55 protein-coding genes and 1 tRNA gene (1 of these 56 cut by a window edge) are annotated in these 57,671 nt (G+C 57.2%); 19 read left to right on the forward strand and 37 right to left on the reverse strand.

Translation table 11 applies throughout. From position 1 onward, the window contains the following. The 6 genes from H586_RS0100895 to H586_RS0100920 all read right to left on the reverse strand — a co-directional run. Positions 1-387, reverse strand: the 5' portion of a protein-coding gene (locus tag H586_RS0100895; RefSeq protein WP_011368065.1) for a DivIVA domain-containing protein. Its footprint begins 120 nt before the window's first position; only the first 387 of its 507 coding nucleotides appear in the window; the start codon lies at positions 385-387; its stop codon lies beyond the left edge, outside the window. A 13-nt stretch (positions 388-400) separates the two neighbouring features. Then, positions 401-703, reverse strand: coding sequence for a YggT family protein (locus tag H586_RS0100900; protein WP_011368066.1), 303 nt, complete (start codon positions 701-703; stop codon positions 401-403). Positions 704-800: 97 nt separating this feature from the next. Beyond that, the gene (locus tag H586_RS0100905; protein ID WP_011368067.1) at positions 801-1,499 is read right to left on the reverse strand and encodes an HAD family hydrolase; all 699 of its coding nucleotides are present in this window, start codon (positions 1,497-1,499) and stop codon (positions 801-803) included. A 45-nt stretch (positions 1,500-1,544) separates the two neighbouring features. Next, on the reverse strand, positions 1,545-2,411 hold the full coding sequence (locus H586_RS0100910; RefSeq protein WP_155891329.1) for a hypothetical protein: 867 nt from the start codon (positions 2,409-2,411) through the stop codon (positions 1,545-1,547). Between the two features lie 83 nt (positions 2,412-2,494). Beyond that, positions 2,495-2,950: a hypothetical protein gene (locus H586_RS0100915; RefSeq protein WP_027181156.1), complete on the reverse strand. Its 456-nt coding sequence runs from the start codon at positions 2,948-2,950 to the stop codon at positions 2,495-2,497. Further along, complete coding sequence (locus tag H586_RS0100920; RefSeq protein ID WP_027181157.1) at positions 2,928-4,562, reverse strand: rhodanese-like domain-containing protein; 1,635 nt, start codon at positions 4,560-4,562, stop codon at positions 2,928-2,930. Before H586_RS0100920 ends, H586_RS0100915 begins: the two co-directional genes overlap by 23 nt. Before the next feature lie 187 nt (positions 4,563-4,749). Between H586_RS0100920 and H586_RS0100925 the strand changes: the two genes are divergently transcribed. Further along, positions 4,750-4,938 carry a twin-arginine translocase TatA/TatE family subunit gene (locus tag H586_RS0100925; protein ID WP_011368071.1) on the forward strand — a complete coding sequence of 63 codons (189 nt, stop codon included), beginning with the start codon at positions 4,750-4,752 and terminating at the stop codon, positions 4,936-4,938. 62 nt (positions 4,939-5,000) lie between these two features. Here H586_RS0100925 and H586_RS17720 read toward each other — a convergent pair whose 3' ends face one another. The 4 genes from H586_RS17720 to H586_RS0100945 all read right to left on the reverse strand — a co-directional run bounded on the left by H586_RS17720 (position 5,001) and on the right by H586_RS0100945 (position 9,242). After that, entirely contained in the window at positions 5,001-5,915 is a 915-nt protein-coding gene (locus H586_RS17720) for a hypothetical protein (protein WP_051363804.1), read from the reverse strand. A gap of 155 nt (positions 5,916-6,070) precedes the next feature. After that, positions 6,071-7,318, reverse strand: a complete 1,248-nt coding sequence (locus H586_RS20785) for a hypothetical protein (protein ID WP_162147931.1) — start codon at positions 7,316-7,318, stop codon at positions 6,071-6,073. A gap of 170 nt (positions 7,319-7,488) precedes the next feature. Continuing rightward, positions 7,489-8,367, reverse strand: coding sequence for a hypothetical protein (locus H586_RS0100940; protein ID WP_027181159.1), 879 nt, complete (start codon positions 8,365-8,367; stop codon positions 7,489-7,491). Between the two features lie 23 nt (positions 8,368-8,390). After that, a complete protein-coding gene (locus H586_RS0100945; RefSeq protein ID WP_011368075.1) occupies positions 8,391-9,242 on the reverse strand; it encodes a sirohydrochlorin cobaltochelatase in 852 nt (283 codons plus the stop codon). Between the two features lie 222 nt (positions 9,243-9,464). Between H586_RS0100945 and rfbB the strand changes: the two genes are divergently transcribed. Genes rfbB through lpxB form a run of 4 tightly spaced genes read left to right on the forward strand, consistent with a single transcriptional unit; the run spans position 9,465 to position 13,533 of the window. Next, positions 9,465-10,487: a dTDP-glucose 4,6-dehydratase gene (gene rfbB / locus H586_RS0100950; protein ID WP_011368076.1), complete on the forward strand. Its 1,023-nt coding sequence runs from the start codon at positions 9,465-9,467 to the stop codon at positions 10,485-10,487. Further along, positions 10,487-11,371 carry a dTDP-4-dehydrorhamnose reductase gene (gene rfbD, locus H586_RS0100955; protein ID WP_011368077.1) on the forward strand — a complete coding sequence of 295 codons (885 nt, stop codon included), beginning with the start codon at positions 10,487-10,489 and terminating at the stop codon, positions 11,369-11,371. The genes rfbB and rfbD overlap by 1 nt, the downstream gene beginning before the upstream one ends. A gap of 50 nt (positions 11,372-11,421) precedes the next feature. Next, complete coding sequence (locus H586_RS0100960; RefSeq protein WP_011368078.1) at positions 11,422-12,396, forward strand: hypothetical protein; 975 nt, start codon at positions 11,422-11,424, stop codon at positions 12,394-12,396. Between the two features lie 6 nt (positions 12,397-12,402). Continuing rightward, on the forward strand, positions 12,403-13,533 hold the full coding sequence (lpxB, locus tag H586_RS0100965) for a lipid-A-disaccharide synthase (protein WP_027181160.1): 1,131 nt from the start codon (positions 12,403-12,405) through the stop codon (positions 13,531-13,533). 202 nt (positions 13,534-13,735) lie between these two features. Here lpxB and galE read toward each other — a convergent pair whose 3' ends face one another. Beyond that, positions 13,736-14,719 (reverse strand): UDP-glucose 4-epimerase GalE, encoded by a 984-nt coding sequence (galE, locus tag H586_RS0100970; RefSeq protein WP_027181161.1) that lies wholly within the window; start codon positions 14,717-14,719, stop codon positions 13,736-13,738. 253 nt (positions 14,720-14,972) lie between these two features. On the opposite strand from galE, the gene H586_RS17725 reads away from it, so the two are divergent. After that, complete coding sequence (locus H586_RS17725; protein ID WP_162147932.1) at positions 14,973-16,034, forward strand: DUF3179 domain-containing protein; 1,062 nt, start codon at positions 14,973-14,975, stop codon at positions 16,032-16,034. Between the two features lie 44 nt (positions 16,035-16,078). On the opposite strand, the gene H586_RS17730 is transcribed toward H586_RS17725, so the two are convergent. Further along, positions 16,079-17,230 (reverse strand): geranylgeranyl reductase family protein, encoded by a 1,152-nt coding sequence (locus tag H586_RS17730; protein ID WP_051363806.1) that lies wholly within the window; start codon positions 17,228-17,230, stop codon positions 16,079-16,081. Between the two features lie 69 nt (positions 17,231-17,299). Here H586_RS17730 and H586_RS17735 point away from each other — a divergent pair, with 69 nt between their 5' ends. Then, positions 17,300-18,004 (forward strand): HAD family hydrolase, encoded by a 705-nt coding sequence (locus tag H586_RS17735; RefSeq protein WP_081701736.1) that lies wholly within the window; start codon positions 17,300-17,302, stop codon positions 18,002-18,004. Positions 18,005-18,007: 3 nt separating this feature from the next. On the opposite strand, the gene H586_RS0100990 is transcribed toward H586_RS17735, so the two are convergent. Genes H586_RS0100990 through H586_RS17745 form a run of 4 tightly spaced genes read right to left on the reverse strand, consistent with a single transcriptional unit; the run spans position 18,008 to position 21,110 of the window. Beyond that, the gene (locus tag H586_RS0100990; RefSeq protein ID WP_234702922.1) at positions 18,008-18,697 is read right to left on the reverse strand and encodes a class I SAM-dependent methyltransferase; all 690 of its coding nucleotides are present in this window, start codon (positions 18,695-18,697) and stop codon (positions 18,008-18,010) included. After that, positions 18,691-19,848: a pyridoxal phosphate-dependent aminotransferase gene (locus H586_RS0100995; RefSeq protein ID WP_027181163.1), complete on the reverse strand. Its 1,158-nt coding sequence runs from the start codon at positions 19,846-19,848 to the stop codon at positions 18,691-18,693. Before H586_RS0100995 ends, H586_RS0100990 begins: the two co-directional genes overlap by 7 nt. 57 nt (positions 19,849-19,905) lie before the next feature. Next, a complete protein-coding gene (locus tag H586_RS17740) occupies positions 19,906-20,754 on the reverse strand; it encodes an HD domain-containing protein (RefSeq protein WP_051363808.1) in 849 nt (282 codons plus the stop codon). A 2-nt stretch (positions 20,755-20,756) separates the two neighbouring features. Continuing rightward, entirely contained in the window at positions 20,757-21,110 is a 354-nt protein-coding gene (locus H586_RS17745; RefSeq protein WP_011368087.1) for a hypothetical protein, read from the reverse strand. Positions 21,111-21,369: 259 nt separating this feature from the next. Between H586_RS17745 and dnaE the strand changes: the two genes are divergently transcribed. From dnaE to H586_RS0101025, 4 genes are all read left to right on the forward strand, one after another. Then, positions 21,370-24,867, forward strand: a complete 3,498-nt coding sequence (gene dnaE, locus H586_RS0101010; protein ID WP_027181164.1) for a DNA polymerase III subunit alpha — start codon at positions 21,370-21,372, stop codon at positions 24,865-24,867. Further along, positions 24,860-25,252, forward strand: a complete 393-nt coding sequence (gene queD, locus H586_RS0101015; RefSeq protein ID WP_011368089.1) for a 6-carboxytetrahydropterin synthase QueD — start codon at positions 24,860-24,862, stop codon at positions 25,250-25,252. Before dnaE ends, queD begins: the two co-directional genes overlap by 8 nt. Next, positions 25,252-25,875: a MarC family protein gene (locus H586_RS0101020; protein ID WP_011368090.1), complete on the forward strand. Its 624-nt coding sequence runs from the start codon at positions 25,252-25,254 to the stop codon at positions 25,873-25,875. The genes queD and H586_RS0101020 overlap by 1 nt, the downstream gene beginning before the upstream one ends. A 285-nt stretch (positions 25,876-26,160) precedes the next feature. Beyond that, a complete protein-coding gene (locus tag H586_RS0101025) occupies positions 26,161-26,820 on the forward strand; it encodes an NAD(P)H-dependent oxidoreductase (protein WP_027181165.1) in 660 nt (219 codons plus the stop codon). 167 nt (positions 26,821-26,987) lie between these two features. Here the strand turns inward: H586_RS0101025 and dxs are convergent, their stop codons facing one another. From dxs to ispG, 7 genes are all read right to left on the reverse strand, one after another. Continuing rightward, on the reverse strand, positions 26,988-28,904 hold the full coding sequence (gene dxs / locus H586_RS0101030; RefSeq protein WP_027181166.1) for a 1-deoxy-D-xylulose-5-phosphate synthase: 1,917 nt from the start codon (positions 28,902-28,904) through the stop codon (positions 26,988-26,990). Positions 28,905-29,081: 177 nt separating this feature from the next. Then, positions 29,082-29,996, reverse strand: a complete 915-nt coding sequence (locus H586_RS0101035; RefSeq protein WP_027181167.1) for a polyprenyl synthetase family protein — start codon at positions 29,994-29,996, stop codon at positions 29,082-29,084. A gap of 77 nt (positions 29,997-30,073) precedes the next feature. Beyond that, positions 30,074-30,316: an exodeoxyribonuclease VII small subunit gene (locus H586_RS0101040; protein ID WP_011368094.1), complete on the reverse strand. Its 243-nt coding sequence runs from the start codon at positions 30,314-30,316 to the stop codon at positions 30,074-30,076. Between the two features lie 29 nt (positions 30,317-30,345). Beyond that, positions 30,346-31,287 carry a M23 family metallopeptidase gene (locus H586_RS0101045; protein ID WP_027181168.1) on the reverse strand — a complete coding sequence of 314 codons (942 nt, stop codon included), beginning with the start codon at positions 31,285-31,287 and terminating at the stop codon, positions 30,346-30,348. Beyond that, positions 31,274-32,734, reverse strand: coding sequence for an exodeoxyribonuclease VII large subunit (gene xseA, locus H586_RS0101050; RefSeq protein WP_027181169.1), 1,461 nt, complete (start codon positions 32,732-32,734; stop codon positions 31,274-31,276). The genes H586_RS0101045 and xseA overlap by 14 nt, the downstream gene beginning before the upstream one ends. A 138-nt stretch (positions 32,735-32,872) precedes the next feature. Further along, positions 32,873-34,597, reverse strand: coding sequence for a proline--tRNA ligase (locus H586_RS0101055; RefSeq protein WP_027181170.1), 1,725 nt, complete (start codon positions 34,595-34,597; stop codon positions 32,873-32,875). A 9-nt stretch (positions 34,598-34,606) separates the two neighbouring features. After that, entirely contained in the window at positions 34,607-35,686 is a 1,080-nt protein-coding gene (gene ispG, locus H586_RS0101060; protein WP_011368098.1) for a flavodoxin-dependent (E)-4-hydroxy-3-methylbut-2-enyl-diphosphate synthase, read from the reverse strand. A 184-nt stretch (positions 35,687-35,870) separates the two neighbouring features. On the opposite strand from ispG, the gene H586_RS0101065 reads away from it, so the two are divergent. The 7 genes from H586_RS0101065 (at position 35,871) to H586_RS0101095 (ending at position 40,946) form a co-directional block, all read left to right on the forward strand. Continuing rightward, complete coding sequence (locus H586_RS0101065) at positions 35,871-36,908, forward strand: metal ABC transporter solute-binding protein, Zn/Mn family (RefSeq protein WP_027181171.1); 1,038 nt, start codon at positions 35,871-35,873, stop codon at positions 36,906-36,908. A gap of 1 nt (position 36,909) precedes the next feature. Next, positions 36,910-37,725, forward strand: a complete 816-nt coding sequence (locus H586_RS0101070) for a metal ABC transporter ATP-binding protein (protein ID WP_027181172.1) — start codon at positions 36,910-36,912, stop codon at positions 37,723-37,725. Next, positions 37,718-38,539: a metal ABC transporter permease gene (locus tag H586_RS0101075; RefSeq protein WP_011368101.1), complete on the forward strand. Its 822-nt coding sequence runs from the start codon at positions 37,718-37,720 to the stop codon at positions 38,537-38,539. Before H586_RS0101070 ends, H586_RS0101075 begins: the two co-directional genes overlap by 8 nt. A 9-nt stretch (positions 38,540-38,548) precedes the next feature. Further along, positions 38,549-39,001, forward strand: a complete 453-nt coding sequence (locus H586_RS17750; RefSeq protein ID WP_011368102.1) for a Fur family transcriptional regulator — start codon at positions 38,549-38,551, stop codon at positions 38,999-39,001. 167 nt (positions 39,002-39,168) lie between these two features. Next, positions 39,169-40,011: a FlgO family outer membrane protein gene (locus tag H586_RS17755; RefSeq protein WP_011368103.1), complete on the forward strand. Its 843-nt coding sequence runs from the start codon at positions 39,169-39,171 to the stop codon at positions 40,009-40,011. Between the two features lie 10 nt (positions 40,012-40,021). After that, complete coding sequence (locus tag H586_RS17760; RefSeq protein ID WP_011368104.1) at positions 40,022-40,327, forward strand: hypothetical protein; 306 nt, start codon at positions 40,022-40,024, stop codon at positions 40,325-40,327. Positions 40,328-40,349: 22 nt separating this feature from the next. Continuing rightward, entirely contained in the window at positions 40,350-40,946 is a 597-nt protein-coding gene (locus tag H586_RS0101095; RefSeq protein ID WP_011368105.1) for a FlgO family outer membrane protein, read from the forward strand. Between the two features lie 63 nt (positions 40,947-41,009). Here the strand turns inward: H586_RS0101095 and H586_RS0101100 are convergent, their stop codons facing one another. The 8 genes from H586_RS0101100 to tig all read right to left on the reverse strand — a co-directional run bounded on the left by H586_RS0101100 (position 41,010) and on the right by tig (position 50,831). After that, a complete protein-coding gene (locus tag H586_RS0101100; protein WP_027181173.1) occupies positions 41,010-42,326 on the reverse strand; it encodes a TRAP transporter large permease in 1,317 nt (438 codons plus the stop codon). Next, on the reverse strand, positions 42,326-42,805 hold the full coding sequence (locus tag H586_RS0101105) for a TRAP transporter small permease (protein WP_027181174.1): 480 nt from the start codon (positions 42,803-42,805) through the stop codon (positions 42,326-42,328). The genes H586_RS0101100 and H586_RS0101105 overlap by 1 nt, the downstream gene beginning before the upstream one ends. 75 nt (positions 42,806-42,880) lie before the next feature. Then, positions 42,881-43,894, reverse strand: a complete 1,014-nt coding sequence (locus H586_RS0101110; RefSeq protein ID WP_027181175.1) for a TRAP transporter substrate-binding protein — start codon at positions 43,892-43,894, stop codon at positions 42,881-42,883. 1 nt (position 43,895) lies between these two features. Next, positions 43,896-44,528, reverse strand: a complete 633-nt coding sequence (locus tag H586_RS0101115; protein ID WP_011368109.1) for a TetR/AcrR family transcriptional regulator — start codon at positions 44,526-44,528, stop codon at positions 43,896-43,898. Between the two features lie 149 nt (positions 44,529-44,677). Next, entirely contained in the window at positions 44,678-47,137 is a 2,460-nt protein-coding gene (gene lon, locus H586_RS0101120; RefSeq protein WP_011368110.1) for an endopeptidase La, read from the reverse strand. Positions 47,138-47,302: 165 nt separating this feature from the next. After that, positions 47,303-48,556 carry an ATP-dependent Clp protease ATP-binding subunit ClpX gene (clpX, locus tag H586_RS0101125; RefSeq protein WP_011368111.1) on the reverse strand — a complete coding sequence of 418 codons (1,254 nt, stop codon included), beginning with the start codon at positions 48,554-48,556 and terminating at the stop codon, positions 47,303-47,305. A gap of 12 nt (positions 48,557-48,568) precedes the next feature. After that, complete coding sequence (gene clpP, locus H586_RS0101130) at positions 48,569-49,171, reverse strand: ATP-dependent Clp endopeptidase proteolytic subunit ClpP (RefSeq protein ID WP_011368112.1); 603 nt, start codon at positions 49,169-49,171, stop codon at positions 48,569-48,571. 343 nt (positions 49,172-49,514) lie between these two features. Continuing rightward, positions 49,515-50,831: a trigger factor gene (gene tig / locus H586_RS0101135; RefSeq protein WP_011368113.1), complete on the reverse strand. Its 1,317-nt coding sequence runs from the start codon at positions 50,829-50,831 to the stop codon at positions 49,515-49,517. 503 nt (positions 50,832-51,334) lie between these two features. On the opposite strand from tig, the gene H586_RS0101140 reads away from it, so the two are divergent. Next, positions 51,335-51,604 (forward strand): hypothetical protein, encoded by a 270-nt coding sequence (locus H586_RS0101140; RefSeq protein WP_011368114.1) that lies wholly within the window; start codon positions 51,335-51,337, stop codon positions 51,602-51,604. Positions 51,605-51,931: 327 nt separating this feature from the next. Here H586_RS0101140 and H586_RS0101145 read toward each other — a convergent pair. From H586_RS0101145 to rpsD, 6 genes are all read right to left on the reverse strand, one after another. Continuing rightward, positions 51,932-52,016, reverse strand: a tRNA-Leu gene (locus tag H586_RS0101145). A 97-nt stretch (positions 52,017-52,113) separates the two neighbouring features. Beyond that, positions 52,114-53,166 (reverse strand): selenide, water dikinase SelD, encoded by a 1,053-nt coding sequence (gene selD, locus H586_RS0101150; protein WP_081428120.1) that lies wholly within the window; start codon positions 53,164-53,166, stop codon positions 52,114-52,116. 25 nt (positions 53,167-53,191) lie between these two features. After that, entirely contained in the window at positions 53,192-54,151 is a 960-nt protein-coding gene (locus H586_RS0101160) for a selenium metabolism-associated LysR family transcriptional regulator (protein WP_155891330.1), read from the reverse strand. Between the two features lie 1,340 nt (positions 54,152-55,491). Next, complete coding sequence (gene rplQ, locus H586_RS0101170; protein ID WP_027181178.1) at positions 55,492-55,980, reverse strand: 50S ribosomal protein L17; 489 nt, start codon at positions 55,978-55,980, stop codon at positions 55,492-55,494. Then, positions 55,970-57,016 (reverse strand): DNA-directed RNA polymerase subunit alpha, encoded by a 1,047-nt coding sequence (locus H586_RS0101175; protein ID WP_027181179.1) that lies wholly within the window; start codon positions 57,014-57,016, stop codon positions 55,970-55,972. The genes rplQ and H586_RS0101175 overlap by 11 nt, the downstream gene beginning before the upstream one ends. 12 nt (positions 57,017-57,028) lie before the next feature. Then, entirely contained in the window at positions 57,029-57,655 is a 627-nt protein-coding gene (gene rpsD / locus H586_RS0101180; RefSeq protein ID WP_027181180.1) for a 30S ribosomal protein S4, read from the reverse strand. Between the last annotated feature and the right edge of the window lie 16 nt (positions 57,656-57,671).

Genomic DNA, 57,671 nt, shown 5'->3' on the forward strand with positions numbered 1-57,671 from the left:
TTCAAACTGCGCCCTGAGCTTTTTGGCCTGCAGAATCTCTTCCTGCAGTCTTGCAAGCCGCATGTGCCCCTGATTCACCAGCGTTTCAGCCTTGGCATGTGCCGCGTCGATAATAAGCTGTGCTTCGCGCTGCGCATTGGTTTTCATGTCTTCAGTCATGCGCTGGGTGGCTATTAGCGTATCGCGCAGGGTGGCTTCGCGGTCCCGGTATTCCGCAAGGCGGGTTTCAAGTTCCGCCACACGGGTTTCCAGACGCGATTTATCTTCTCCCAGCCTGCCTATGGTATCAGCCATCTCCTGCATGTACCGGTCGACTTCCGCCGTATCGTACCCGCGCAGAGAGCGGGAAAAACCCTGATTGAGAATATCTATGCGACTGACAGCCATACCCTGTGCTCTCCTACATGCCCGCCGCAAACATGGCCAGCGAACGGATGACAAATCCCCGTATGAATTCTATGGCAAGCAGAAGTACCACGGGAGAAAGATCTATACCGCTGAAATAAACAAACGGCAGCCACTTGCGGATTCTGTACAGAACAGGTTCCGTAAGGCTGTGAATAATTCTGACAATGGGATTATACGGGTCGGGATTTACCCAGGAGAGTACCGCTGCCGCGATCACAACCCAGAAGTAAAGTCCCAGAACCGAATTCAGAATCGTGGCAACAGTGGATATGAAATTTACGGCAAGTACGTCCATGAATCCTCCTGACGGGGTTCTTGCCGGGTGAGAATCTGCCTTTAGAGATATAATTCACTTCCCGGCGTTTGGAATCAAGCAAAAAATTACATCATTGCTAAAAAAGAGCCGGACGGGAGCAACCGCTCGCCAGCAAAGAGAAATACTGCACAAACTGAGCGCGCAGACTCCAGAAATCGTTGATATGCCGCTCAGCCTGCAATGTTTCATTACGGAACGCCCAGAAAGGGACCTCCGCGCTGTGCGCCGCCTGACTGTCCAGCAGCGAATCGCCCACAAAGGCAATCTCGTCCCTGCCGCACTCCCAGGCTTCCAGAACTTTATTGACCCCTTCCGGATGGGGTTTGGCAACAACCTTCGATGCAGTCATCACCGGATGAAAAAAACCGCTCATGTCAAAAACATCGAGCACATACTCCATGCTGTTTGTGCGGTTGGTATGCACAGCCATGCGCACCCCGTTGTCTCGCAGCAAAGCCAGAAATTCCAGCAGGCCCGGCTCCGGTTCCATGGATGGCACTATTTCCTTGAGATAATCCACCTGCTTGCGCGCCCATCCCATACGGTCATGCATGGCAGGCGGAATGATGTGCACCAGAGACTCGCCCACGGTGTGCATATGCACATAATCTTCCTGCGCGGCCGTCATGGGTCCCAGTCCCAGCTTTTCCAGAATCAGGTTGTAGTACCGCATGTTCGCAGCGCGCGAATCAAACAGCACTCCGTCACAATCAAAAACAACACCATGCAGCCCCCGCGGGAACCGTGAGGCCAGATAATGGGCAGTCAGCAGCACAAAAACTCCTTACAGATCGATATGATAAAAAACTGACACAACGGCTCAGCTTTCCGCGCCGAAAACAACCGTAAACACGGTCTGCTGCCAGTCTCTTCCTTCGGGGACACGGCCATGCCCCAGTATGCGCCACAAGGGCGCCTGCACCTTCATCAGCCTGCCGGCTGCGGCCAGTGCGCTGTCATCCCACGCACTGCACAGAGCAGCAGCCTCCTGTGCGTCCAGCGCAGCAGTTTCTTCCATTGCCGCAAGCACATCTTTCATACCGCCGTCATCCGTGACCAGTACAGTGCCCTCCGGAAGAAAAACTGCCATATTATCCAGCACCACACGCCACGAAAGACGCATCATATCAGTGCCACGGCCTTCAAGTGCAGAAGGTGCGCCAGCCAGTCCGGCCAGTTCCTGCAGGTCTGCATCACGCTCAGCGCCCAGCAGATCCCCCATAGAGGCAAGAGAGCTTTCATAACGGCTTTGCAGCGTTTCCAGCTCGCTTACGCTCTCCTCAAGAGAATATGCCAGCAGAAGAGTTTTCTGGGCCTCCACCAGCGGGTTCTTCATCAGGGTTTCATGCGGGGCGGCAGGGGCAAAGCTGCCGCCGCCTGCAGCCACAAAAGCTTCCAGATCAGCCAGTTCCTGCTGTCCGGCATGCTTGTGTGCATGGTCTTGCGCCTTTTCGTTGTCCAGAGCAAAAACAACCAGATCGCGGCTGTTGCCGAAAGTCTCAGCCAATGAAGCCAATTCGTGCAGACAGGCGCGCGCAGCGGCACCGGTGAACGGCAGCCCCACAGGTGTAAAGCTGCAGCGCTCGTCATCCTCCGAACCATACAGAGGAGCCAGTCCGGGATTAAAGAAACGCACCTGAGGCAAAGAGAGAGCCCCCGTTCCTGTTTCGGGCACCACAGGATGCATACAGGGCACCGCCACAACAGGCGGTTCAGAACATGTTCGGTCATTATTCACCGGCATAACCGTTTTCTCCAGCATTTCAATCGTTATGATTCGGATGGCTGCTCAGTACGAAAGCGGAACCTGCGGCAGACGCCTTCACAGGCGGGCAGCCGCAGAATACACAGTCCACCCAGCGAATGGGTGCAGTCGATGCTTTCCGGAGCACCGTCATCCTCTTCTCCGGCACAGCCGCCGCAACCGCGGCAGCCGACTTCCGGCCGGTATTCTTCGCAGGCGCTGCCGGCAGGCGGCACGCCCTCCATCAGCCGGAAGATGACGTTAAAGGCTTTGTCACCTGACAGATTAAAGCCATCTGCCCGGTTCATCAGCTCTTCATACGCAGCCACAATACGGACAATCTCGGTACAATGAAAAGACTCGTCCAGACCGGGGTTCAGCTCTTCTTCGTACAGGCAGTGCCCCGACACATAAAAATCACATGCCACACCGGGCATTCTGCAGACAGTACCCACTGCATCAGCCCTGCGAGACGGTTTCATAGGGCCACATATCCATGCCGCCGTCCAGCACATAGACATGCCCTGCGCCCAGCCCTGCCAGATAACAGGCCACACTCCACGCATCATCAGAGCTGCGGCCGACGATGACCAGCGGGGTGAATCTGGGCACTTCATCCTGCAGCCGCTCTTTCAGCTGGGGCAGAGGAATGTTGCAGGCGTCTTCGATATGTCCTTTTTTCCACTCCGGCTGCGACCGCAGATCAAGGGTGAAAAACTCCGCACCGGCAGCGCGGGAAGCTATCAGTTCATCAGGGCTGATGCCGAACACTTTGCCCCGCAGCTTGTTATCAACAATGCAGGCAGCGGAACGCAGCAGGCGCCCGCTTTCGCCGGGCAGGTCCAGTGCCGCCAGCATTTCCACCGTCATGCCGCCGGACAGTGCCAGCGCCCCGGCAGAAGCGAATCCGTCGGACAACCCGCAGGGGTCACCCGATACAGCCTGAACCCCCAGAACGCGGCGGGTGGATTTGTCCACCACCAGCTTTACGGCACAGGGTGCCAGTCCTGCGGCCCCGCCGCCGGTTTTCAGCATGGCAAATTCGGCTTCGATGCCGGCAGCCAGAGCCTCGGCCAGTCCGGTACCGGCTTTAAACAGCCTGCCGCCGGGAAAAGCCTGCGTCACCGGAGCGATCATGGGCCCGGCAGAGAAAGGCTGTTCACCGGAAAGGACATCAGCCACATGGCGGGCCATGGAGAAAACAGATTCTTCACCGGCCACCACAGGCAGCTGCGCTGCCCCGCAGTGCTTTACGGAAACAGCACTGCCGATGGCGTATACATCCGGTATACCGGTCATGAAATTATCATCCACAGCCAGCAGGCCGTTTTCGGCAAGCTCGATGCCTTCGTTGGCCAGCAGCGGATGCACGGCCCGCTGCGGGTCCGCCCAGAAAAACATGTCGCCGCTCACGCTTTGTGCTTCCGGCGACTCCAGTGAAACCAGCAGGCCGTCCGCGTCCGTCACCGTGGCCAGCTGGTCAAGGCGGAAGCTGCTCCAGTCGAGAATCTGTACTCCGCCGGCACAGGCAGTTATCAGCGAATCGGCATGGAACCACATGTCGGCATCAAGCACCGGTGACTGCGCAGGGGCGGTGCGCAACCAGCGCACGGGAACGTCCGAAGAGGCGAGAAGCCGGACAAGTTCCACAGCCTGACGGCTGCTTCCCACCACTACAGCAACAGAGGGGCGGATTTCTGCCAGAATGGTATCAAGCGCCGCCACATCTCCCACCGGCCAGGGAACAACATTGTCACAGCGGCGCAACGCTCTGGGTACACGGGGAACGGTGTTTATTTCCAGCACCAGCTGGTCAAAACGCATGGGCAGCCAGCCTCTGGCCGAGCGAACGTGGATTTCACGCTTTTCAAAATCAAAATCCAGCTCATCCGTTTCCAGCACGCCCACATCACGGGTTTTCATCTGTTCAAGCGAAATGCGGTTCTTTTTCGCATAGCTGCCGAAAACCCCCTTGCCGGCATCGCCGGCGGAAGACAGCACCAGATTCACCTCGGCGTTCTCCGTCATCCGTCTTGTCCGGGCCGCCAGCTTGGCCGCTGCGGCGCCTTCCCCCACAATTACTATCCTGCGCATTATCCGTGCTCCTTCCTGTGACCGGACATCCTGCCGCACAACCGTCTGATACGGGGCGGCAGGCGCTCTTCAGCATCAGTTATTTTTTTATAAAACCCTAGCGATTATGGCCTGCCAACCGCAGCGCGCCTTGACCTCAAAGGCTCACCTTGTGTATAGCGACCTCATTATCCCACGGAGGCATGCTATGTTCGGAATTGGAATTCCCGAGTTGCTGGTTATCTTCGTCCTCATCCTTCTGGTTTTCGGGGCCAAAAGGCTGCCCGAAATAGGCGGAGGACTGGGGCGCGCGATCAAAAACTTCAAAAAAGCGACCACCGAGCCTGACGAAATCGACGTCACCCCTTCTTCCGAGAAGAAACACAAGGACGAGTAACCTCTTTCGCCCTGCGGTGAACCGATGTACAAAATCCCGAGGCCCCAGGCCCCGGGATTTTATTATAGTGAACCGTCAGGCTCCAGCACCCAGCTGAGCCCTTTGCCTTCGAGCGCAGCCTCCAGACGCCGTTCGAGAGCCCCTCTGGAAGCCCCGCGGAGCACCCAGCGGGCTGAAATACCGGCAGCCTCCATACTCACCTGTGCAAGACCGGCTTCGTCAAAATCGCGGTCCCATGAACTGAGTTCTTTATCAAACGACTCCACCCCGTCGGGGGTGAACCAGCCGCTGACCTGCAGCACCAGCGCATCATGCGGGCCCTGGGCTGCGGCAAGCGAAGAAAAATACTGCGCCCATATGCCATGCCACGCATCTGCCAGCGTGGTTCCGGATGCCGCCCTGCTGTGTCCGCCGGCATCCAGTCTGCCGGTCCACATGTCCCCTCTGTGTTCCAGAAAAACAGCCACAGAAGCGTTCTGGGTCACCCTTGTGTTGTACAAAGCCTGCAGACGTCCCAGCTCATCCCATACATCAGAAGCACCGCCGATGGTCAGCATGTACTCCACAGGCTCCGCCGAGCCGCGCATACATCCCAGCCCCCGCAATGTGTCTTTCAGCGCTCTGCGGTTTACCAGCACATCAACACTCAGCGTTGTACCGGAATCAGAAGAAGCACTGCCCAGCTCGGAGTAGCTCTGAACATACTCCATAGCCCGGGGCACAATAAACTCGCGCAGCAGTTCTCTGCGGGCATCACTCAATCCGTCGTCCGCCATGGAGAGCGCCTCCAGCCAGACAGCCTGCTCAAAAGCCTTTTCGCGGGCGGCAGAAGCACTGGCGGGCATGTTTTCTTCCGCTGCCGCGTCCCGCACTCCGGCATCGGCACTCCAAAGCACATCCACCTGCCGGGCCTGCACACCGGCTGCGGTGCCAAGGCAAAAAGCGCCGGCAAGCGCAAGCGGCAGAGCATGACGCATCAGCCTTCCGAAAAGCAAAAACAATGTTCTCACGATAAACCTCTTATGAAAAATCAGGCACTGCGGCCTCAATGTCAGTATAGAGCTTGTCCGCCGTCATTCCAGCATAAAACAGGGCGGCGGGCAAGCGGCAGCATGCGGGCATTTCCGCACGCTCATGGCTGTTTCGCACCGCCGCAACCGGCCATGCCGCGCAGGGCGGCCAGCACCTGCAGGGCCTCCATGGCTGAAACGGGCTGCTCCGCGCCGAAACGCCCGTCACGCAACTGCACAAAACCGTTCTGAACCAGCAAAACCGCTGCATTGAATACGGCATCGTCTCTGCGCACGTCAGACAGCACTCCGGCGCTCTGCATAAAGCGGACAGCAAGCGAAGGGTCGCCGCTGACCCTGATGGCACAGTCCTCATACAACAAAGCAAGATCGGAACGCCGGAAAACCGAATCCGGATCAAACCTGCCCGCTGCGGACATCTGCAGTCCCCGCAGGCGCTTTTCCAGAACGGCCATTATGGCCTGTTCGTCCTCATGTCCCGCGATATCAGCCGGCAGCTCTTCCTCTGCCGGTACCAAATGCATTCCCGGCACGGCAAATTCCGGCATCAGGGGGGCGGGACAAGCCTCGAAAAAACCCTGCGCGGCCAGCTCCGCTTCAAGCAGACCGGCCATGCGGGCGCGTGTAAGCTCGGGGACAAAAGCCATCCGCCGCCCCGTGTCTGTCACCGCAACCCGCAGCACCCTGTCAATATCCGCCAGCCGCCGGTGAAGCAGTTTCATGCGGGAACGGTCAAGCCCGCGGGCGACCTGAGCCTGCACATACAGCTTGCGGGCCTGCGTCAGCCTGCCGGTATGCCACAGGGTCTCCGCCCGCATGAACAGCAGTCCGGCACCGCTGACACCGCTCTGCAGCGCAGCGTCAAAAACGCCGTCGCTCAAGGCGGCATAACGCTGTCTGTCCAGTCCGCCGTACAGAAAAAAAGCGGTCTGCACGCGCAGGCACTGTTCCGCCGCAGCCGAGCAGCCTGCCGGTATGCCGCCCGACCGGCCACCCGCCCCGCCCGGCAGCGCGCCCGTGCCTGTGTCCTGAACGGAATCCTCAAGGCACAATTCTCTGCCGAGCACCGCAGGGGCGTAAGCGGTACCGGCAAGCAGGGCGGCATCAAAAGCCTCGCAGGCTTCAACCGGTCTGCCAGCTTCCAGCAAATCCAGCGCGCGGGAGCTCTGCGTCATGGCGCCATCAGGCACAACGGCCGGTGTCCTCTGACCGGCGGCAACACAGCCGGAGAGTCCGGCCAATCCGATCAGTCCGATCAGCCTGATCAATCCGGCCAGTCCGGTCAGTCCGGTCAGTCCGGCACCCCCCGCAAAACCTGCTCCGCCCAGCCACGGCCCGTACCGGAACAATGAGCGCCACCGTGTTTCAACCGGACCGCATCCGGCTGCACAGGCAGTCGCTGCGCCATGCAGGGGAATAAAATGCACTCCTGCACGATACAGCGCCCTGACCGCAGCGCGCCGCAAAAATATGGACAGGAAAAAAAGATAAGAAAACATAACCGTGAGCATCCGGCGCATCAGAAAACCGCATCAAGCAACACCACCACACGGCAGGCTGCCAGACTTTTCACCGCTGCCGGAGAATGCAGCAGCTGTGCCTCTGGGTCATCAAGCACAATAACAGACGGAGCGGATTCCTGCACTGCGGCCGCCCTGAGAGTGAGAGGTGCACTACCCGCCACCGCGGCAACTGCTGCGGCCTGCCCGTCTGTCACATACACTGCCAGACCGCGCTCAAGCGCATAACGCCGCACAGCCTGCCTCACGCCGTACACGGTCTCTCCTCCGGACAGAACCACAACAGGCATCAGGGCAGGAAGCGCTCCAGTTCCTCTGGCATCAATGACCACACCGGAAAATTCCCCGTCCTGCAAAATCTGCGGCTCAGCAACCTCCGACGCCGGAACACTGCGGCCGGATACCGGTGAAGCGGCAACCTTGAACGGCAGTGCCGGAGCAAGGAACTGCCCCAGCAAACCATCACGCAAAGCAATACTGACAACAACCCGCGCTGAGCCGTCCGCCAGAAAATCCTGCCGGTCTATCCGTGAGTTCTGCACCTGCCCGCGCACAAACTCCGACAGCGCCCCGCCGGCATCCAGCATATCTCCCGCGGTGATTCCGGGGGTAACCTGCACAGAACGCACAGTGTGCAGCAGGCGGCCTCTGGCTTCGGTAACTGCAGCCCGCAGGGCCAGCGCACGCGCACGGGGCAGACTTACAGCCGAAGCAGGAGCTATCGCCGTCCCTTCAGCCCGTACAACGCCAGCACACCAGTCTACTGTTCCCTGTTCAAACTGCTGGACAAAGCCCTCTTCCGCAGCACCGGCGGCCAGAGGCACCATCAACAGAAACAGGCACACAGCCAGACCGCGGCGCACAGATGTCAAGATCATGCATTCCTCCCCTCGCCTTCCCGTCAGCCGCGACTGCCGAGCAGCCGCTCCATGGCTTCATCCAGATGATCTATCCATATATCCACAAAAGCCGCATGCTCGACCATGCCCTGCAGCACAGGCAGGCACACCATGCCCGCAGCGGCTATGCGCGAACGCCATGATTCGGGATGATCGCCTGCCATGTCCCGCACGGCATGACGCCCCACAACAGACAGTAAAGGCTGAAGAAACACACGACAGTATCCTTCCTGAAGCAGAAGCGGCAGCACATGGTCGATGGTGTGGCTGCCGTCCATGGTGCCGATGAACACTCCGGCATCCATACGCCGCACCGCAGCGGAAAGATCATCATACCGGCTGTCACCGGCGTGCCATGTTCCGTGTCCCATGAACACCACGGCATCATGCGCCGTGCGCTCCGGCGGCAGACTGGCAAGCAGCGCCCTTGCGGCGCGGGTCACATCTGCATCGCTGTGCAGCAGGGGCCTGCCCACGGTTATCTTTTCAAACCGCGCCTGAGCCGTAAAAAAAACGCCTCCGTCAGCGGGCGGCGCAAGTGAGCAGTCCCGTCCGCCGGCCATCTGCACAGCTTCGGCTTCCAAATCGTCATATTCCGCACCGGGAATGATATGCAGCGACTGCACGGCCACATGCGTATATTTTTCAAAGCACATCTTCTGCAGGGCTTTGGTCACGGAATCCGTCTTCATGCGGCGCGCCGCCAGCCGGTCGCGGATAAGCCCCGACGTAAAGGCCCAGCGCACAGGAACATCGGCAAACCGCTGCCGCACCTTTTCGTCAAACAGGCGGAGCGTCTGATGCGCCTGACGGTTGCTGGCACCAAAAGCGGCCAGAAGAATACCCGGTTTCATATGATTTCACACCCTACCTGATGAGCAGACCTCCTGAAACGGAGGGAGATTATTTACAGGCCGGAAATGGTAACGACAGGGCCGAAGAGTTGGCAAGCCTTTTCGCACGGGGGGTGCTTTTGATGCCATGCAGTCCGCCGCGGCATTATGCGCGTTTTTGGGTTTGACCGGGTACCGGACGTACAGGTATGTAGAGGGGTCAAACCAAGTGAGGAACCCTGCATGCGACTACTCGTCACTGGCGGCTGCGGCTTCATCGGCACCAACTTTATCCGGTACCAGCTTAACGTCCATCCACAGACCACCATTGTCAACTTAGATAAACTGACCTACGCGGGAAACCCCCAGAATCTTACCGACATTCAGCAAGCCCACGGCGGCACCCGCTACTTTTTTGAAAAAGCGGATATCGCCGATGCGGCGGCTGTTCAGGCTGTAATAGAAAAGTACAGCCCCGACGCCGTACTCAATTTTGCCGCGGAATCACATGTGGACCGGTCCATCTCGGACCCGGCACCTTTTGTAACCACCAATGTGCTGGGTACTCAGGTGCTTATGCAGGCGGCCCGTACAGCAGGAATAAAGCGTTTTGTCCACATATCCACGGACGAGGTGTACGGTTCGCTGCTGCCCCACGAGGCACCCTTCACGGAAAGCAACCCTCTGCTGCCCAACAGCCCCTATTCGGCCTCAAAGGCCGGGGCGGACCTCATGGTCCGGGCTTTTGTGGAAACATACGGCTTTCCCGCCATCATCACCCGCTGTTCCAACAACTACGGACCGTACCAGTTTCCGGAAAAGCTCATTCCGCTCATGCTGGGCAAAGCATGGGAAAACGCCCCCCTGCCCGTCTACGGCGACGGCACCAACGTCCGTGACTGGATTCACGTGGAAGACCACTGCCGGGGCATTGACCTTGCCCTGCGCAAAGGCCGTGACGGCGCCGTATACAATTTCGGCGGCAATGCCGAACGCACCAACCTTGATGTGGTCAGAGCCATACTGCGCCTGACCGGAAAGCCGGAGTCGCTCATATCCTTTGTGAAAGACAGGCCCGGACACGACAGGCGCTATGCCATGGACTTCACTCTGGCCGGCGACGAACTTGGGTACGCCCCCGTGCATGATTTCGAAACAGGACTTGCAGATACTCTGGCATGGTACGAAAAACACACAACATGGCTGGAAAACGTAAAAAGCGGGGCCTACCTTGAATTTATGTCCCGCTGGTACGGAGACCGCTGATGACCGTGGCACCCAAGGCAGTGGTTCTGGGCGGGCGCACCGGCCTGCTGGGACAGGCGCTGGTGGCGGACCTGACCCGTGCTGGCTGGCAGGTTGAAGCACACGGCAGAGAAGATGCCGATGTGCATGATTCTGCCGCGCTGGAAAAATACATCTGCTCCCATGCTCCCGACGTGCTTTTCAATGCGGTGGCGTACACACAGGTGGACAAGGCGGAAGAAGAGCAGGATGCCGCCATGCGCCTGAACAAAAGTCTGCCCGCACTGCTGGGCAGACTGGCCTGCACCGGCAACATGCATCTTGTCCACTACAGCACCGACTTCGTCTTTAACGGACGCAAGGAAACGCCGTATACAGAAGATGACGAAACCGCCCCGCAGAGCATCTACGGCCTGTCCAAGCTGGCCGGAGAACAGGTACTGCTGCAGATGAACCTGCCCCGCCTGACGATTATACGCAGCTCATGGCTTTTCGGTCCGGGCAGGGGCAACTTTGTGCAGACCATACTGGGGCTGTGCGAGACGCGGCAGGAAATCACCGTGGTGCATGATCAGGTTGGCTCGCCCACCTACACACCGGATCTTGCCGCCGGTTCACGCCTGCTGGTTGAAAAAGGGGGCACAGGTCTCTTTCACCTGAGCAACGGCGGTCAGGCCACATGGTGCGAGCTGGCGGCTGAGGCGGTCTCGCTGGCGCAGAAGCCCTGTCAGGTCCGGCCTATCCCTTCGGCGGCTTATCCGCAGCGGGCCACCCGCCCTGCATATTCCGTTCTCGACTGCTCCCGGTTCACCGGCATTACGGGAATCAAACCGCGCCCCTGGATTCAGGCTCTGCGCGAGTATATCTTTCAGCACGTCGGCGTGGCCGGACAGGAAGCGGGATAACCGGCCTGCACTGCAGGCAGGGTGCCCGCGCTTTGCAAAGGAGTTACAGAATGGCTTTTCCCGCAGTGACGGCGGCTGTCAGAAAAATATTCACCGATGCGCTACGGGTCAGCCTTGATCTGTACAAGGTGATGATTCCCATCATCATCGCCGTCAAAATCCTCACGGAATTCGAGCTGACAGGCTATCTTGCGCTTCCGCTTGAACCTTTCATGCATCTTGCCGGTCTGCCTGCGGAAATGGGACTGGTGTGGGCCACCTCCATTGTGGTCAACATTTACAGCGGCATCATAGTGTATGCTGCCATTTTTCCCACGCTGGAACCGATGACCGTTGCACAGGTCTCGGTGTTGTCCACCATGATTCTGGTGGCGCACAATATGTTTGTGGAATGCAAAATCGCCCAGCGCTGCGGGCTGAGCTTCACAGTACAATTTCTGCTGCGCATGGCCGCCGCACTTATTTTCGGCTGGATTCTGCACATGATTTTCGGGCTGACAGGCACGCTGCAGCAACCGGCACAGCTTCTGTGGCAGCCGGAACAGGCCCCTGCCGGTCTGGCCGCATGGGCTGCGGGACAGGCCCGCAATCTTTTTTATCTTTTCTGGGTTGTACTCGGGCTGATGACAGTCATGCGTCTGCTGGATGTGCTGGGCATTACCCGCAGACTTAACACGCTGCTCAAGCCTGTGCTGCGCCTTGTGGGTATAGGGCAGAGCGCGGCCACCATCACCGTGGTGGGGCTTTCCATGGGAATAGCATACGGCGGCGGGCTGATAATTCACGAAGCCCGCTCCGGCAGAGTGCCCCCCGCCGATGTTTTTTCATCCGTCACGCTCATGGGTTTTTCCCACGCGCTGATAGAAGACACCCTGCTCATGATGCTGATCGGAGCACATATTTCGGCCACGCTCTGGGGCAGACTTATTCTTTCGCTGCTGGCCGTGGCCCTGCTGGCCCGCCTGTACGCCCGTTTTGTCCCTTCTGCACCGCAGACCGGTGCAGGTAACCCGCAAAAAGCCTGATTTTTGATGACACAGAAGCACAAAAACATCTGGATAAGCGCCGGAGAAATGTCCGGCGACATGCATGCAGCCAATCTGATACGGGCCCTGCAAACTCAGGATTGCGGCATAACATGCTCGGGCGTGGGCGGTCCCGACATGCGCAGTGCCGGCTTCAACGCCCTGTTCAGGGTGGAAGATCTGTCCGTCATGGGCATAACCGAGGTTCTCGGACACCTGCCGCGGATACTCTCCATGCTGCGCTCCATCCGGCGCACCCTGCGGCAGATGCGCCCCGACGCCGTGGTTCTTGTTGACGCCCCCTCCTTCAACTTCCGCATAGCCCGCTATGCCAGAGAACTGGGTATTCCCGTCTTTTATTATATAAGCCCCAAAATATGGGCATGGCGCACAGGCAGAATCCGGTTCATACGCAGCCATGTGCATAAGGTCATCAGCATTCTGCCATTCGAAGTGGATTTTTATCGCAGCCACGGCATGGAAATAGAGTATGTGGGCAACCCGCTGGTGGATATGGTGAACTGGGACGAAATAGACGCCATGACTCCTCTGCCGCAGCGCATAGGGTTGCTGCCCGGCAGCCGGAAAAAAGAAATCACCTCGCTGATGCCGCAGTTTGCCATTGCCGCAGAAATAATGCACCGACGTCTGCCCGGACTTGAATTCCACTGCGTACGCGCCCCGGGCATAACCGAAGATGCACTGCGCAGGCTGTGGCAAACCGATGTGCCGCTGCACATGCATGCCCCCGACAACCGGTACAGCTTCATGCGCAGTTGCAACATGCTCATTGCGGCATCAGGCACTGTCACACTGGAATCAGCGCTGCTGGGCACCCCCACGCTGGTGACATACAAAGTTTCGCCCCTGTCGTTTGCCGTGGGCAAGCGTCTGGTCAGGGTTCCTTATGTAAGTCTGCCCAATCTTGTAATGCAGCGGGAAGTCTTTCCTGAACTGCTGCAGGAAAACGCCGACGGCACGGTACTGGCGCGCCACGCGCTGGCATGGCTGGAACACCCGGAACAGATGTCCGCCGTACGCGCGCAGCTTGCCACATTGCGCACCATGCTGGGAGCCCCCGGAGCCCCTGCCCGCGCTGCCGGTATTATTCTGAAAGCACTGGGCACCGCCGCCTGAAATTCTCGCCGCGCGGCATAACACCGCACGGCTGCGGCCAAAGCCCGTGCAGACGCGCCTGCGGTGTACCGCCTTTTCTGTCCTGCGGCACACAGCATGGCACCTTACTGTACGCGTCTGAACTGCCCTGCTTTCCGTTACAACAAAAACGCCCTGCGGTCATACGATCGCAGGGCGTTACGTCATTGCGCTTAAGCCAGAATCAATAACGCTGGTCGCTGTGCCAGCGCCATGCGGTTTCAATGATCCGGTCTATATCCGTATAAACAGGAGTCCATCCCAGCGCGGTACGGGCACGTGCAGCATCGGCCACCAGCATGGGAGGATCGCCAGCCCTGCGTCCTTCCACGGTAAAGGGAATATCAACACCTGTCACACGGCAGGCGGCGTCCAGAATTTCGCGCACGGAAAAACCGTTGCCGTTACCCAGATTGAACACTGCGGCACCGGCATGAAGGGTCATATACTCCAGCGCCGCCAGATGCGCGCTGCACAGGTCCGTCACATGGATGTAGTCGCGTACGCACGTCCCGTCCGGCGTCGTATAATCATCGCCGAATATCTTCAGGCCGTCGTTTCTGCCCAATGCCGCCAGCAGTACGTTGGGCAGCAGATGGGTTTCGGGCGAATGCGCCTCACCTATGCCGCCGTCCTCGTCAGCTCCCGCCGCATTGAAGTACCGCAGAGAGACAGAACGCAGGCCATACGCGGTCGCATGGTCGACAAGCATGGTTTCCACCATGAGCTTGGACCGCCCGTAGGGGTTTACCGGCAAGCATGGATGATCTTCTGCAATGACAGGTGCCTGCGGATCGCCGTACACGGCCGCCGTACTGGAAAACACCAGCCGCCCAACGCCGCTTTCGCGCATGGCTTCCAGCAGATTGCAGGTGCCCGTCACATTATTGGTATAATACAGGGCGGGATGAACAACCGATTCGCCCACCAGACTTTTGGCAGAAAAATGCATAACCGCATCAAAGCAGTATTCACCGAACACGCGCCGCAGGGCCTGCATATCCAAAAGGTCGCCGCGCACAAATTCCGCCTGCCCGATGGATTCAAGATGTCCTGTGGAAAGATTGTCAAAAACAACAGGCAGGTGTCCGGCACGCATAAGCGCCCTGACCATATGTGAACCGATATACCCGGCCCCGCCGCATACAAGCACCTTCTGAGGCTGCATAGCTTCGTGTCTCCCTGTCATTAGTATCTGTCAATAAAATCGCCGCGTGATGTAATGCCCCTGCAGACAGTACGTATCCCCGCTTCCGCCATCACCTGCCGATATCAGACGCGAACCGCATGCATTGCTTCGGCGGCTTCTATTCCGTATGCTTGCATTTCTGCAAATTCGGAATCCGGAAGATGAAAACTAACCCGTTAAGCAAGGTCTTTCAACCACACAGCCATCCGGTACCATGAGAAAAAAGAATCTGATGCATTTTTGTCTGTGGCTGCTGGCAGCCGTCATGGCGGTGTATCCGCCTGTATGCCGCGCGGCCGGTGCCGACCTGAAGGCAATGGCCGATGCCGTCATAGATACCGGCGTGAAATACGATAATATCCCCGCCCTGATGAATCCGGAATATGTGACCGTTCCCAATGCGTCACTCAGTCTGGAACGCGGAGAACCTGTATTCGTCATACACCTGCCGCAGGGCGTACGCATCTACCCGCAATACATCATGGTCTGGCACGAAGCCGTCAACGAGACCACACCCGACGGTGCACCCGTGCTCATCACATACAGCCCTCTTACCGGAGCGGTGGCGGGCTACAGCGCACGTGCAGGCCGCTTTGATACATCTTTCGGCGTTACCGGCAAGCTGCTGAACGCCAACACGGTGCTTTATGACAGAGCCACCGGCAGCCTGTGGCCGCAGATAACAGGCACCGCCATCGAAGGTCCGCTGGAAGGCACCACGCTGGAGCGCCTGCCCGTGTTGTGGACAACGTGGGAAAAAGCGGCCGGACGCTGGCCCGGGGCACTGGTTCTTTCGCGGGCAACAGGCTACAGACGCTCGTACGGCAAAGACCCCTACGGTTCGTATCGCTCCGGCAACAGCTATTACCAGAACAATACGGTAACCTTTCCTGTCATGCATGCCGATGCCCGGTTCAATGCCAAAGAACCCATGCTGGGGCTGACCCGCGACAACCTGCAGACAGCGGTGCACAAATCGCAGGTAAAGGCGCAGGGAGTCATCAACTTCACCATGGGAACCGAACCGCTGGCGGCGGTATACGACAGGCAGCTGGACGCGGTACGGATTTTTTCCCGCGTGGTGAACGGCAAGACGGTCTCGTTGTTCATGCGCGACCGCACCATGGCAGATTCTGAAACCAATTCCGAATGGACACCGGAAGGAACCTGCGAGTTCGGCGTACTGCGGGGCTATCAGCTTACACGGGTGCCTGCAGTGGAAGTAATGTGGTTCGCCTGGGCGGCATATTATCCGGAAACAACGGTCATTCCGCCGGCCGAAAACAGCTGGTAGCTGCGGTACCGCCCTACTGCTGCAGCGGCCGTGAAATACGTGCGTCAGCGGTCCGGTACCGAGTGAAGCCTGCTGACCAGCAGGCGGTGTGCGCACCGCAGAAACAGCCTGACTGCGGCCCTGTCCGGCCCGTCAGGGGAGCGGTACAAAAAGCGGTGCAGTACGGCAGCCTGGCCCAGAGTCCGGAATAGGTTTCTTTTCAGCAACTGCATATAAAACGTGCCGGCACCATGTTCCTCATGCAACACGCTGCCTGCGGCACGCACCGGCAGTGCCTGCATGACCGCCTGCGCCGCAAGACTGCCCGACAGCATGGCGTAGTAAATCCCCTCTCCGAAAACGGCATCGGCAAAGCCTGCGGCATCACCCGCCAGCAGAACCCTGCCTGAAAAAGGGCGCCGCAGATGCCCGCCGAACGGCAGCGTATATCCGCGCGGCTGCGGTATATGCCCCGCCTGCACGCCGCAGCCGCACAGCCATGTGCGCAAAACACGTGCCGGATGTTCACCACGGCACAGCAGCCCACCCACTCCGGCCACAATATTTCGCCTGTTGGGAAACAACCAGCCGTAGCCTCTTTGCAGCAGCCCCAGATGCACGGAGGGAAGCTGCACTTCTTGCGGCATATGCCGGCGGGGCACGGCGACCTCCACAGCCACAGCCTGACGGACAGAATGCCGCAACCCGCCGCAGACAGCTTTGCGCACGGTACTGTGCACGCCGTCGGCAGCTATGATAAATTCGGCGCAAACACTGCTGCCGTCGTGGCAATGCACTTTTCCCGTGCGGCAGTCCGCATGCACGACTTTTGTACCCTCGCGCACAACAGCCCCCGCAGCGGCAGCACTCTTCAACAGACGGGAGTCAAAACGGTCGCGGCGCACAAAATAAAACGGACTTCCGTTGCTTCCTGCAACAATCCTTCTGCCGCCCGCATAAATATGGTAGGAGTTTTCACAGCCTTCAAGCGCGCCCGCGCGTGCAAGACATGATGCGTCCATGCCGAAACAGTCGCGCAGAAACGCCGTGCTTTTGCCGGTCAGCAGCCCGCCGCACAGTTTGAAGCGCGGAAATTTTCCGGCATCGATAACCATGACGGTGTAACCGTTACGGGCCAGAGTAAAAGCAGCAGAGGCCCCGCACGGCCCGCCGCCCACTACGACGGCATCGTACCTGAAAAGACCATTGCCAGACACACAAGGCTCCCGTAACATCAATGCGCCGGAGCATAAAGCACGAGCAGTTTCAAGAGGATAGGAAAGACTATGTTATCACGGCACGCTTTGCAAGCGATCGCGTTCGATTTTGACGGAACGCTTGCAGACTCAAGAATAGACTTCACCGAGATGAGGGCCGCACTGCACGCAACGGTCAGCCGCTTCATACAGCCGCCTTCTGACAGCGGTATGTATATACTGGAATGGCTGGAAACTGCAGAAAACGAACTGGCAGAAATATCAGCACCACAGGCGGCCCTGCTCAAGCAGGCCACGCTGAAAACCATAGAAGAAATAGAAGTGGCTGCCGCACGCAGAGGGCAGATGTTTTCCGGAGCTGTGCATATGCTGCAACAGCTGAAATCCGCAGGCATTTCCACATATATCGTCACCCGAAACTGCCGCGCCGGAGTGCTGGCCATGCTGCCGGAAGCATACTCGCTGTGCACGGGTGTTTTCACCCGTGACGACGTGACCGCAGTCAAACCGGACCCCCGCCATCTGACGCAGGCTCTTGCGGTCTGCGGCTGTCCGGCGCACAATGCTCTTATGGTGGGTGATCACCCCATGGATATTCTGATGGGAAAACAGGCCGGAGCCGTCACAGCCGGAGTGACCACCGGCGAAGGAAATCATGAAACCCTGCAGCAGGCCGGTGCGGACTACATAGCGGACAGTCTGCAAGAACTTATGCAAAGCATCGGGCCTGCCCTTGCCGCGGCAAAACAGCAGCCCCGGAAAGACCGCCCCTGAGTGCTACGCGGAATATACCGTCACCGCCGCACCGCCGTAAAAAAGGCGATGGCGTTCCAGCTCCCTCAGGCCCTGCCGGTGGGCCAGCCCCTGCATGCCTCCGGCCTGCATGAAGCTGCGGAAGAAACGGTAATGCATGCGCCCTGCCATACGTTCCGGCAAATGCATAAGCAGCGCACCGGGAACTTCCAGCACACGCTCCGGCATAGTATATTCGGCAACAATCAGCTGCCGCGCAACCCGCACACTTTCGGCCAGCACCGCCGCAGCCTCTGCCGGCGGCTTTTCGTGCAGGGCAAAGGCAATGACTGCTGCGTCAAACGTATTGTCAGCAAACGGCTGAAGGATACCGTCGGCCCGCAGCAGCGTTACCGCGGCTCCGCGGTCTTCACCTTTGCCCGCAGCTCCGCGGCAGGGGCCGTTCCTGATACCGGCTTTGCATAACGCCCTCATGCCCTGTTCCAGCATGGCACCGGAAATATCAACACCGGTGTAGTCATGCACACCATGCGGCAGAAAAACAGCCTGCCGCGCCGTGCCGCAGCACACATCCAGCACACGGCGGCATGACAGCCGCTCCAGCACACAGGCTATCCGGCGGCGCACCGGATCAAGCACAGGGTTCAGCACCCTGTCATAATGCCGCGCCATACGGGCATAAGGATCGTCTGCGCCGCCCATAGCCGTCAGCACGCGCAGCCGGTTCTGCTGCGTACAAACTGCTCCAGCCGGTTCATGGCCTCATGAATCTTTTCCAGAGAGCTGGCATAGGAAAAACGCAGGTACCCCTCGGCCCCTTCGCCGAAGTCAATGCCCGGCGTCACACCCACGTGTGCCTGCTCCAGTATTTCAAATGCCAGAGCATAGGAATCCGCTGAAAGAAAACGGGCATTGGCAAGCACATAGAATGCTCCTGTGGGCTCCACGGTGATGCCGAACCCCATCTCGCGCAGACGGCGGATCATAAATTTGCGGCGCTCGTCGTAAATAATGCGCATACGGGCCACATCGGCATCACATTGTGTCAAAGCCGCAATACCCGCATGCTGCGAGACGGAGTTGGGAGAGATGAAAAAATTCTGGCACAGCTTGCGCAGCACCGGAACCCATGCATCCGGAGCAATAACATACCCCAGACGGAGTCCGGTCATGGCATACAGCTTTGAAAAACCGTTGAACACGAAAGCGTTATCTGTGAATTCAAGAATCGTGTGCTCTTTTTCACCATATTCCAGCCCGTGATAAATCTCATCGCTGATGACGGGAATTCCCAGAGAGGCAATGCGGCGCATCCTGTCTGCCGGCAACTGGTTACCTGTCGGATTGGAAGGGGAATTGATGAAAATGGCTCTGGTACGCCCGGTCAGTTTGGCCTTGATGGCATCCACACGGTACTGAAAGCCGTCTTCCTCATAAACGCGGACTTTTACCGGTACCCCGCCTGCAAAACTGATAAAGCTGGGGTAGCAGGCGTAATGAGGGTCGGAAATGATGACCTCGTCGCCCTGCTGCAATAAGGCACCGAACAGCATAAACATGGCAGGAGATGTGCCGCTGGTCACGGCAATGCGTTCTGGAGAAACATCAACACCATACCGGCGGCGATAGTCCTTTGCGATGGCCTGTCGCAACTCAAGCATGCCCATGCTGCCCGTGTAGTGGGTGTGTCCGCTCTCCACAGCCTGCACCAGCGCCTGCCTGACCGGTTCCGGCACATCAAAATCCGGCTCGCCCAGAGCAAGGTGGATAACATCGGCGCCCTGCCTTTCCAGCTCCTGAGCCCGCTCAAGCACATCCATTGCATAAAAAGGCTTTATACCCGCCGTTCTGCCGGTTTCCTTCATGCACTTTCTCCGTTCTGCGTCATGGCGGACATTCCGCACATGTGCTTCGTTTTTCCATTATACGGCAACAGCCGCAAGCACTCCGGCCCTGATGTCGTCAAGCACCCCCGTCCCGTCTTCCGGCAGCTGGCGGACCAGAGCAGCCATCACTCCCTGCTCTTTCACCAGACGCAGCGCAGCCCTGTTGCGAAAACCGTAAACCCAGCTGCACAGCAGCAGAATGAAGTCGTTCAGGTAGCACATATCTTCATAGCCCACCTGTTCTCCGGCCTGCACGGCAGCGGCCACAGACCGGCTCCAGCAGGCCGGACAATCCTGCAGGTCAAGGGTGACCACGTCATTACGCGGCCCGTCCGGACGAAGATAACAGGCGATCACACCCATGATATCTATTTTGTCGGCATCTCTGACCACATCTGTCACACTGCGCAGTTCCTCAGGTATGCCCCGGGGCAGAGATCTTCTGTTGTGCAGAACCACGGCTCCCAGCGCCAGCCGCCGTACACCAGTCTTTTCCGCCCCCAGAACGCCGAGAGAACGCAAGGTACGGCACCCCAGCAGGCCGTGGTTTGCCGAAGTTCTGTCATTGAACGTTCCCCAGCGCATATACTGCGGAAACCTTCCGGTATCGTGGTACAAAGCCGCCAGAAGAGCAGCGCGCTGCAGCTCTTCCCGCCGGTAAAAAGGACTGTCTTTTTCAGCTGCCGCGACGCGTACCATGGCTGCTGCATTTTCCAGCACCCGCCATGTATGACCTGTTTTCAGGCGCAAAGGCTCGTCGTCACCGCTGCAGGCCTGAAGATGCCAGTCGGCATATTGTGCAAACCAGCGGCGGTGCGCGTCGATGTCGTTTCCGGCAGCGGCCTGCACGGCACCCGCATGTGCAAAGACAGGACACCCGGCCATGTTCAGTCCCTTCCGCGATAAAAAAGGCCGTCCGGGCGTCTGCGTGTACCGGAACCGTCTTTCTGTGCTTTTTCCCGTTCTTTACGGGCCTGCTCGTTCCACTCGTCCCACTTTTTTTCCCGCAGGATTCCGCCGGGACCAAACAGAAAACGCAGGTAGCCGATGATCAGCAGAAAAAAGACCGCGATCATGGCATATTGTCCCCATTTGGTATTCAAAAAAACAGCCAGCTGCATCTTCCAGCCGTCCGGTGCCTGCTGCGCCGCCTCCTGCGCGGCAAAACTGCCGGCCGCAGAAAGACATACAGCAGCCAGAGAAACCGGTAAAACCTGCATCAGCCGCATAATGTTATTCATACTGCACCCCTTGCGCCATAGTGTTGCAGCCGCTTACGGCCGGTTGCGCGGTAGGCGTTCCGCCTTGGGCATGGATGTATGACGCCGCGCCGCCCGATGCAACCCGCCCACAAAGGGCCGCCGCGCCGCCAGAACGGCTTTGGCGGGCCACAATTGCGACAACCCTCTGTTTCCATTTACATTTTAGGCAATTGAGTGCAAGTTTTTTTTCTGTTATCTTCATTGTTTAATCATCCGAAACACCCAACCCATCAGCAGCATGCCACAATTTGTCCATCTTCATTGTCATACGGAATACAGCCTGCTCGACGGCGCCATCCGCCTGAAAGATCTTTGCGAAAAAGCCAAAGAATTCGACATGCCTGCCGTGGCCATTACCGACCACGGCAACATGTACGGAGCCGTATATTTTTATCAGATGGCCCAGAAAATGGGCCTGAAGCCCATCATTGGCTGCGAGGTATATGTCGCCCACGGCGACCATACCGACAAAACAGGCGATATGGCCAAAAAACGCTACCACCTTGTCCTTCTGGCACAGAACAGAACAGGGTATCATAATCTGGCAAAACTGGTCACGCGCGGCTTTACAGAAGGCTTTCACTACAAGCCCCGTGTCAGCAAAGACCTGCTGAGGCAGTACAGTGAAGGCATCATAGCTCTTTCCGCCTGCCTTGCAGGCGAAATTCCGCGGGCGCTGCTGAACGAAGGCATGGACCGCGCCATTGAACTGGCCCGCGAATATGCCGAAATATACCCCGACAGGTTTTATCTGGAGGTTCAGTCAAACGGCCTGAAGGAACAGGACGAGCTGAATGACAAGCTGATAGAGCTTGCCGGTATAACCGGTCTGCCGCTGGTGGCAACCAACGACTGCCATTATCTGGAAAAAACCGACGTTGAAGCGCACGATACCCTGCTGTGCATCCAGACCGGCGCCAAAGTCACCGACGAGCGCCGCATGCGCTTTGAGACTACGGAACTGTATTACAAGTCGCCGGACGAAATGGCAGCCGCCTTTGCCCATGTTCCGGAAGCCATAGAAAACACCGTCAAAATTGCCGGACAGATTGATGTCACGCTGGACCTCGGGAACTATTATTTCCCCAACTACGAACTGCCGGAAGGCATGACGCTTGAAGACGAATTCCGCAAGCTTTCGCACGAGGGGCTGCAGAAACGTCTGGAGATTCTGCCCTACCGCGACCAGATAGACGAACCCGCCTACTGGCAACGTCTGGAAAAAGAGCTTGAAGTCATTTGCAGCATGGGTTTTCCCGGTTATTTCCTCATCGTGCAGGACTTCATCAACTGGGCAAAAGACAACAAAATCCCTGTGGGTCCGGGCCGTGGCTCCGCTGCCGGATCCATCGTGGCATGGGCGCTCAAGATAACAAACCTTGACCCCATTCCCTACAACCTGCTGTTTGAACGCTTTCTGAACAACGAGCGTGTGTCCATGCCTGATATCGACGTGGACTTCTGCGAACGCAGGCGCGGCGAGGTCATACAGTATGTAGGCAGAAAGTACGGCGAAGATTCAGTTGCCCAGATAACCACCTTTGGAAAAATGAAGGCAAAGGCGGTAGTGCGCGACGTTGCGCGGGCACTGGGGCTGTCTTTTCAGGACGGGGACAGAATAGCCAAGCTGATTCCCGAAGACCTGAAAATGACGATTAAAAAAGCTCTGGACATGGAGCCGGACCTTAAAACGCTTTACACCAACGACCCGCAGATACGCAAACTGCTCGATATTTCCATGCGGCTTGAAGGACTTTCGCGTCATGCGTCCACCCATGCCGCCGGCGTGGTCATTTCAGACAAGCCCATGTTCGAGTATCTGCCGCTGTATCGAGATAAAAAAGGCGGTATTGTCACCCAGTTCGATATGAAAATTGTCGAAAAAGTCGGTCTGGTCAAATTCGACTTTCTGGGTCTGCGCACCATGACGCTGGTACAGGATGCGCTGGACCTCATTGCCATGCAGGGCCTTACTCCGCCCGACCTCGACACCATGTCTCTGGAAGACAAGGAAACATACGAACTTTACTCCCGCGGTGAAACCGACGGCGTCTTTCAGGTGGAAAGTTCCGGCATGCGCCAGTACCTGCGCATGCTGCGCCCCTCCTGCTTTGACGACGTCATCGCCATGCTGGCCCTGTACCGTCCCGGTCCGCTGGGGTCCGGCATGGTGGATGAATTCATCAAGCGTAAACACGGAGAAGTGGCGGTCACCTATCCGCTGGAAAGCCTGAAAGACTGCCTGCGCGACACATACGGTGTCATTGTCTATCAGGAACAGGTCATGCAGATTGCCCAGATTGTGGCAAACTACACGCTGGGCGGCGCTGACCTGCTGCGCCGCGCCATGGGCAAAAAGAATGCCGAGGCCATGGCCGAAGAGCGCATCAAGTTTACGAAAGGCGCTAAAGAAAACAACGTTCCCGAGGCAAAAGCGACCGAGATATTTGACTTGATGGAAAAGTTTGCGGAGTACGGCTTCAACAAGTCGCACTCCGCGGCATATGCGCTCATATCCTATTACACCGCCTATCTGAAGGTGCACTACCCTGTGGAATTCATGGCCGCGCTGATGACGTCGGAAATGAACAATCAGGAAAAGGTGCTCAAATATGTGGCCTGCTGCAAGGATATGGGGGTTGAGGTTCTGGCTCCTAACGTGCAGATTTCGCGCCGCGAATTCAGCGTGCTGGACGGCAAGGTGACATACGGACTGGGCGGCATCAAAAACGTGGGAGACGAAGCTATCCGCGAGATAGTGAAAGCCCGCGAAGAAGACGGTCCTTTTCAGTCCATGCTGGACCTGTGCATGCGTGTGAATCTGCGCAAAGTCACCAAACGGGTGCTTGAAAACCTGATTAAAAGCGGTGCCTGCGACTGCCTGGGGTGCACCCGTCAGGGCATGGTGGCCGGACTTGATACCGTGGTGGCCCGCGCACAGAAAAAAGCCAAAGAAAAAGCCTCCAACCAGATTTCCATGTTTTCTGTCATGGAGCAGGAACCGCAGACCTGCCCCGGACTGGGTTTTGACTGCCCGGAACAAAGCATGGAGGAATGGGACGACGAAGAAAAACTGCGGAAGGAAAAGGAAGCTCTGGGCTTTTATCTCAGCAGCCACCCCTTACAGCCCTACCGGAAAGAAATTTTCCGGCTCAGGCTTACCCCGCTTGAAGACTGCCGCGAGATGGGACCTGAACAGAGTTTCAAATCAGCGGTGCTGGTCACTTCCATCAAGGAAATTCTGACCAAGAAAGGTCACCGGATGGCTTTTTGTCAGGTGGAAGACCTTACCGCCTCCGGTGAATGCATCTTTTTTCCCGAAGCTTATGCAGAATGCCGTGAGATGCTCCAATCTGACCAGCCGCTGCTGCTTGAAGCGAAAATCAGTGATAAAAAAGATGACGAGCAGCCCGCAAAACAAGATGATGAAGAAGAAATTCTTAAAGAGATAAAAGTGATAGGCGAAGCGGTCATTCCGCTGGCAAAAGCCTGCCACGAAAGTGAAGAGCCTGTGACCATAGAGCTGGGGCTTCATCAGCTGCACTCGTCTGATCTGGACAGCCTGAAAGCACTGCTGCGCAAAAACAAAGGGACCATTCCCGTCAACGTGCAGCTGGTCATAGAAGACAGCTGGTGCCTGCTGCAGCTGGGGCCGGAATACTCCATCCAGCCCGGCCCCGTGTTTGATAACGACTTCAATCAGTGGAAAATGAAAGGAAAAACTACTCATGCCTAAGGGAATATGGCGCCTTACCGTGCGTTCCGACTTTGCGGCGGCCCATTCGCTGCGCAACTATTGCGGCAAGTGCGAAGCACTGCACGGCCATAACTTCGGCGTTGAAGCCACAGTGGAAGGGGGAATCCTCACGCCTGACACAGAGCTGCTGGTGGATTTTAAAGTACTGAAAAACGCACTGAAACAGGTACTTGACGGTCTTGACCACTGCGTGCTTAACGAAACACCCCCCTTTGACACCTGCAATCCTTCGTCGGAAAATCTGGCAAGGCACATTTACCGGCATATGGCCCCCCTCGTACAACCGCACGGGGTACGCATGCACAGTGTGACCGTGTCGGAAAAGCAGGCGCAATCGGCTACCTATATGGAAGTGGACGAATAATGGCAGACCTGTCTTTCCGCAGTGTTTTCGAGATAGCCCTGCCGCTGTTTCTGATTATGGACCCGCTGGGCAACGCCGCAGTGTGCATCGGCATGCTGAAAGGTACAACACCCCGCGCCATGCGGGCTATCCTGCTGCGCGAGCTGTGCATCGCTCTCGGAATCATTTTCCTGTTCTATTACGTGGGCGACGCCATGCTCGCCATGCTGGATATCCATCCGTCCACCCTGCGGCTGGCGGGCGGCATCATCCTCTTCATGATATCCATCAAGATGATTTTTCCGCGGGATGAAGGGTATACCGAAAAAACGCAGGATCCCTTCATCGTTCCCATTGCGGTACCGCTTATTGCCGGACCATCGCTGCTGGCGGCTGTCATGCTGTATGCTCACCGTGCCGAAGCGCCGTTTCCCGGTTCTCCGGCAGTGCTGCTGGGCATTCTCAGCGCATGGCTGGGTACCGCGGTTATCATGCTGTTCACCCCCGAAATGACCCGCGTGCTGGGAAAGCGCGGCATGCGCGCAGCCGAGCGGCTTATGGGGCTTATACTGGTGCTTCTGGCGGTGCAGATGCTGGAAAACGGCCTGATGCTCTTTGTCCAGAGCCTGCAGAGTGCGCTCTGACATCAGTCCTGCAGCCCCGCTCCGGCGGGGCTTTTTTTTGCACAGTACCGGAGCAGACATCTTCCGCTGCGGCCCATGTGTCCCCCCCTGTAACGCAAGTGTCTGCCCCCCTGCAATCCGGTACTCTCCGGAACCGGAGGATCAGCCCGCAGGATACGCGGAGCACCCGTGACCATTCCGCGACCGGCGGCAATGCATTCTGTTTTTACAGATATGCCTTTACAAGACGCGACCTGTGGCTAGAGTAACAGTCTGGCCCAACAGCAAGCAGATACGGAGAACGCCATGAATGAGACAGTCCTTACCCCTTTCCTGTTCCGGCATGCCAGCAAGGATTTCGATCCCGACAGAAAAATTCCCGAAGACCAGTTTCTGACCATTCTGGAAGCAGGCAGACTCGCGCCCAGTTCCTTCGGCTTTGAACCGTGGAAGTTTCTGATAGTGCAGAACCCCGCCCTGCGCGCCGAGCTGCACCGGCACACATGGGGCGGCAAAAAGCAGATTCCCAACTGCAGCCATCTGGTTGTCTATCTGGCCCACAAACGCCCGAGTCTGCTGCCGGAAAGCGATTATATACAGTCTTCCATGCGTGAGGTGCTGCAACTGCCCGACGACATCATAGCCCTGAAAACGGACTATTACGGCAACTTCCTGCGCAGCGATTTCGGCATGATAGATAACGAGATGCGGCTTTTTGAATGGTCGTGCAGGCAGGCGTACATAGCGCTGGCCAACATGATGACAGCGGCAGCCATGATGGAAATCGACAGCTGCGCACTGGAAGGCTTTGTTGAAGCGGACCTGAACGCCGCCGTGAAGCAGCACCTTCAGGTGGATACGGATCAGTTCGGTGTTGCCTGCATGTGTGCCTTTGGCTACAGAGTGCGCCCCCCGCGGCCCAAAGCCCGCCACAGCATGGAAAACGTGGTACGCTGGTACGATTAATCTGCCGCAAAGACAGCGGACAATGACGGGGCAGGGAACCTCTGCCGCTCCGGTACCGCATGCGGCTGTCCTGCACCGTAATCCGCATGCCCGCAAAGACGCACACCATATAACGCAAAAGTCCCGCCGTCATCCGGCGGGACTTTTTTACGTAGCTGGCAAACAGCTCACTCCTGAAGCCCGAGCATTTCCAGCAGGGTCCGGCGGATGGCCGCGCGGTCTATGCCGGTGAGCTTACGAAGCTGTTTCTGAGTACCGTGCGTCACAAAATCATCCGGCAACCCCAACCGGCGCACGTGCACGCCGGCAAGACAGTCGTGATCGGCCAGCAGCTCCAGCACACCGGAGGAAAAACCGCCGGTTGTTGTATTCTCTTCAAGCAGCAGCAGGCTGTCATGGCTGCGGGCCAGTGCCACAAGCTGCTCCGCGTCAAGAGGCTTCACAAAACGCGCGTTGAAAACAGAAACAGCCTTGCCGGTGGAGCGCTCTATTTCTTCGGCCACCGCCAGCGCGGGATGCACCCTGCTGCCCACTGCGATGACAGCAACATCCGCTCCCTTTTTGAGCAGCTCTCCCCTGCCGTGTTCCAGCACTCCGGGGTCGGCGGAAAGACAGGCTCCCACACCGATGCCGCGGGGATAGCGTATGGCCACAGGTCCTTCACCGGCCAGAGCCGTCTTCATGGCCTGCTGCAATTCGGCCTCGTCCTTGGGGGCAATGATGGTCAGATTGGGAATATGCCGCAAATAACTCAGGTCAAAAGCACCATGGTGTGTCGGACCGTCTTCACCTACCAGCCCGCCTCTGTCCAGACAGAACGTCACAGGCAGCTTCTGCAGACACACATCATGCACAATCTGGTCATACGACCGCTGGAGAAAAGTGGAATAAATGGCCACCACGGGCCGGAATCCCTGCGCAGCAAGACCGGCTGCAAACGTGACGGCATGCTGCTCGCAGATGCCCACATCCACAAACCTGTCAGGAAAACGTCGGCTGAATTCGCCCACTCCTGTGCCTTCGGGCATGGCGGCGGTAATGGCAATCACACGCTCGTCTTTTTCCGCCAGACTGCACAATGTGCTGCCGAACACTTCGGTATACGAAGGCAGTGAATCCGAATCCACAAATTTACACGCGGCACCGGTTTCCAGTTCAAACCGGCCCACCCCGTGAAAATAGGTGGGGTTGCTTTCAGCCGGTTCATAACCTTTGCCTTTTTTGGTCAGCACATGCAGCAGCACCGGCTCATCCAGAGCCCGCGCCATCTGCATCACCTTGGCAAGATTGCGCACATCATGGCCGTCCACCGGTCCCACATAGTTGAACCGGAAGGCTTCAAACAACATACCGGGCGTAAAAAAGCTTTTCAGGCTGTGCTCGCTGCGCTTGGCATAGTTGAGCATTTCTTCACCTATACCCGGTACCGACTTAAGCCAGGTTTCCACATCGCGCTTCATGCGGCGCACCCAGCGCGAAGAAAGATTACGGCTGAGAAAAAGAGATAACGCGCCGACATTCTTTGATATGGACATTTCATTATCATTCAGGATGACCAGAAGCCGCCGCCCCTGATGCCCCGCCTGATTAAGTCCTTCAAAAGCCAGCCCCGCGGTCATGGAACCGTCACCGATGATGGCTATGACATCGTTGTCATCTCCGGCCAGATCGCGGGCCATGGCCATGCCCGCCGCAGCCGATATGGACGTGGAAGAATGCCCCACCCCGAAATGATCGTAGGGACTTTCCGCCATTTTGGGAAAACCGCTGATCCCCTGATACTGCCGCAGCGTGGAAAATTCATCGCGCCTGCCCGTCAGCAGCTTCCATGCATAGGCCTGATGCCCCACATCCCAGACAAATTTGTCCTTGTCGGGATTGAAAACCGACAGCAGCGCCAGCGTCAGCTCCACCACTCCGAGCGAAGGCGCCAGATGGCCGCCGTTCTGCGAAACCGTGCCGATGATGCGTTCGCGCAGTTCATCTGCCAGCTGCCGCAGTTGGTCGGCATCCAGTTTAGCCACATCCGTAGGGTGCTGAATCGAATCCAGCACATTATCTATTGTCATGCCTGGCTGGCTCATTCCCTTCTGTCCCGTTATCACTGCGGCAATGCCTGAAAACCGGCACACAACGTGACACGCAGTGTGCATTCATCCGTACCCCCGCAGACTCCGTACGGATAATGCGCGCCACGCATGCCGCAAAAACAGATGCCGCCGTACGCATTCAGCTACGACAGGGCACCGCTGTTAAAAAAATCACATGGCCCGATCGGCAATGTACTGTGCAAGTGCCTTGAGGAAAAGCGCATTTTCACCTTCATACCCCGACAGGCAGGCCACGGCGGCATCCACCTGCTGCTGCGCCAGCTCTCTGCTGCGCTCAAGCCCCAGCAGGCTCGGGTATGTGTTCTTGCCCTGCCCGCTGTCACTGCCCACCGGCTTGCCCAGTGTCGCCTCGTCGCCGGTTTCATCAAGAATGTCATCAACAATCTGAAAAGCGGCTCCGATGGCTTCTCCATAGCGAGATATCCGTTCGGCATCTTCCTGCGGTGCGCCTGCAAGCAGGGCTCCGGCAAGACACGAACAGCGGATGAGCGCACCTGTTTTCATGGCGTGCATACCGCGAAGCATGTCCAAAGACACATCAGCGCGGCCGGTGTACTCCATATCCAGCATCTGACCTCCCACCATGCCTCCGGCGCCTGCCGCAGCAGCCACCACAGACAGGGCGGAAAGCACTCTGGAGGCTTCCACAGCAGCTCCCGCCGATGCCATCAGGCAAAACGCTTCGGTAAGCAGGCCGTCACCGGCCAGTATGGCTGTGGCCTCGCCGAATTTTTTATGATTCGATGGCATGCCGCGCCGCAGGTCGTCATCATCCATGGCGGGCAGGTCGTCGTGCACCAGAGAATATGTATGAATAAGCTCGATGGCCGCGGCAAAAGGCAGCACCGCATCGCGCGCCAGACCGAAAAGACCGGCCGTGGTAAGGCACAGCACGGGTCGCAGACGCTTACCGCCGGCAAGCAGGCTGTAATCCATGGCCTTCAGAAGATCACAGGGTATTCCCCGCCCTTTAAGGCACCCGCCAAGATACTCTTCCACTTCCAGCGCTTCCGCCGCAAGCCGCTGCTTCATGGCCTGCGGTGTCATTTCGTCCGCATGAGACATGTTCACGTCCCTGTGTAAAAGTTGCTGTCCGTCGCCTGCCGCTGCAGAACGCAAAAAACCTGCCGGCGCACACAGATTCAGTCATCCGCCGCCGGAGAATCTTCCGGCATGTCAAAGTCCTTCAATACGCCGTCGCTGAATACTTTGATATCATTGCGCGCCGTTTGCAACCGTTTGCGGCACCCCGCAGCCAGTTCCAGACCTTCCTTGTACAGCGCCACGCCCTCTTCCAGAGGCAGTTCGCCGGTCTCCAGCCTGCGGACTATCTCCTGCAGGCGCGCCAGCTGTTCTTCAAAACCCGTCGTTCCGGTTCCGGTCATTATTATTCTCCGCTGCCGTGCAGGCTCACTTACTCGAACAAAGGCATGGGGTCTACAAAAACCCCCTGCAGGCTCAGGCCGAAATGCAGATGAGGCCCGGTGACCCTTCCGGTGCTGCCTACGGCACCTATCACCTGTCCCTTTTTCACACGTTCGCCTGCGCGAACGTCCAGTCTGGACATATGAAAATACATGCTGACCACTCCTTCGCCGTGGTCAATGTACACCGAATTGCCTGCAAAAAAATGATTCTCGGCCAACACAACCACCCCTTCGGCACAAGCCTGTATGGGGCTGCCCTGTGCACCGCGCAGATCAATGCCGGAATGCGGTTTGCGCGGCTGGTCATTAAAAAAACGCCGCAGGCCGAAAACGCTGGAAACACCCCCGGGCACAGGCCGGTGCAACGGCAAATCCCAGAACCGCATACCGGTACGCAATGCAAGAGCCTGCTTTACTCTTGCCCGCTCTTTTTCATGACGATCAAGGTCTGCCTTGGCAACGTCCACATAGCGTTTTTTTACCGTCAGACGCTGCACGGGGTATTCCTTATCCCGCACTTTCAGTTCGCGGCGGCTGCTGTGCGCGGCACCGGACACCACCGCGTCCACCCTCAGGGGCACCCTGCCCGGTTTTTGCGAAAGCCCCACACCAAGAAGAGCAGCGGCATAGCGGGCTTCACCGGCTCCGGTCTGCCGCACCTCCACAGGCAGATCAATGGCCTCGCCGTTCCACTGCACAGTCACTTTTTCCACAGGTTCATCGGCTATCAGGGTGACAACAAAAGGCTGACCGGGAAATACAACTTCCGGCGCTTCCAGACGCACAGCACCGCTTGCCGTCCGGGCACCGGACAGCAGAAAAAGCGCCAGCACGGAAAGAAAGACAATCCCGCCGGAAAAGAAAAATGCCTGCGGTCTGCCCTGCCGGGCACCACCACTGCGCGAAAACAAACGGTCATGACTCATCATCGGAACGGTCTCCTTTGATTTTTTTCCCACCTGCCGGCATACCGGCGGCCTCTGCCGCAGAAACAGCGTGCACAGCCGTCACCGCCACATCAGCCGCTCCGTCACGCACCAGCACCCGCAGGTTATCCCCCGCCTCAAGCCCTGCCACACTGCGGACAAAACCGCCGTCGGGACGCTGCAAGATGCTGTACCCCCGCTCCAGAGGGAGCAGCGGGTCCGCAGCTTTCAGCCACAGCGTTTCCCGCTCCAGACGCACGGCGGCACGTTCCGCAAAAGATTCACCGGCACGCACAAGCCTTGCCGCAAGCTGACGCACGGCAAGCAGTCCGGTGTCCAGCGCCGCAGGGCCAAAGGCATGCCGCAGCGATGCAGTCTCTGCTGCCAGCCGGCGTTCCTTGCGTTCTGTCAGTGCCTGTGCGGCCGCCATCAGCCGCCGCACGGCTTCGGCAAAACGTTCATCCAGCCGTTCCAGCGACCGCTGCGGAGAAAGCCAGTGCAGCGCACGTTCGCACTCTTTCACGCTTTTCTCACGTTCCTGCATACCGAGTTCCCATGCGCGGTCAAGCAGCTGGGAAGCATCATCAAGCCGCTGTACCAGCTCCTGACGCTCCGGCCACAGCAGCTGGGCCGCATGAGACGGTGTCGCGGCCCTGACATCAGCCACCATGTCGGCTATGGCTGTGTCGACCTCATGCCCGATACCTGTCAGCACCGGTAAAGGACTTTCAAAAACAGCCTTTGCCACACGCTCGTCATTAAAAGCCCACAGGTCTTCCAGCGAACCGCCGCCGCGGATAAGCACCACAACCTGCGCCCAGTCATGCGCGGCGGCAAGCTCCAGAGCGGCGGCAATACGGGGCGGGGCATCATCCCCTTGCACCGGCACGGGGTAAATCCGTATGGAACAGCCGCTGCCCCTGTCGGCCGCAATACGCACAAAATCACGCACGGCAGCGCCTGTGGCCGCAGTAACAACAGCCACACGCAGGGGATGTCGCGGCAACGGGCGTTTGCGGGCGGCATCAAACCAGCCCATACCGGCCAGCTTTTTCTTAAGCTCTTCAAACCGCAGGTGCAGTTCGCCCAGCCCCACATCCTGCGCAAGCTCGACCACAAGCTGATATGTGCCGCGCGGCCCGTATACCGTCACACGGCCCGCGCAGAGCATCTCCTGCCCGTTGCGCATGACAGCGGCCAGCCCGGGGCGCGGCCCGTCGTCAAAAACCTCGCCGGTAAGCGGGTCAAAGGTCTCTTCACCGCGCTGCGCATGACGAAACCACACACAGGCAAGCGAGGCGTCTTCATCTTTGAGAGAAAAATACACATGACCGGATGCCGGACGCGACAGGTTGGAAACCTGCCCCCTGACCCATAGAAAAGGATACGCCGCCTCCAGCGTATTTTTTATACCGCGGGTCACTTCGCCGACCGAAAAAATCTTTGTCATACCCTAATATCCGGTCATATCTAAAAACATGCGGGGCACCGTCCGCACGCGGTCGACCCCGTTGAAATGCGCCTTGCAGCGCCATGCAAAACCGCCCGTATCCCGCAAGGGGGACACGGGCGGCAGACTGTCAGCGTATTACAGACCCCAGCCCTGCAGAACCTGCCTGCGCCATGCGGCAAAAGCCTGCGCAAACCCGTCCACGGGCAGTTCCGTTTTTTCACCGGTACGGCGGTCCTTGGCCTCCACAATGCCTCTGGCAAGGCCTTTTCCGCCAACAACCAGCTGCATGGGAACACCTATCAGGTCAGCATCCTTGAACTTGACCCCGGGACGCTCATTACGGTCGTCCATCAGCACATCGCATCCGGCTGCCTGCACTGCCCCGTACAGCTCGTCCACTCTGGCGTTCACATCATCGTTCTTGCCGTCCAGATTAAGCAGCAGCACCTCGAAGGGGGCAATGGGGGGCGGAAAAACAATGCCGTTCTCGTCACTGTTCTGTTCAATACAGGCGGCCACCACACGGGAAACGCCTATGCCGTAGCAACCCATCAGCATGACCTGTTCCTTGCCGTTCTCGTCAAGGAACTTGCAGCCCATGGCCTCGCTGTATTTTGTGCCCAGCTTGAAAACGTGGCCCACTTCAATACCGCGGGTAAGCTCCAGCGTGCCGGAACACCGCGGGCAGGGATCCTTTTCCGTAATCATGCGCAGGTCGGCATATCCCGAAAGGCGGGTGTCGCGTTTCAGGCTTACATGCCGCAGGTGCGTGTCTGCCTTGTTGGCACCGGTTATCCAGTCCGTGGCAAGCCGCAGCTCATTATCGGCAAACAGGCGTTTCACGCCCAGCCCAACAGGGCCGGCAAATCCCACCGGTGCGCCGGTCCATTCCCTGACCTGTTCAGGAGAGGCCAGTTCCAGAGTATCGGCACGCAGCAGGTTTTTCAGTTTGGCCTCGTTAAGCTCGCGGTCACCGCGCACCAAAGCGGCAACAGGCTCGCCGTCGGCCACATACAGCAGGGTTTTGATCAGCGCTGCGGCAGGCACATTCATGAACTCGCACACTTCTTCCACCGTGTGCCGGTCAGGAGTATGCACCTCTTCCACACCGGCAACGGGGGCGTCGCATTCATCCAGCGTGCACACTACTTCCGCACGTTCGACGTTGGCGGAATAATCACAGTCGTGGCAGAATGCTATAGTGTCTTCGCCTGTTTCGGCCAGCACCATGAACTCATGCGAAAAACTGCCGCCTATGGAACCGGAATCCGCTTCCACTGCGCGGAATTTCAGCCCCATACGGCTGAAAATTTTCATATAGGCTTCGTACATGGCACGGTAGCTGATATCCAGCCCCTGTGCGTCCCGGTCAAAGGAGTACGCATCCTTCATCATAAATTCACGGCCGCGCATCAGCCCGAAACGCGGGCGGATTTCGTCGCGGAACTTGGTCTGGATCTGATACAGATTCAGAGGCAGCTGCCGGTACGAACGCACCTCACCCCGCACAAGGTCGGTAATGACCTCTTCGTGCGTGGGCCCAAGGCAGTAATCGCGGCCGTGCCGGTCTGAAATACGCAGCAGTTCTTTGCCGTAAAAATCCCAGCGGCCGCTCTCCTGCCACAGGTCGGCAGGCTGCACCATGGGCATAAGCAGTTCCTGTGCTCCGGCGCTGTTCATCTCCTGACGCACGATGGACGCCGCCTTTTCGATAGAGCGCAGCCCCAGCGGCAGATAAATATAAATCCCCGAAGTAAGCTTGCGGATCATTCCCGCACGGATCAGCAGCTTGTGGCTTACCACTTCCGCATCGGCAGGGGCTTCTTTAAGGGTGGGAATATAAAAATTGCTCCAGCGCATTGTTGTTTTTTACCGTCCTTGACGTTCAGCCAAAAATTTATCCAGTTCTTCATTAAAAGCAGCCAGCAGGTTGGAACCGCCTTTCACGGTCCGGATAACCTCGCCGTGGCGGAAAATGATACCCTTGTCACGGCCGCCGGCAATACCGATATCCGCTTCCCGTGCTTCACCCGGACCGTTGACCACACAGCCCATGACTGCCACTTTAAAACTCTGGGTTTCGTTCTGCAGCCTGCGTTCAATCTCTCCGGCCAGCGAAATGAGATCAATTTCGGTACGGCCGCAGGTAGGACAGGATATAATTTCCGGTCCGCGGAAACGCAGCCCCAGTGAACGCAGAATTTCCCATGCCACAGCCATTTCGGCCACGGGATCTTCCGTCAACGAAACCCGCAAAGTATCACCTATGCCCTGCCACAGCAATATGCCTATGCCCACCGACGACTTGACAGAGCCGCGCAGCATGGTGCCCGCTTCTGTCACGCCGATATGCAAAGGATATTCACACTGCTGCCCGAGCAGCCGGTACGCCGTTACAGTATCCGTTACGGAAGAGGATTTGAGCGAAATCTTGATGTTGTCAAAATTGCGGTCTTCCAGCATCCGCACATGGCGTAAAGCGCTTTCCACCATGGCCTCCGGCGTGGGACCGCAGTATTTTTCCACCAGATCGCGCTCCAGCGAACCGCCGTTCACTCCCACACGGATGACGGAACCGTGGGCCTTGGCAGCATCCACCACCTTGTCCACGTTTTTCTGACCGCCGATGTTGCCCGGATTGATGCGCAGGGCGTCCACGCCTGCCTCCAGAGCGGAAACAGCGAGACGATGGTCAAAATGAATGTCCGCCACCAACGGCACCGTGACCTGATCTTTGATCGGCCTGATAGCCCATGCAGCATCATCATTAAGCACAGCCACGCGGACAATCTCGCAGCCGGCTTCGGCAAGGCTGTTGATCTGTTCCACGGTCTGCTCGACGTCACGCGTATCGGTGTTGGTCATGCTCTGGACAACTACGGGATTATCTCCGCCGATACGCACGTTTCCAATGGTTACTTCGCGCGATTTTCTGCGTGCAATGGTCATGTAAAGCATCCTTATTGGCTCGGTTACGGATGCAGGCTTCATACTGCATTTCCACAGGCAAGCCAAGCATCGGGGCGGACAGGACGCATTTTATCCGCAGGGATGCGTTGACAGAAAGCCTGTGCAGCCACATACTATGCAACTGAGTTGCATTCTCATAACCCTATCACCGGCAGGAGTCAGTATGAACCGCCTGTTTCAGTACGCCGCAACGGCGTTTATAACATTGTTCACGGGGCTTATGCCCCTTGGCGGCACCGCAGCCGCGGCCGACGTTTCCGTGGCTGTCAGCATCATTCCGCAAAAATATCTTATCGAAAAAATCGCAGGAGACACAGCCGATGTCTCGGTGATGGTGCTTCCGGGTGCCAGTCCGGCAACATATGAGCCCCGCCCCGCTCAGCTCGCCGCCCTTGCCGGAGCCGATCTCTACTTTTCCATCGGGGTTCCTTTTGAATCGGCATGGCTTGAGCGCATTCTTTCGGCCAGCAAAGCCATGACACCGGTTGCCATGGATAACGGCATTACCAAACTGCCCATGGCGGAACACCATCACGAAGACGACCGTCATGCCCATGAGGCACACAGCCACGACGAAGACGGTCACCATGACCACGAGGAACACGGACACCACGAAACGGAACACAGCGACCATGCCGGAATTGCCCCGCATGAACACGGACATGACGAGCACGGGCATGACGAGCACGGGCACGAACACGAAGGAGGCAGCGATCCCCATGTATGGCTTTCGCCTGCCAATATGAAGGTAATGGCACGCACCGCGACAGAAGCGCTCATCAGAACAGCGCCTCAGCATGCGCAGCTCTACCGTGCCAATCTGGCTGCTTTTGAGCAGGAAGCCGATGCACTCGACACGAGGCTGCGCGCCATTTTCGCCTCCACTCCGTCAGACAGAAGAGCCTTCATGGTTTTCCACCCTTCGTGGGGATATTTTGCCGCCGATTACGGGCTGCACCAGATTCCCATCGAACTGCAGGGCAAGGAACCGAGCCCCCGCACCTTGCGTGAACTCATAGAGACAGCGCAGGAAAAAAATATCCGCGTCGTTTTCGCTGCACCGCAGTTTTCTCAGAAAAGTGCGGCTGTCATCGCCCGCAGCATAGGCGGTACCGTAGTCACGGCAGACCCGCTGGCTGCAGACTGGGCTGACAACCTCATCAGTGTGGCAGAAGCTTTTGCAGCCTCATTCGGTAACTGAAATGACGCAACCTGTCATAGATGTGAACGCTGTCAGCTTCAGCTACGACAGCCGCACAGCTTACGGCGACCGGGGGCTGGCACTGGACAACATCTCGCTGCGTGTGGACGAGGGCGAGTATCTTGCGGTGCTCGGCCCCAACGGCGGCGGCAAGACCACACTGTTCAAGCTGTTACTGGGGCTGCTGAAACCCACAGCAGGAACAGTGCGCCTGTTCGGCGAAGAACCGCGGGAAGTACTGCACAAGGTCGGCTATGTACCGCAAAGTATCACGGCGAAGCCCTCTTTTCCTGCCAGTGCGCTTGATGTGGTGCTGATGGGGCTTGCCAACCGTGACGGAAAAGGGCTGTTCGGCAGGTGGCGACATACCCCTGCCGAACGGCAGAAAGCCATGCAGTGCATGGAGACCGTCGGGCTGGAGCATCTTGCGGCCAGCCGCTTTTCAGACCTGTCAGGCGGACAGCGCCAGCGGGTGCTTGTGGCGCGGGCGCTGGTTTCCGACCCGCTCCTTCTGCTGCTGGATGAGCCCACTTCCAACATCGACCCGCAAGGCAAGTTCTGTTTCTACGAGTTTCTGGCAGAGCTGCGCGGCCCCATGACCATTGTTGTGGTCAGTCACGATCTGTCCATTGCCGGTTCCGCGTTCAGTGCCGTGGCACTTGTCAACAGAACGCTGAGGTACAATGCGGGGCCCGCATTGACTGCCGAGATGCTGACCATGCTCTACGGCACTCACGATAAAACCTGCCCCATGGGCACATTCATCAACTCCGTTTCGACCATCTTTCCCACGCTGCCGGAGAAAAGACATGATTGAAGCCCTTTCATATGACTTTATGCAGCACGCCTTGCTGGCGGCCCTGCTGGCCAGCATCGCCTGCGGCATCATAGGCACGCTGGTGGTGGTCAACCGGCTGGTTTTTCTGGCCGGCGGAGTTGCCCATGCGGCATACGGCGGTGTCGGACTGGCTTTTTATTTCGGGCTGCCCGTACTGCCGTGCACCCTCGGATTCTCTGTGGCCACCTCGCTGATCATGGCCGACATAGCCCGACGCGACAGACAACGGGCCGATGCCGCCATAGGAGTTCTATGGGCTGCCGGCATGGCTGCCGGCATTATCCTGCTGGACCTCACCCCCGGATATAACGTCGATCTCATGAGCTATCTTTTCGGCAGCATCATGGCGGTTCCCGCCGGAGACCTGTGGCTTATGGCGGGGCTGGACGCGGTCATCGTGAGCGCCGTAGCCTATTTTTACCAGCCGCTGCTGGTGGCATCGTTTGACGAAGAATACGCAGCCGCGCGGGGTGTTCCGGCCAGACTCCTGTACCTGCTGCTCATCGCCATGGCGGCAGTCACCGTGGTCATGCTCATCCGCATTGCGGGGCTTATTCTTGTCATCGCGCTGCTTACGCTGCCCACTTTCGCCGCGGCGCGCACCGCGCGCACCATGGGCGGCATGATGTTTGCCTCCACGCTGTGGAGCATGGTGTTCTGCCTGTGCGGTCTGTGGCTTTCGTACATGTTCAATCTGACATCCGGCGCGGCCATCATAGCCGCCGGAGTGGCGTGCGTCTGCGTCACAGCTGCGGCCTCGCGGCTGCGCAGAGCGCGCACCGCCGCACTGTAGGATGGCATAATGACAGACAACCATCATACCGCCGGCGCTGAACAGTGCCTTTTGACGGCAGGGCTGGAAGCCACCCCCAACCGTCTGGCCGCACTGCGCGCCCTGCACGGCATGGGATATGCCGCAAGCGCGCAGGAGGTGCTGGAAGCCCTGCCGGCAGGAACCATGGACAGAGTTACCCTGTACCGCACGCTGGATACGCTGGCGGCACGGGGAGTTATCAGCAAAACAAGCGCCGCCGACAGGTCGTTCCGCTACTGCAGCACACCGGAAAACGGTATAACGCCCCACTGCCACTTCTATTGCCGCAAGTGCGGCAGAATGCATTGCCTTGCTCCCGCACCGCTGGAACAGTGGGCCATGCGCACAGCCGCAGAACATAATGTAGACGTGCAGCGCATCGAAATACGGCTGGACGGGCTGTGCGCCGCCTGCTCCAAAAGACAGACTGACCATTCCTGACATACAAAGGCCCCCCGCGGGCCTTTGTTTCTTTATGACCTCCGCATTTTCTGCACCGGCATATCCGGATGCTCTCTGCACTTAAGAAATACCGCCAGCTGCCGATATGCTTATCGGATGCTACTAATTCGCCGCAGGGAAGCGGCAGAAGTATACGGAGGACATGGATGTCAATCCTGAAAAATACACTGCTGGCATGCGCCATGGCGGGAGTGCTGACGACAGCGCCCGCAGCGCTGGCCGAAGACATGCAGCACGGCACCGGCATGGAAGGCTTTAATACCGGCACGGCGTTGCGGGTGCAGAATCCGCAGGGCGACCACACGCTGGTACAGGGCGGCAGAACCACCCTGCGCACCGTGCACGGGCTGCCCCGCGGAGTTGTGGTGTCCGACGGCAACAACGGTCTTGTGCACATCACCGAAGACCGTGCCGTGCAGCCGCCTTCGCCTGAATACGACGACGCCCGTGAGCTCAAACTGAAAATACGAGAACTGGCGGATCAGCTGCTGGAAGGCAAGGCGGAAAAAGCGCTGAGAGGAGTTGCCGCACTGCCTGCTTCTTTTGTCAATCAGGACAATTTCGAGCAGAGCTCATCCTTTGGCAGATATATTGCCGAACAGCTGTTCTACGAATTCAACCAGCGGGGCTTTCCCGTACGGGAATACCGGCTTCAGCAAGGCATAGCCACACGCCGAGCCGAAGGGGAATTCATTCTCTCGCGCGGCAATCAGGTCATCGCGGCTTCTCCCGCCGCCAATATTTATCTGACAGGCACATACTACCGCGACAGATACAGTGTATTCGTCAACGCGCGGCTTATCAGAGCGTCCGACGGCCTTGTGCTGCGCACGGGACAGCTGGTGTTTCCGGTAACCGGTGTCACCAGACGCATGCTGGCATCCACGGATGTAAAGCTGGAATCCACCTATGTCGGCATGCAGGATTTTGAAATAATGACCCGCGCCACTGATCTGACAAGTATCGACCTTGGCGACGACATTCATTAACGGAGCAGCCATGCGCAACAGCAAAGTCGCAATCATCATGGCCCTGTGCACGGGTGCCGTCCTGCTGACGGCAGGGTGCTCCACCATGCCGGAACAGGCCCCGCCCCCTCCTCCGCCCGCACAGGTGGTGGTGGAATATGATTCACAGGCACTGGGCAGCTACCGGCAGGCGCGCCTTTTTATGGAACAGGGGCGCTACGAACTGGCACGGGAACAGTACCTTGTGGCACTCTCTCTTGCCCGCAATGAAGACCTGCGTGAACGCCTGCAGCATGAACTGCAGGCAGCCGACCGCATGGTACGCAGCATGCGCTGAAATCAGCGCGGGAGATACGGACATGCATGTCAGAACATATTCATTTCATATAGCCGTCGGCCTGCTGATGCTGGCTCTGCTGCTTCCTCTTGCCGCAGCCGCCCAAAGTCTGCCCCAGACAGCTGACGCCGTGGCGCGCAGCATAGACAGCCAGCTGGCCGAACGTCTGGGCCTGTTTGAAACCCCCGTCAAAGGATACTCACTGATAGTGACCACCCCTGTGGATATAAACGATTTTGAAGCAGCCAACCCGCTGGCACGCCAGATGAGTGAAGAACTGGCGGCCTGGTTTGCTCAGGCCGGCTACAAGGTGCAGGAAATCCGCAAAAGCCGCGGCGTGATGTTTGCACCGCGCAAAGGCGAAATAATGCTTACCCGCAAACAGCGGCTGCTTGCCAACGAAAACCTGCGCACCACCCTCATGCTGAGCGGAACCTACACGCGCACCCCGAAGCATGTCCGGTTCAACATACGACTGCTGCATGCCCCCAGCAACGAGGTGCTGGCCATGGCCAGCGGCACGCTGCCGCTCACCCGGGAGCTACGTTCGCTGCTGGATTCGGGCCACATGTACCGCGCCACAGGATATTCACCCAGTGTAGGCACCTCGCTGCGCTGACAACCGGCCGTACAAAAACAGACCGCCCCGTGATGCCACGGGGCGGTTTTTGCTGTACCGTTCTCAATACATCAGCGATGGCAACAGGGTGACAATCTGCGGAAAGCAAAGCAGCAGGGCAATGCCCGCAATCACCGCCACAAGAAAAGGCAGAACCCCCTTGAACACACTCTCCAGAGCTATACCGCCCGGAACAACCTGCTGGGCAATGCCGTACACAACATAGACATTTATACCCACCGGCGGAGTGATGACCCCCATTTCAGTTACCAGCACAATGATGATGCCGAACCAGACAGGGTCGTACCCCAGATTGAGCACCAGAGGATAGAACACCGGTATGGTCAGCATGACCAGCGCCAGTGAATCCATAAAGCAGCCGCCCACAAAGTACACGGCCACCACAAGTCCCATAACGGCAAAGGCCGGCAGATCAAAACCACCTACCCAGCCGGCAATGTCAAAAGGAATACGGGTCACGGCAAGAAATTTGCCGAACACGGTGGCACCGGCTATCAGCAGCATGACCATGCATGATGTGCGCAGGGTCTCATCCACGGCTTTGACAAAACCCCGCCATCCCAGATGCCCTCTGGATACGGCAAGCACAAACACCCCGAGCACGCCGATGGAAGCAGCCTCCGTGGGGGTGAACCAGCCGTAGAACATGCCGCCGATGACAAGCGCAAAAACAAGCAGAGTGTCCACCAGCCCCATAAGTGAACGCAGACGGCAACGCCATGACGAACGCCGGCCTGCCGGTCCGTGCTTCGGGTACAGCAGGCACTGCACCGCAACCGCCGCGATAAAAAGCAAGGTAAGCAGCAAGGCGGGCAGAATACCGGCGACGAACAGAGCGCCTATGGACTGCTCTGTGAGCACTCCGTAAACCAGCAGAACAACACTGGGCGGCATGATCATGCCCAGCCCGCCGCCGGAAGCCACGGCGCCAGCGGCCAGTTCGTCCGAATATCCGAAGCGCTTCATCTCGGGCAGGCCCACTGTGGCCATGGTGGCCGCCGTGGCCGGACTGGATCCGCAGACAGCGCCGAATGCCGTACAGGCGGAAACCGTGGCCATGGCCAGCCCGCCGCGCACATGGCCCAAAAAACAATACGCGGTGTCATAAAGCCGCCGGCTTATACCCGCGTTGAAAGCAATCTGCCCCATGAGAATGAACAAAGGGATGGTGCTCAGCTCGTGCGAGGCAAACGTGGAATATACCGACCGCCCCAGCATGTTCAGCCCGCCGGTGACGCTGGTAAGCATACTGAACCCGGCAACCCCCACCAGCAGCATGGCATAAGCCACCGGCATGCGCAGCATGAAAAGCACCATCATGGCAGCAATGCCGCAAATACCCGCAATCGTGGGATCCATCATGCTTCTCCCCGTACGGCCCGCAGCACGTCGCACACCAGATGCAGCGCGAACACAACAACGCCCAGCCCCACCAGAGCGACTACCAGATATTCCGGCAGTTCCAGATTCATGGACAGTACGCCGGAACGGCGCATGGAAACGGCATAATCGAAAAGACGCCATGCCAGAACACTGAACAGCGCCAGACAGACTGCATCGACCAGCAGCCTGATCACCCGCCGCACTTTCCGGCCGTACCGTCTGATAAAAATCTCCACCGCGATATGACTTTGCATCCTGTGCGCATACGGCAGTGAAAAGCCCGCCGTCAGCGCCGCCAGAAAGGCCACAAGCTCTTCTGTACCGAAAAGCGGCGAAGCAAAGGCCCTGCCTGCCACATCCGCAGCAGTAACCAGCACCATACCGCACAGGGAGCATCCTGCACCCGCCCGCATCAGGTTCTCTGTCCCCGACAGCATACCATCAAGCCATTTCACTTCTGTTTCCTCTTACGGACAAACAGGCACGGGATATCCCGTGCCTGTAATCACTGTTCAAGCAAGACACCGGCTTCAACGGCCGCTTGCAAGCTCATTGCGGATAAACTCCACCACGCCCTCAGCATCCACACCACGCTTTGCGGCCTGCCGCACATACTCCTGAACCACCGGCTCGACAGCCTGCTTCCAGCGTGCCATCTCGGCCTCTTCCAGCGTGATGAAGCTGTTGCCCTGCTCTGCAAAAAACGCCCTGCCTTCTGCGTCGCTCTCGTCCCACGCCGCACCATGGCGCGGTGCCCACTCGCGGCTTATCCGGGTGATGGTCTCCTGCACCTCGCCGGGCAGAGATTCCCACCGGTCTTTATTCATCACCACAAAAAACGTTGTCGTATACGCCACGGGCACGGCCTCCGTGCAGTAATCAACAACTTCCGCCATTTTCCAGCCTTTGTTTGTTTCGGCAGGATACATGCCGCCGTCAACCACGCCGCGCTGGATGGACTGATATGATTCAGGCATCGACATGGCCACGGGCGTCCCGCCCAGTGCTTTGACCACACTGGCGGAATTTCCTGTGGCACGCAGCTTCAAGCCCTGCATATCTTCCAGCGAGCGCACCGCCTTTTGCCGCGTATGCAGCAGCCCGGGACCATGGGCATGAAAATACAGCACATGCACGTCCTGCAGTTCGCGCGGCACAAAGTGACTGTACACGCTGTTTGCAACCCGTGTGGCCTGCGCCCCGCTGGTATACCCCAGCGGCAGGTCCACGGCTTCCATAAGCGGAAAACGTCCTCTGGAATACGCCAGCGCGGAGAGCCCGATGTCAGAAATCCCCTGCACCACGCCGTCGTAGGCCTGCCTTGCCCCTGTCAGGGTTCCGGCAGGATAAAAATCAATGACGACAGCACCTGCTGTTCTTTTTTCAACTTCCCGCGCCCACTCTTCCGCCAGTACGGACTGCACATGCGAGGGCGGAAAAAAGCTGCTGTATGTCAGCCTGTACGTCTGCCCCAGACATACAGAAGCAAAGCCGGACACTCCAAGCAAGACCGCACATACGGCCAGTAACATCAGACGTTTCACACTACCCTCCCGAACTGCTTTCTGTCGCGGTTGCCGGTTCCTGTTCAGAACCGTCCTTAAGCGCCAGGGCCAGAGCCCGCGCCGCCAGACGAACATCACGGGTCTGCAGCGTACCTGTGCCCAGAATGCTGTGAATAAGAAATCCCTCAAACAACGCGGTGTTAAGAGCACCCATTTTTTCCGCAGGATACCCCTGTGGCACATAGCCGCCCACAATATCGGCAAACATGGCGTCCGAAAGGCGGTATATGCGTTTAGCCAGCTCTGCCTTCAACCGTTCATCGCGTGAAGCGTGAATGGTGAATTCCAGAAAAACCCTCGACCAGTTGCGGTCGTCCACTATGCTGTCCAGAAAATCCCAGACAGCATCCAGTGCTTCTTCCAGCGAACGCGCGCTTTGCAGGCGCTCCGCCCTGCGGGCCCTGTAGGCAGCCAGCTTCTGCTCGATAAGCTGCAGGATCAGTTCGTCTTTACCCGCCCAGTGGCGGTAAAAGCTTCCTTTGGCGTAACCTGCCCGGGCAGTTATTTCTGCTATGGTTGTGGCAAAAAAACCTTTTTCTTCAAAAAGACGCTGCGCCGCGTCCAGCAGCTCGGTCTGGGTCTGCTGTGTTTTTTCCTGCTGTCTGCGTCTCATGGCACACCCTTGTGACCAGTGTTTACTTTGTGACCGATGGTCACTTTTTACGGTAACTACTCTTCTCGTAACGCAAAGTCAACGCACGTCATAAAAGAAACGCCCCGCTTTTCAGCGGGGCGTTTGATACAGTGCGCAAAAGCCTTCGTCTACTGCGGAGTGGAAGCCGGAACCTCCGCCCCTTTTCTCAAAGAACAGGAAAGCGGGGTATGGCCTTCCATACCGTTGAATATGGCATCGGCTTCCGCCAGCAGTGCATGGGGCAGCACATCATCCACATGATCAACAGGAACCACGGTAAGACCTTTCAGAATTTCATCAGGCACTTCCTTCAGATCCTTTTCGTTATCACGGGGAATGAGCACTTTTGTAATGTGCCCGCGGTGCGCAGCCAGCAGTTTTTCACGCAGTCCGCCGATGGGCAGCACCCTGCCCCGCAGCGTTATTTCACCGGTCATGGCCAGTTCGTCGCTTACCGGTACGCCCAGCAGCGCAGATACAAGCGACGTGGCAAGCGTGATACCCGCCGAAGGGCCGTCCTTGGGCGTGGCGCCCTCGGGAACGTGCACATGAATGTCTATTTCCTTATGAAAATCAGGACGCAGACCGAACATGTCGGAACGCGAGCGCACATAGGAAAGAGCCGCCTTGGCAGATTCCGTCATCACATCACCCAGCTTTCCGGTGATGGATACCTTGCCTGTTCCGGGCATGATGGCAGTTTCCACCAGCAGCAGTTCTCCGCCAAGCTCCGTCCATGCAAGCCCTGTGGAAACCCCTACCTGCGGCTGGTTTTCCTTTTCTCCGTACCGGTACTTTTTGACCCCGAGAAACGTTCCCAGATTCTGTCTGGAAACAGTCACTGCTCGGTCCATGTCATCTTTTTCCACAAGCTGCATGGCTGACTTGCGGCAGATGGTGGCGATTTCGCGCTCAAGGTTACGTACACCTGCTTCACGCGTGTAGGAACGGATAATGTCGAGCAGGGCATTGTCTGAAAGCCGGACATTTTCCGGTTTCAGGCCGTGCTGCTCTATCTGCTTGGGCAGCAGAAAATCGCGTGCGATACGGCGCTTTTCCGTTTCCAGATAGCCGGGCAGCCGGATTATCTCCATGCGGTCCTGCAGCGGCAGCGGAATGGAATGCAGGCTGTTGGCCGTGGTTATAAAAAAGATCTGCGAAAGGTCGTAGTCCAGATCAAGATAATGGTCGCCGAACGTGCCGTTCTGCTCGGGGTCAAGCACTTCCAGCAGAGCCGAAGAAGGATCACCACGGAAGTCGGTGCTCATCTTGTCTATTTCGTCAAGGCAGAAAAGCGGGTTGTTGAACTTTACCCGCTTGAGCGACTGCAGAATCTTTCCGGGCAGTGCCCCCACATATGTACGGCGGTGCCCTCTGATTTCGGCTTCGTCACGCACGCCGCCCAGCGAAAGCCGCACAAACTCCCGTCCTGTGGCCGTGGCCACCGAACGGGCAAGCGATGTCTTGCCCACGCCGGGAGGCCCGACAAGACACAAAATAGGGCCTTTCAGCTTTTTCACAAGCTTTTGCACAGCCAGATATTCCAGAATACGCTCTTTGGGCTTTTCCAGACCGTAATGGTCATTATCCAGCGTGCGGCGGGCTTCTTCTATGTCGATGGTCGTTTCTTTCAGCGCATTCCAGGGAAGATCGATTATCCAGTCCACATAGTTGCGCACCACGGTGTATTCTGCGGAAGAAGGCGGCATCTGGCGCAGCTTTTTAAGTTCGCGCAAGGCTTTTTCACGCGCCTCATCAGGCATATCCTTGGCTTTGAGCTGCTCTTCAAGGTCGTTCACTTCGGCCTGCGGGTCGTCTTCGCGCCCCATTTCCTTGTGAATGGCCTTTATCTGTTCGTTCAGGTAGTACTCGCGCTGGTTGCGCTCCATCTGATTTTTCACACGGTTTTTGATGCGCTTTTCCATGGACGATATGGCAATCTCGCCCTGCAACATTTCAAACACGGCTTCCAGACGGCTAGCGGGGTCGGTGTTTTCCAGCACTTCCTGCTTTTTACGATACTCCACCTTAAGGTGCGGCATGACGGCATCTGCCAGTTTGCCGGGCGATGTCAGCGACAGAATGGCTGCCAGAGCCTCCTGCGCAAGCTTTTTGTTGGTCTTGCTGTATTCTTCCAGAGCCTCATGTGTGGCCCGCACCAAAGCATCCGCTTCAGGACCGGCATCGCCGTCGTCATCCAGCGGGTCCACCGTAACAACAGGGTACGCGGAATCACCAGATTCCACAGAAAGTTCGCCGCCTGTCCAGCGGGCGCGGTACAGACCTTCAAAAAGCACCTTTATGGTGCCGTCGGGCAAGCGGAGAATCTGAAGAATCTTACTGACGGTTCCCACAGGAAACACATCCTCGGGACCGGGCTTTTCCAGTTCAGGCTCGCGCTGCGCCACCAGAAAAATAGTCTTGCCATAATGCTCTATGGCGCTGTCGATGGCCTTGATAGACGCTTCACGTCCCACAAAAAGAGGAACGATGGAGCGCGGAAACATGACCACCTCTCGCAGAGACATAAGCGGAAGCTGGATTCCCTCAGGGTTTCCTGCGGAAAATTCTGCATCAAAATCTGTCATTTACTCCTCCTGAAGAAGGTCAACGTCCGGCACGTTGAAAAAGAAAGGGACGTCAGACCAAAAGCTAACGCCCCTGTCGGAATTGTCAATTCTCCGGCAGGCGTTTCCCTTTCGGGAACCCGGCCGGCGGGAGCCGTCGGAACGATGATTCCCGTCTGGCGGGCATCAGGTTCCGGTTTTGGCTTCCGTCTGGTACAGGAAAATAGGCTCCTTGCCTTCTTCGACCACCGCGGTGTTGATGACACACTCTTTAACGCCGGTCATGGAAGGCAGATTGAACATAATTTCAAGCATGACGGACTCAAGCACGTTGCGCAGCCCGCGGGCGCCGGTTTTGCGTTCTATGGCCTGACGGGCCACCGCGCGCAGTGCATTGCTGGTAAAGCGCAGCTTCACGTGATCCAGCTCGAACAACTTCTGGTACTGGCGCACCAGGGCATTTTTCGGCTCCTGCAGAATGCGCACAAGGTCATCTTCCGCAAGTTCATTCACATGCGTAATGACCGGAATACGACCGATGAATTCGGGAATAAGCCCGAACTTGACCAGATCGTTGGGATGCACGTTGCCAAGCAGGTCGGAAAGCGGGGTCTCCTTTTTCGAGGCTACCTTGACGCCAAAGCCCATGGCACCGCCATGCATCCGCTGCTCGATTATCTTGTCCAGCCCGATAAATGCCCCGCCCATGATGAACAGGATATTTGACGTATCAAGCCGGATGAATTCCTGCTGGGGATGCTTGCGCCCCCCCTTGGGCGGAATATTGGCTTCGGTGCCTTCGATGATTTTAAGCAGCGCCTGCTGCACGCCTTCGCCGGAAACATCGCGGGTGATGGAAGGACCGTCGCCCTTGCGGGAGATTTTGTCGATTTCATCAATATACACGATACCCTTGGAAGCGGCTTCGATGTCATAATCGGCATTCTGCAGCAGCTGCACCAGAATGTTTTCAACATCTTCGCCCACGTATCCGGCCTCTGTCAGAGTAGTGGCGTCGGCTATGGCAAACGGCACGTTAAGCACACGGGCCAGAGTTTTAGCCAGCAGGGTTTTACCGCTGCCCGAAGACCCTACAAGCAGGATGTTGCTTTTTTCCAGTTCCACTTCATCAGAAAGTGTTTCTGCAAAAAACACGCGCTTGTAGTGGTTGTGCACAGCAACTGACAGAATTTTCTTGGCCGTATGCTGGCCTATGACATACTCATCCAGCCTGGCCTTGATTTCCGCAGGGCTGAGCAGCTTGCCCGCATCCACTGATTCCTGCACATGCTCCTGCGCAATGATCTCATTGCACAGCTCTACGCATGCATCGCAAATATAAACATCAGGCCCTGAAATCAGGCGCTTTACGCTGTCCGGCCCTTTCTGGCAGAACGAGCATCTGGGCTCCTGTGCAGACCCGTCATTTTTTCTATCCATTAGCCCTTCCTGTTATTTGCCGTCTTTTTCCACATCTTTGCGCGATGTGAGAATACGGTCAATGATACCGAAGTTCTTTGCATTTTCAGGCCCCATGAAATAATCGCGATCGGTATGCTCAACAATTTTTTCAAGAGGCTGCCCCGTGTGACGGGACAGAATTTCGTTCAGTCTGTCCTTCAGACGCAGAATTTCCCGAGCCTGAATATCAATGTCTGTGGCCTGCCCCTGAGCACCGCCCATGGGCTGATGAATCATGATGCGGCTGTTGGGCAGCGCAAACCGCATGCCGGGCTGACCTGCGGCCAGCAGAAAAGCCCCCATGCTGGCGGCCTGCCCCATGCACAACGTGGCCACAGGCGCGGAAATGTACTGCATGGTGTCGTATATGGCCAGCCCCGCTGTCACCACTCCGCCGGGCGAATTGATGTACAGATAAATTTCCTTTTCAGGGTTTTCCGATTCCAGAAACAGCAGCTGGGCGCAGATAAGTGAAGCAACATTGTCATCCACGGGGGTGCCCAGCAGAATGATACGGTCTTTCAGCAGTCTGGAATAAATATCGTAGGCCCGTTCGGCACGGCCCGTCGACTCAATAACCATGGGGATGGGCATGATATGATAACTCCTGGGTGATGATGCGGCTGTTGCCCGTAAGCGAACGGCGGGACATCGGGATTTGTATGTATGTTCAAGTCAAAAAGACGGCAGGTCATACACGCCGCCGTGCATCCGCGTAAAAAAAGCGGATTATGGCGCTTTTTGCAACCTTCACTCTGCAGCGGCGGACACATCTGCATAGTAGCAGAAAGCGTGCCGACTGCTCAAGTGTGCTGGCGGCTCAAGACAATCGTTATCACGCGACGGGCCGCAGTCAATAGCGCCTGCCGCATTTTAGACAAAAACAGGGGAAGTGCGGTGCACTTCCCCTGCAAAACAACAACAGATACAGCAGAAACTATTCAGCGGCTTCGGCTGCTTCTTTCTTTGCGGGAACTTCTTTGATGGCCGCTTTTTCGTAGATGGCTTCCATGGCTTTGTCAGCCAGCATGCGGTCACGCAGGTTAAAAATCATGTTGGTACGGGTGTAGTGTTCCTTCATGGTCTGGAAATCCTGGCCGCTGCGCATGGCAATCTGCTGCAGCTGACGATCCACTTCCTGCTCGGAAACAGTTACGCCTTCCTTCTGGGCTGCCTTTACCAGAAAAATCTGGGTACGGGCAATGTGCTCTGCCTCGGGGCGCACTTCGTCGCGCAGCTCTTCAGGAGACTTGCCCAGAGACTCAAGGCTTTTGCCCTGACGTTCAAGACGGTCTTTCTTTTCGGCAAGCAGGCTGTCCATGTACATTTCCAGCATGGATTCAGGTACAGGGAAGTCCAGCGTCTTGAGCAGGCTGTCCACCATGGTCTTCTGGGCCTGAGCCTTGCACAGCTGAGTGCGGCTTTCCAGATAGGACTGTTCCACGGTTTCACGCATTTTATCAAAAGACTCGAAGCCGCCGGCCTTTTTGGCCAGTTCGTCATCAAGTTCGGGCAGCTTGCGTTCTTTCACGGCGTGCACGGTCACTTTCATGGTGACGGTCTTGCCTGCAAACTCGGGGTTGATGAAATCTTCGGGGAAGGTGACATCGCCTTCGGTTGCTTCGCCGGGCACGGCGCGCTTCACCAGCTCTTCAAAATCGACCAGCGCCTGATTGCCGCCCAGATTCAGTTCAAAATTATCTGCGGCCACACCGGCAATGGGCTCACCGTTTTCATAAGCGGCAAAATCCAGCACGGCAATCTCGCCGTCTTTGGCGGGACGGTGTTCTGCCACGGTAACCACGTCGGCAAGGTTGGTACGAATGCGCTCCAGCACGGCGTTGACTTCGTTTTCGTCAACCTCGGGCTTTTCCTGCTCAACTTCCATGCCGTCATAATCAGGCATTTCAAACACGGGCATCACTTCAAAAGAAATGGTGTAGACAAATTCCTTGTCACGTTCCAGCTGCCCGCCATCAAAGTCGATGCGCGAAGCAGGCTGGGTGTCGAGCGAACCCACAACTTCGTTGATATGCACGTTCACCAGATCCTGAGTGGCTTCGTTGTATACTTCCTTACGGAAGCGTCCTTCGATGATGCTGGCAGGCACTTTACCCTTGCGGAAACCGGAAAGGTTCACACTGGTCTGGTACACGGCGATGGTGGCAGCCAGAGCGGCATTCACTTCTTCAACGGGCACTGTGATAGTAATTTTCTTTTTAACCGGCGAAAGGTCTTCGACATTATATTCCATGGGTTCGCTCCTTACACGCCAGAGGCGTCTGTGCTGGCTCAGGGTCTCCGGCTTTCCGGCGGACGCCCGGCGGGATTTTTAACGGCATGGTCCGCTGAGGGACACGACATGATATACCGCTTGAATATTCACCTGAAAAAGCGGCAACCGCTCTTTCTTTCAATACAGATGGCATACCAGCGGCATCATGCAGAGACTCGCTGGTAAAGGCATCGTTTCGATACAAAAAATGTACGGATGCAAATCGGGTTTTGCTACGCGTAATTTATGCCGGAGTCAATCCCTGCGGGCACGCCCCGGCCGCGACGGTCTGAGGTCCGGCACTGCGCAGAAATCAACAGGGGCATACCAGTGCCGGAGCATATGAGCTCATCGGCACCGCGCTGCAACTCATTCAAAAACTTCTACAATTACAAAAACTTGCTTTTACTGACAGGTATGCCTATAAGAATATATCATTCACATTGTCTGGCTTTTTGCACCGGACCAAACAGGAGGACGACATGAACAAGTACACGGTCATTGTGAGGCGCCATTTTTTCACCGGAACCATGGATGCAGATCAGAGATGGCAGCTTTACCGTGACTCGGACAACTCTCCCGTTTCCGGCACACGGGAAGAGGCAGAGGCTGCCATCCGCAGACTCGAATCAGCCGACTATGTATACGGCCACGGTGAATGCAGGCGCCCCGAGTACAAGGTTGTTCAGATGGAATCGCCGCTTGCACGGCGGATTATAGCCCGCGACCTGTGCGAATGTGAAGCCGTGTAGCCAGTCATCCGACTAACAGTCATCCGGCAAACAGTCATCTGCAGCCGGCACAATGAAGCCCACCCCCGTTCCCGCGCCTGCGACGGCGGGGGTGGAACTGCCCCACTCTCTCGGCGAAGCCAGCCCGGCACCGTACGACAAAGCACACGACAGCCCGTACCTGCTGCACTGCAACACCCGACCGCAGCCGACACGGACTACGGCCACCTATGCACCGATCTCCGGTCGCACAGTGCCTGCACCGGACACAACCGGACGACAAAACCAAGAAAGCCCGCGCCAGCCGTAGCTTTTGCGGACTTTCCAGTACCTCTGAAGAAGTGCTTGTGGTGCGAGAGAGGAGACTCGAACTCCTACGCACAAAGGCGCTGGATCCTAAGTCCAGTGCGTCTACCAATTCCGCCACTCTCGCACAAAAAAAGAAATGTGAGATGAGCACTCACGTATCGAAGGCGCGCACCTATACCACCGCAGCAGCCGGTTGGCAAGTGTTGCGTATACAGCTGCCCCTATACAGCGGCCAGATGCAGGGAAGCGGACTGCCGGTCAGTCACTTCACCAATGTGGGCAACAAACTCGCCTGCATCATGCAGTCTGGAAACAGCCTCATCCAGACGACTGCCCGGCACGGCAAGCACCAGTCCGCCGGAAGTCTGGGCATCAAAAACCAGATCAGCCGTTATTGTAGGCACACCGGCATCAATGGTGACTTTGGATTCACAGTAATGCTTATTGGCGTAGCTGCCCGCCGGAACAAGCCCCATAGAGGCCAGCTCCGCGGCACGTTCGATGACAGGAACCCGCTGCGCCCACAACCGCACTGTGCGTGAAGATGCCAGAGCCATTTCCAGCAGGTGTCCTCCGAGCCCGAAACCGGTCACGTCCGTAGCCGCTTTCAGCCGCATGGCGCGCAGTACCGAACCGGCAGCGGCATTAAGGTGCCCTGCCCACCTGAAAACCAGTTCCTCAATCTCGTCCGCACCGTCCCAGCGTGCCTTCAGTGCAGTGGCAAGCACGCCGGTGCCCAAAGGCTTTGTAAGCAACAGCTGGTCACCGGTCTGCAGTGCGGCATTGGAAGTAAAGCCGTCGGGGTCTACCACACCGGTTACGGAAAGGCCGAACTTGATCTCATCGTCTTCAACACTGTGGCCGCCGGCAAGTGAAGCCCGGGCATCACACAATGTGTCGTATCCCCCATGGATAATGGCCTGCAGAATATCCCGCGGCAAATCCTTGATGGGGAAACAAACAATGTTCATGGCACACCACGGCTCTCCACCCATGGCGTAGACGTCTGAAAGCGCATTGGCAGCTGCTATCCTGCCGAATTTGTAGGGATCATTCACAATGGGAGTGAAAAAATCCACTGTCTGCACAAGTGCTTTTCCCGCAGGAAAATGCAGAATCGCCGCGTCCTCATTATGTTCTCTGCCAACAATCAGCCGGTCGTCATGCTGGGCGCGTCCGGGCAGAGAAGCAAGAATCTGCTCCAGGTCCCCCGGAGCTATCTTTGCTGCTCAGCCTGCAGCTTTTACTTTATCAACCAGCGTGATGCGGGACATTGAAGCTTCCTTCAGCCTGTCGTGTTCAACGGCATTTTTTTGTCAAAAACTCGATAAAATGGCGTGCCGCCGGAAACAGCTGCCGCCGTGAGTGATAAATACAGAAAAACTCGCGGCGGACATCCAGTCCGTCCACTGTAATTTCAACCAGTTCGCCGCGTGAAAGAAATTCCGCAACAGCGATGCGGGAGGTGACACTAACCCCCAGTCCGGCGCGGACACATTGAATGACAGACTGCGAGCTGTCAACACAGGCCACTGGACGAAAACTCCGGCAATCGATGCCATGCGTTCCCAACGCTGCGGAAAAAATCTTCCATGTTCCGGAACCTGCTTCGCGCACGACCCAGGGCATATCCGCCAGCGATTCGCAAGAAACACTACCGCTGCGGGGAGCAAAATCCGGTGCGCCGATAATGATAAGCTCATCATCGATAATGGGAGTGAACACGATATCCGGCTGCTGGTCATGAGCACCTACCACACCGAGCGTAAGCTCACCTGCCCCGACTTTACGGATTATCTCGCCGGTATCTCCTGTACGCAGTTGTAACTGAACCTCAGGAAACGAACGCATATAAGCGGCCATAACCGGTGGCAACAGGTACTGGGCTGGAATGGTGCTGGCACCGACCGGAACTTCACCGGTAATGATATCCTGCAACTGGCTTATCTCCAGATGAGCAGTTTCAAGGCTGGCAAACGCGGTCATGGCATGCCGGTACAGGATTTCTCCGGCAGGCGTGGGCAAAACACCGCGGCCCATTCTGTCCAGCAGCCTGACATCCAGTTCCTTTTCCAGCGCAGAAACATGTGCGCTGATGGTGGGCTGAGACAAAAAAAGCTCATCGCCGGCTCGTGAAAAGCTGCGCAACTCATACACCTTGCAAAATGCTTCTAGCCTTCTGAAATCAATCATGTCTATGCAGTACATCGGCAAGACGGATAACGCAAGAGCATTGGGCCAATTGGGCTTTACACACATTACTGGCGCACAAAAAAAGTACCGGCCGCGCGCACACCTGCAAGCCGGATATGCGAGAGCAGAAGCAGGCTATCTCCCCGCGGACAAATATTCCGCACGGCATATGCGTCTGCGCCACTCCAAAAAGTTCTGTTTGCTGCGAACGACAGTACGGTAAATACAAGATGAAAAAGCGGGCTGGCTATTACGAAAAAGCGCAATCCGTAACGCCGAGTGAGGGGCTGGCCTTCAGCCATCATCTGCGGGCGAACATCTTTTGCAAAAAAAATCCGGAACCACAGGAACAACCTATTAAGCGTATGTAGTGCAAAACAGCAAAGTTTGCCGAAGGCCCGAGAGGTTACGACAAAGCAATGAAGCGCAACCGCACTGCAGAAACGTGCCACAACTGCAACGGACTGCAGATTAAGCAGAGTCCATGGGACAAAAAGGACTGAAGAAAAGCACAGTTCATACAAGACGAGGCACTGACAAGGCCAATCGAGTTGTCCGCCTTGAAGCCGGACATGGCAGCGGCTTTCTGGACACTTACAAGACTCTGGTGCCAACAGCGCCATAGCAGAGCAATCAGCACCCGTTTAAGCGCCTCTGCGCTTGCAGCGGTGAACAGGTTTCCGGAATCCGCAACGACAGTTTATCGCTCGGCTTATCACGGAAAAACGAGGCCTGCGAGGCTCATGTCCCGCTGGCTGCTCCCCCCTGCGGTATCCACATAAGAAACTCGGTACCGGACTATGATTGCAAGATGTACACTTCAGATCGCCGGCTGGTTGCAGAGCCCAAACTGCACGAGCTCTTCGGACAGTCTGTAACACTCGAAAATTCATCTATTATGAAATTTCAAAGAACATCTGAACAGGCCCGGGGAGCAAACGACTTTAAACACCTGCCCTCTTTTCATTCACAGAATTTACGCAACAAACTTTCCAGTGCACGCCTTTTCCCGCTGCAAAGGCGTAAGGGGCACTCCGGCACTACCACCACAGCCTACTTGCAGGTCCATTATCTGTCAGCCCCGCGCTTAGCTTCCCGGCAATGGTCCACCGAAGGCGCCGGACCAAGTTTACGCTCTTGACCTTATAACTTTCCTTAGCACCAAGTCTGGACATGCCTCCGGCACCACCTACTAAAGGGACCGGCGCGTCCGATAAAACCGGAGGCTACTCCAATCATCAGTCCTATGCTCTATCGCCTGCAGTTGCAGCCTCTTTAAAACAATGAACAAAACATCATCTGTTACTGATTTTCTAAAACGTTAAACAGCCAACCTTGTCGGAGTCTGCATACAAAAAGGGCGAACCTTACGGTTCGCCCTGAATAAGCTATACAAAAGCAAGTGACTACGCTTCAGCAGCGTCTTCAGCTTCCTCTTTTTCTGCTTTCTTGGGAGCTGCCTTCTTAGCAGGCTTTGCAGCCTTCTCTTCAGCAACTTCCCTGGCGGGAGCTTCCTTTGCGGCAGCCTCAGCGTCACCCAGACGGGTCAGCTCGATAACAGCCATAGGAGCATTGTCGCCGGGACGGGGAGCACCAAGCTTCAATACGCGGGTGTAACCACCGGGAACACCAACAAACTTGGGACCGATCTCGTCGAAAAGCCGCTTAACCAGCTGGTGGCTACCCAGAACCTTGTAAGCCTGACGACGGGCGTGCAGGTCGTTACGCAGTGCGAGGGTAATCAGCGGCTCGACAACTCCGCGCAATTCCTTGGCCTTAGCTTCGGTCGTGCGGATTTTACCGTACGTCAAAAGAGATTTGGCCATGTTGCGGAACAGAGCAGACCGATGCGAGGAACTCCTGTTCAGCTTTCTGCCGGATTTTCTATGCCTCATTTTGCTGCTTCCTCTTCAACCATTCCTGATATTTCTTCTCGAAGCCATCGACCTTCATGCCGAAATCGAGAGACATTTCGCCCAGTACCCGACGGATTTCGTCAAGCGACTTACGGCCAAAGTTCTTGGTTTTCAGCATTTCACCTTCGGACTTCTGCACCAGCTCGCCGACCAGCGAAATGTTGGCCGACTTCAGGCAGTTGGTGGCGCGAACAGAAAGTTCGAGCTCGTCAATGCCCTTGAACAGGTTTTCATTGACGTCAGAAGCAGAGCTTCTGCCTTCGTTTTCCTGTTCGGAAATACGCTCGTCAAAGTTGATGAAGACCGAAATCTGATCCTTGATGATCTTGGCACTGTACGCAATCGCATCCTCGGGGGATATGGAGCCGTCGGTCCACACTTCAAGGATGAGCTTGTCGTAGTTGGTCATCTGGCCAACGCGAGCCTGCTCCACCGTGTAGGCGACCTTGCGTACCGGCGAAAAGCTGGCATCAAGGGCAATAAGGCCGATCTCGTCGCTCAGCCCTTCGTGCATATCGGCAGGAACATAGCCCTTACCCATACGAACTTCGAGTTCGAAGGTCAGCTCAACGTCCTCAGTCAGCGTCATAAGATGCTGATCTGCATTCAGAACCATCACGTGCTGATTGCACTTGATGTCGCCGGCCTTAACTTCGCCGCTCTTGTTGACATGGAGCGCAAGGTGCTGAGGCTCCTCGGTATCCATGGCAAGACGGACCTGTTTAAGGTTGAGTACGATATCGGTAACGTCTTCAAGCACACCGGGAATGGTGGTGAACTCGTGCTGAACTCCAGAGATCTTTACGGCCACAAACGCGGCGCCCTGCAGGGACGCCAGCAGGACGCGACGCATGGCATTGCCGATGGTCGTTCCGTAGCCGCGCTCCAGAGGTTCGCAGACGAACTTGCCGTACATGGTGTCGGCGGATTCACTAGCCCGGGAGATTTGATCGGGCTTGACCAGCTCGGACCAGTTACGCGTGTTGATAAGCCTGTCGCCTTGTTTGATGAGCATGCTCGAACCTGCTTATTTGGAGTAAAGTTCGACGATAAGCTGTTCGCTCATCGGGAACTGGATGTCCTCGCGCTGCGGCAGGGCCTTGACTACACCACGGAAGTTGGGGCCGTCAGCTTCGAGCCAGGACGGGCAACCGCGACGTGCGATTACTTCCTGAGCCTCAGCGATAACCGGCATTTTGCGATTCTTTTCACGCACTTCAATCACGTCACCAACCTTAACCTGAATGGAAGGAATGGTAGCCTTGCGGCCATTGACGGTGAAGATGCCGTGACGAACCATCTGGCGGGCCTGACTACGGGAGTTGGCAAGGCCCAGACGGTAAATCACGTTGTCCAACCGGCGCTCCAGAATGGAGAGCAGGTTGCTACCGGTAACGCCCTTGGACATGTCCGCTTTCACGAAGTAGCTGTGGAACTGCTTTTCCAGCAGCCCGTACATACGACGCACTTTCTGCTTTTCACGCAGCTGCACGGCGTAGTCGCTGTTCTTCTTGCGGGCGCGGCCATGCTGGCCGGGAGCGTAAGGTCTGCGATCGAATGCGCACTTGTCAGTGTAGCAGCGATCACCTTTCAAAAAAAGCTTGCCACCTTCACGCCGGCATATGCGGCACTTGGAATCATTATATTTAGCCAAGACTGATTCCTCCTCA

Source organism: Oleidesulfovibrio alaskensis DSM 16109 (assembly GCF_000482745.1).
GTDB classification, from domain to species: domain Bacteria; phylum Desulfobacterota; class Desulfovibrionia; order Desulfovibrionales; family Desulfovibrionaceae; genus Oleidesulfovibrio; species Oleidesulfovibrio alaskensis.

Coding starts and splice junctions, on each gene's coding strand:
- H586_RS0101115 (WP_011368109.1), bottom strand. CDS start 44,528: ATGAGACGCAGACAGCAGGAAAAAACACAGCAGACCCAGACCGAGCTG.
- H586_RS0101075 (WP_011368101.1), top strand. CDS start 37,718: ATGATTGAAGCCCTTTCATATGACTTTATGCAGCACGCCTTGCTGGCG.
- H586_RS17755 (WP_011368103.1), top strand. CDS start 39,169: ATGTCAATCCTGAAAAATACACTGCTGGCATGCGCCATGGCGGGAGTG.
- tig (WP_011368113.1), bottom strand. CDS start 50,831: ATGGAATATAATGTCGAAGACCTTTCGCCGGTTAAAAAGAAAATTACT.
- H586_RS0101095 (WP_011368105.1), top strand. CDS start 40,350: ATGCATGTCAGAACATATTCATTTCATATAGCCGTCGGCCTGCTGATG.
- H586_RS0101070 (WP_027181172.1), top strand. CDS start 36,910: ATGACGCAACCTGTCATAGATGTGAACGCTGTCAGCTTCAGCTACGAC.
- H586_RS0100920 (WP_027181157.1), bottom strand. CDS start 4,562: ATGCGCAGGATAGTAATTGTGGGGGAAGGCGCCGCAGCGGCCAAGCTG.
- H586_RS17745 (WP_011368087.1), bottom strand. CDS start 21,110: ATGAATAACATTATGCGGCTGATGCAGGTTTTACCGGTTTCTCTGGCT.
- H586_RS0100995 (WP_027181163.1), bottom strand. CDS start 19,848: ATGAAGGAAACCGGCAGAACGGCGGGTATAAAGCCTTTTTATGCAATG.
- dxs (WP_027181166.1), bottom strand. CDS start 28,904: ATGAGCCAGCCAGGCATGACAATAGATAATGTGCTGGATTCGATTCAG.
- xseA (WP_027181169.1), bottom strand. CDS start 32,734: ATGACAAAGATTTTTTCGGTCGGCGAAGTGACCCGCGGTATAAAAAAT.
- H586_RS17720 (WP_051363804.1), bottom strand. CDS start 5,915: ATGCGTCATGCTCTGCCGCTTGCGCTTGCCGGCGCTTTTTGCCTTGGC.
- H586_RS0100900 (WP_011368066.1), bottom strand. CDS start 703: ATGGACGTACTTGCCGTAAATTTCATATCCACTGTTGCCACGATTCTG.
- clpX (WP_011368111.1), bottom strand. CDS start 48,556: ATGGATAGAAAAAATGACGGGTCTGCACAGGAGCCCAGATGCTCGTTC.
- lpxB (WP_027181160.1), top strand. CDS start 12,403: ATGACACAGAAGCACAAAAACATCTGGATAAGCGCCGGAGAAATGTCC.
- ispG (WP_011368098.1), bottom strand. CDS start 35,686: ATGACCATTGCACGCAGAAAATCGCGCGAAGTAACCATTGGAAACGTG.
- H586_RS17760 (WP_011368104.1), top strand. CDS start 40,022: ATGCGCAACAGCAAAGTCGCAATCATCATGGCCCTGTGCACGGGTGCC.
- rfbB (WP_011368076.1), top strand. CDS start 9,465: ATGCGACTACTCGTCACTGGCGGCTGCGGCTTCATCGGCACCAACTTT.
- H586_RS0101175 (WP_027181179.1), bottom strand. CDS start 57,016: ATGCTCATCAAACAAGGCGACAGGCTTATCAACACGCGTAACTGGTCC.
- H586_RS17740 (WP_051363808.1), bottom strand. CDS start 20,754: ATGGCCGGGTGTCCTGTCTTTGCACATGCGGGTGCCGTGCAGGCCGCT.
- H586_RS0101100 (WP_027181173.1), bottom strand. CDS start 42,326: ATGGATCCCACGATTGCGGGTATTTGCGGCATTGCTGCCATGATGGTG.
- H586_RS0100910 (WP_155891329.1), bottom strand. CDS start 2,411: ATGCATCCTGTGGTGCCCGAAACAGGAACGGGGGCTCTCTCTTTGCCT.
- clpP (WP_011368112.1), bottom strand. CDS start 49,171: ATGCCCATCCCCATGGTTATTGAGTCGACGGGCCGTGCCGAACGGGCC.
- H586_RS17735 (WP_081701736.1), top strand. CDS start 17,300: ATGTTATCACGGCACGCTTTGCAAGCGATCGCGTTCGATTTTGACGGA.
- rplQ (WP_027181178.1), bottom strand. CDS start 55,980: ATGAGGCATAGAAAATCCGGCAGAAAGCTGAACAGGAGTTCCTCGCAT.
- H586_RS0101160 (WP_155891330.1), bottom strand. CDS start 54,151: ATGTGTGTAAAGCCCAATTGGCCCAATGCTCTTGCGTTATCCGTCTTG.
- H586_RS0100960 (WP_011368078.1), top strand. CDS start 11,422: ATGGCTTTTCCCGCAGTGACGGCGGCTGTCAGAAAAATATTCACCGAT.
- dnaE (WP_027181164.1), top strand. CDS start 21,370: ATGCCACAATTTGTCCATCTTCATTGTCATACGGAATACAGCCTGCTC.
- H586_RS0100940 (WP_027181159.1), bottom strand. CDS start 8,367: ATGATCTTGACATCTGTGCGCCGCGGTCTGGCTGTGTGCCTGTTTCTG.
- H586_RS0101140 (WP_011368114.1), top strand. CDS start 51,335: ATGAACAAGTACACGGTCATTGTGAGGCGCCATTTTTTCACCGGAACC.
- H586_RS0100925 (WP_011368071.1), top strand. CDS start 4,750: ATGTTCGGAATTGGAATTCCCGAGTTGCTGGTTATCTTCGTCCTCATC.
- H586_RS0100945 (WP_011368075.1), bottom strand. CDS start 9,242: ATGAAACCGGGTATTCTTCTGGCCGCTTTTGGTGCCAGCAACCGTCAG.
- H586_RS0101040 (WP_011368094.1), bottom strand. CDS start 30,316: ATGACCGGAACCGGAACGACGGGTTTTGAAGAACAGCTGGCGCGCCTG.
- galE (WP_027181161.1), bottom strand. CDS start 14,719: ATGCAGCCTCAGAAGGTGCTTGTATGCGGCGGGGCCGGGTATATCGGT.
- H586_RS0101025 (WP_027181165.1), top strand. CDS start 26,161: ATGAATGAGACAGTCCTTACCCCTTTCCTGTTCCGGCATGCCAGCAAG.
- H586_RS17725 (WP_162147932.1), top strand. CDS start 14,973: ATGCATTTTTGTCTGTGGCTGCTGGCAGCCGTCATGGCGGTGTATCCG.
- queD (WP_011368089.1), top strand. CDS start 24,860: ATGCCTAAGGGAATATGGCGCCTTACCGTGCGTTCCGACTTTGCGGCG.
- H586_RS0101055 (WP_027181170.1), bottom strand. CDS start 34,597: ATGCGCTGGAGCAATTTTTATATTCCCACCCTTAAAGAAGCCCCTGCC.
- H586_RS0101020 (WP_011368090.1), top strand. CDS start 25,252: ATGGCAGACCTGTCTTTCCGCAGTGTTTTCGAGATAGCCCTGCCGCTG.
- rfbD (WP_011368077.1), top strand. CDS start 10,487: ATGACCGTGGCACCCAAGGCAGTGGTTCTGGGCGGGCGCACCGGCCTG.
- H586_RS17750 (WP_011368102.1), top strand. CDS start 38,549: ATGACAGACAACCATCATACCGCCGGCGCTGAACAGTGCCTTTTGACG.
- H586_RS0101065 (WP_027181171.1), top strand. CDS start 35,871: ATGAACCGCCTGTTTCAGTACGCCGCAACGGCGTTTATAACATTGTTC.
- H586_RS0101045 (WP_027181168.1), bottom strand. CDS start 31,287: ATGATGAGTCATGACCGTTTGTTTTCGCGCAGTGGTGGTGCCCGGCAG.
- H586_RS0101035 (WP_027181167.1), bottom strand. CDS start 29,996: ATGTCTCATGCGGACGAAATGACACCGCAGGCCATGAAGCAGCGGCTT.
- lon (WP_011368110.1), bottom strand. CDS start 47,137: ATGACAGATTTTGATGCAGAATTTTCCGCAGGAAACCCTGAGGGAATC.
- H586_RS0100915 (WP_027181156.1), bottom strand. CDS start 2,950: ATGAAACCGTCTCGCAGGGCTGATGCAGTGGGTACTGTCTGCAGAATG.